Genomic DNA, 55087 nt, shown 5'->3' with positions numbered 1-55087 from the left:
TCGCGACCGGGGCGTGATCATCATCCCGGTGCGATAGGACGAGCGTGCGCAAGGTTTCTCTGCTGCTGACGGTGTTGGCGGCCCTGGTCGGTGTGATCAGCGGCTGCGGTACCGGCGACGACGCGGTGGCGCAGGGGGACACCTTCCAGTTCGTGTCACCCGGCGGCCAGACCGTCATCACCTACCCGGTCGCCGACCGCAAGAAGATCGCCGACTTGGCGGGGCCGGACCTCGTCACCGATGCGCCGCTGTCGCTGTCCGACGAACGCTTCCGCGACAAGGTCGTCGTCGTCAACGTCTGGGGTTCGTGGTGCGGGCCGTGCCGGGGCGAGGCCGACGACCTCGAACAGGTCTACGAGCAGACCAAGGATCTCGGCGTGGAGTTCGTCGGCATCAATCTGCGTGACGACCGCGACTCCGCCAAGGACTTCGTCGCCGACCGCAACGTCGGCTTCCCGTCCATCTACGACTTCGACGGCATAACCCTCTCGGCGTTGACCACTCCGACGGCCGTGGTGCCGACGACCGTCATCCTCGATCGCCGGCATCAGCCAGCGGCGGTGTACCTGAAGGCGGTCACCGCCGAGGAACTCGACGCCGCGGTCCGTCGCGTCGCCGCCGAATCTCCCGCCGCCACGAGCCCGGCCTCGGCGTCGACCCCGGCCCCGGGGCAGCCATGACCTCGACGATGACCACCGTCGCGGCGATGGTCGACCTCACCCCGCAGGCCGCCGTCGGCGAGACCTTCGCCACCACGGTGTCCAGCGGACCGCTGCTGCTGGCACTGGCCGCATGTGTGGTCGCCGGACTGGTGTCGTTCGCCTCGCCCTGTGTCGTCCCGCTGGTCCCCGGCTATCTCTCGTACCTCGCGGGCCTCGTCGGCGCGGAGGCTCCGGCGGTCAACGTCGGGGAGTCGGCCAAGCGGGGGCGTTCCCGCGTCGCCGTGGCGGCCGCGTTGTTCGTGCTCGGCTTCACCGTCGTCTTCGTCGCGGCGACCGCGACGGTCCTCGGCATCACCAGCACCTTCGTGGTGAATCGTGAACTGCTGCAACGTATCGGCGGTGTGGTCACCATCGTGATGGGCCTGGTGTTCATCGGCCTGGTGCCGATGATGCAGCACGAGTTCCGGTTCGCCCCGCGCAACGTCTCCAACATCGTCGGCGCTCCTCTGCTCGGCGCGGTGTTCGCGCTGGGCTGGACGCCGTGTCTCGGACCGACCCTCGCCGCGGTCATCGCGACCGCGAGCGGCACCGAGGGTGCCACCGCGGCCAAGGGTGTCGCGCTGATCGTGGCCTACTGTGCCGGTCTCGGCATCCCGTTCGTCATCCTGGCGTTCTCGTCGGCGTGGGCGTTGCGCAGCCTCGGCTGGCTGCGCGATCACGCCCGCGCGATCCAGGTCTTCGGCGGGATCATGCTCATCGCCGTCGGCGTGGCATTGGTGACCGGGCTGTGGGATCAGTTCATCGTCTGGGTCCGTGACGCCTTCATCACCGACACGGAGTTACCCGTATGACCGACACCGACGTCGCCCCTGAACCGATGACGGACCCGGGCCCCGGCCCGTCGCGACCCCACTGGTTCGTCCGCCGCGTCCTCTGGCCCGCCCGCAACCTGTGGCGGTCGCTGACCTCGATGCGGACGGCCCTGATCCTGCTGTTCCTGCTGGCGTTGGCCGCCATCCCCGGCGCTTTGCTCCCGCAGCGGTCGCTGAACGAGCAGAAGACGCTCACCTACATCGACGACCACGGCTGGATCGGCCAGACCATGGACCGTCTGCAACTGTTCGACGTCTTCTCCAGCACCTGGTTCACCGCGATCTATGTCCTGCTGTTCGTGTCGCTCGTCGGCTGCCTCACGCCGCGGATGATCGAACACTTCCACAGTCTGCGCGCCAAACCCGTTGCCGCGCCGCGTAATCTGGGGCGTCTGCCGCGGCATGTCACGCAGGAGGTCGACGGCACGCCGGACGAGGTCGCCGAGCGGATCTCGACGAATCTGCGCGGATGGCGTCGGACGACGACGGTTCGCCCGCCGTCGAAGGCCTACCCGGACGGGGCCGTCGAGGTGTCCGCGGAGAAGGGCTATCTGCGCGAATTCGGCAACCTGGTCTTCCACTTCGCGTTGCTGGCGCTGCTCGTGTCGATCGCCGTCGGCAAGCTCTACGGCTACGAGGGAACCCGCAGCCTGGTCGCCGACGGTGAGCAGGGTCTGTGCAACACCTCGACCGCGGTCTATGACTCCTTCCGCGCCGGCAACCTCGTCGACGGAACCGATCTGGCGCCGTTCTGTTTCCGCGTCGATCAGTTCGATGCGAGCTTCCTGCCCAACGGCCAGCCCGACATGTACACCGCGAAGACGCGGTACACCGAGGGCACGACGTCGTCGGACTCGTCGACCTGGAAGCAGGCGACGATCCGGGTGAACGAGCCGCTTCGCGTCGCGGGCGACCGCGTTTACGTGCTCGGCAACGGGTTCGCCCCGAAGTTCACCGTCACGTTCCCCAACGGCCAGCAGCGGTCGCAGACCGTGCTGTTCATCCCGGACGACATGCAGACGATGATGTCGTCGGGCGCGGCGCGGTTCGACACACCTGCGGGGCTGTACCCGAACGAGGACGAACGTCGCTCACACCAGATCGCGCTCGAGGGTCTGTTCGCGCCGACGGCGGCCTTCCACGGGACGCTGCTGCTGTCGTCGTCGCCGGAGCCGAAGGATCCGTACGTCGCCATCCGCATCTACGAGGGTGACACCGGGCTCGACACCGGCAAACCCCAGAACGCCTACTCGCTGGATCAGGGGCTGATCCAGCAGGGACGTCTGCAGCAGCGCGCCCAGGTCAACCTGGCGCAGGGGCAGACACACGCCCTGCCCGACGGCACCTCGGTGCGGTTCGACGGCTACGACCGCTGGGTGTCGGTGCAGGTGTCGCACGATCCGGCGCAGATCTGGGTGCTCGTGTCGTCGATCGTCATGCTCGGTGGACTGCTCGTGTCGTTGCTCATCCGTCGGCGTCGGATCTGGGCTCGGCTGGTACCGGTGACGACATCGGTTTCCGATGGCCCGGGCGAACGACGTACTGTAGTAGAAATTGCCGGTCTGGCGCGGACTGATCAGGCGGGCTGGGGCGAAGGCTTCGAGGAGCAGGCCCGCGGCCTGGTGCTCGACCCGAACGATCCGGATGCAGCGCGTCCGTCACGACGACGGCGACTGTAGCGACCGCAGCAGACAACTGGAGGGACGGGTGCGATGAACACCGGCTCGATACACGTCGACGAGACGCTGGCGCGATACTCCGATCTTCTCTTCGGTACCGCCATCACCATCTACGTACTGGCGATGGTGTTGTTCCTCGCCGCGCTCGCCGGCGCCCGCAGCCGGAAGCTGGCGGCGGCGCAATTGGTGACGGCCGGTGGCGCATCGGTCACCGTCGACGACCGCGCGCCCGGCCGCGTCGGGCAGACCCCGCGCCGCAGCCTCGGTGAGCGTCTGGGCAACATGGCCTACCCGGTCGTCATCGTCGGCCTGATCGCCCATGTCGCCTCGATCGTCCTGCGCGGTATGGCCACCGACCGTGCCCCCTGGGGCAACATGTACGAGTTCATCTCGCTGACCTGTGCTGCTTGCGTCGTCGCGGGTCTGGTGGTGCTGCGCAAGCCTGAGCATCGTCCGCTGCTCTCGTTCGTGCTGCTGCCGGTCGCGCTGCTGATGTTCATCGGCGGTCGCTGGCTCTACACCCAGGCCGCGCCGGTCGTGCCGGCCCTGAAGTCGTACTGGCTGGCCATCCACGTGTCGATCATCTCGATCTCGTCGGGTGTGCTGCTGGTGTCCGGTGTGGCCAGCCTGCTGTATCTGGCGAAGATGCGCTGGGGTCGTCCGGAGAGCGAGGACACCGCTGCCGTCGGAGGTGGGTTCGTCGCCGGAGTGCGCCGGGTCGTCGATCGAATCCCGTCGGCGGACACCCTCGATCGTCTCGCCTACAAGTGCGTCGTGTTCGGGTTCCCGCTGTTCGGTCTCGGCGTGATCTGTGGTGCCATCTGGGCCGAGTCGGCGTGGGGTCGCTTCTGGGGCTGGGACCCCAAGGAGACGGTGTCGTTCATCGCCTGGGTGATCTACGCCGCCTACCTGCACGCCCGCGCGACGGCCGGATGGCGCAACAACGCCGCCGCCTGGATCAACGTGGCGGGCTTCGTCGCGCTGCTGTTCAACCTGTTCATCATCAACCTGGTGGTGTCCGGGCTGCACTCCTACGCGGGACTCTGATCCCCCTCGCGCGGCGCGACGGACTTGTTGTCCAACGCCTGCGCCTTGACCACCTTCAGTAGGTCGATGAGGACGTCGATGGTGTCCGGGCAGATCGCGCGGACGTCGATTCCCGACAGGTGGGTCCCGGTCGTCGCGAGCATCTCCACGTAGTCGCGCTGCTGGCGCACCCGATCGAGATCCTCGTCCGGATTGGACAGGAAGTACGTGACGCTCACCTCGAATGCCCGCGCGATCGCCTCGACCGTCCGGAACGACGGCGTCCGGGCCTTGCCGGTGCGCAGTTGCGAGATGTAGGCGTCCGACAGCGAATAGCCCAGCCCGTTGGCCCGTTCCGCGATCTTCTTCCCGGTGTACGGGAGTCCGTTCTCGTCCCGCGAGTGTTCGAAGAGGTAGCCCAGCTTCTCGGCAAAGCTGGTGTCGTCATCCGACGCCGACAGAGGGCGTTCTTCACCCGTTGTCAACGGCGATCATCCCCGCATGATTCGCTGATCTCCCACACCTTTCGCCGGCCGTCCCCTGCAGGACGGCTCCGGGTGATGAAGAGAGATTACCCTACCTCTCGGTAGGGTCGTCGTGCTGCTGGATCCGCTCGCGCCGGGTGCGCATCAGGATCACCTCAGAGAGCCGACAAGTGGATAATCCACTTTCCGTCGCCCTCACGTGGCTTTCATGCGGGCCGGCGACGAGGAGCGCCACCCTTCGAGACACTCCGCTGGCGCTCCGTTCCTCAGGGATCGCAGGCAAACGGAGCGAGCTTGCGAGCGTCACCCGGTCCCTGAGGAGCGAGCTTGCGAGCGTCACCCGGTCCCTGAGGAGCGAGCTTGCGAGCGTCACGAAGGGCAGCCCGCGCGCGATTCCGCTCAGGCGTCCTCGCCGTCAGCGCCGTTGGGCCCGCGGGTGCGGCGATCGAGGTCGAGCAGGAAGTCCGGATCATCGTCTGGGCCAACAGGTCCCGACGGCTTGCGTGTCGGCCCGTCGTCGCGGTTCTCGGAGTCCTTGAGCTGGGGGCCGAAGGCGCGCCACAACAGGAAACCGATCGCGGCGATGCCGATTACGGCGAACAGAAACGTCATGGCAACCTCCCGTAAACCAGCGTACGTGAGGTTGCCATGCGGCGGGGTCGACCCCGGTCAGTGGGTGCGGCGGTTCAGCAGTTCGACGACGTCGGACTCGCGGAAGCGACGATGACCGCCCGGGGTGCGGATCGAACCGAGCAGCCCGGAGCTCGCCCAGCGGGCGACGGTCTTCGGGTTGACGTTGAACATGGCGGCCACCTGCCCGGGGGTCAGGGTGTGCTGGCTCGCGAGGCCGGGAGTGATGATGCCCGGGTGGACGGTATCGGCGATGGTCACGTGAGTTCCTCTCATCTCCGCTGCAACGATGAAAAATCGGGGCGCGAGTTCATGGATACACGCCGAACACCCAGGTACTCGAACGGTCAGCAATTGGTAAAGAGAGTGCAAAGGCCGCAATTCGGGCGCCCTGATCGTCTCGAATGTGCGAATTCCGGGGCCGCGACGGCTCTGCGGTCCACTTCCGGGTGCGGCAGTACCCTGATAGCCGTGAGTGAAGAGAAGGAAGCCACTGCAGGCAGCGTCGCCCTGTCGGTGGCGCTGTACACGCTGGCGCGGCTGGCTCTCGTCGTCGTCGTCGCCGCGATCATCATGGGCGTGGGTGCATTGTTCGGGGTCGAGGTACCGCTGCTCGTCGCCGCGGTGTTCGGTGTGCTGATCGCGCTGCCCCTCGGTCTGGTGCTGTTCAAGTCGCTGCGACTGCGCGTGAACCGGCAGATCGCCGCGGTCGACGACTCCCGCAAGAAGCGACACGACGACCTGCAGTCGCGGCTGCGCGGGCAGTCGGACTGAGGCGAGGATGCAACCGACCAGGATCGTCGACCACCGCGCCGACCGCTCGTGGTCGGAGAACGCCGTCCGACTGATCGAGGCGGACGGTCGACGCAGCGCCGACACCCACCTGCATCTGGTCACGCTCCCGGCGTGGTCGCGCTGGACGGTCGACGGCCGCGAGACCGGCGTCGACCTGTACCTCAAGGACGAGAGCACGCATCCGACCGGTTCACTGAAGCATCGCCTGGCCCGTTCGTTGTTTCTCTACGCCCTGTGCAACGGGTGGATCACCGAGGGCACGACCGTCATCGAGGCGTCGTCGGGGTCGACTGCGGTCAGTGAGGCCTACTTCGCGCAGTTGATCGGCGTGCCGTTCATCGCGGTGATGGCGTCGAGCACGTCGCCGTCGAAGACGGCCTTGATCGAACGGCAAGGTGGCCGTTGTCATTTCGTCGACCGCCCCGGAGACGTGTACGCGGAGGCGCTCCGGCTCGAGGCCGAGCTCGACGGCCACTTCATCGATCAGTTCACGATGGCCGAACGTGCCACCGACTGGCGCGGCAACAACAACATCGCCGAGTCGATCTTCGCCCAGATGGCCGAGGAGGAGCATCCGATCCCGACCTGGCTCGTCGTCGGCGCGGGTACCGGCGGCACGTCGGCGACCCTGGGCCGATACCTCCGATACCGGCGCCACCCGACGTGGCTGGCGGTGGTCGATCCCCAGAACTCGGTGTTCCTGCCCGCCTACGAGTCCGCCGACGGAACGCTGACCTCCGAGATCGGGTCGCGAATCGAGGGGATCGGCCGGCCGCGGGTCGAGCCCTCCTTCGTCTCCCAGGTGATCGACAAGATGATCGGGGTCCCCGACGAGGCGTCGATCGCCACCGCGCGTTACATCAGCGAACGGCTCGGACGACGGGTCGGCGGATCGACCGGCACCAATCTCTGGGGTGCACTGCAACTGGTCTCCGGGATGGCGTCCGAACGCAATCCCGGCAGCGTCGTCACGCTGCTGTGCGATCCCGGCGACCGTTACACCGGAACATATTTCGACGACGACTGGATCGCCGCGCAGGGATTCGACCTGAGCGAGCCGACCGCCGTGCTCGACGAGTTCTTCGCGACCGGACGGTGGACCGCTCCTGCCGGGTGACCCGAGCGTCCCCGTCGGTCCCTGAGGAGCGAGCTTGCGAGTGTCACGAAGGGCCCGCCACTTAGGGTGACCTCAGCGGCGTCGGCTACGATCTCGCTGTGGGCGATGTCGTGGGTGAACCGCTGGTCAAAGCCGTTGATCTGGTGCGCGAGTACCAGATGGGCGATCAACTCGTACGGGCGCTCGACGGCCTCGACCTGACCCTCGACGGCGGCCAGTTCGCCTCGGTCGTCGGCCCGTCGGGTGCGGGCAAGAGCACCCTGCTGCACGTTCTGGGTGCGCTCGACGCACCGACGTCGGGGACCATCAGTGTCGACGGCGTCGACCTCGGTTCCCTCGACGACGAGCAGGCCTCTGCCTTCCGGCGACATCGCGTCGGGTTCGTCTTCCAGTTCTTCAATCTCGTGCCGACGATGTCCGCATGGGAGAACGTCGCTCTGCCCCGGCTGCTCGACAGTCAGTCGCTGCGCAAGGCGAAACCGCGTGCCGTCGAGCTCCTCGAGCGGGTCGGACTCGGCGCCCGCGTCGACCACCGCCCGTCGGAGCTCTCCGGCGGACAGATGCAACGCGTCGCGATCGCGCGATCGCTGATCATGGACCCGACCATCCTGCTGGCCGACGAACCGACCGGGAACCTGGACTCCAAGACCGGCGACTCCGTCCTCGAGCTGCTGTCCGAGGTGGCCCATGACACGCCGAACCGACTCGTGGTGATGGTGACGCACGATCCGCACGCCGCGTCCGTCGCCGACACCACGATCACGGTGCGCGACGGGAAGATCGCGTGAGCGAACCGTCGTCGAGGTCGTTGTCGAGGCGGACCGGCCCGATCCGCTCTGTCGTCGCCGTGTTCTCGCGCGTCCGCATCCTCAACCTCCGGGAGATCCGGACACACCGGCTGCGGGTGACCACCTCGCTGCTCGTCGTCGTGGTCGCATCGGCGCTGCTGATCTCGGTACTCGGCCTCTACGGGTCGCTGACCGAGTCCGTCCGGCAGGTCAACGCCGCGATCTCCGGGACCGCGCAGGTCGAGGTGACCGCGATCGCCGATTCCGGCATCGACGCCCAGATCGCCGGCGACATCCGCGGCGATGTGCCGGACGCGAAGTCGGTGGTGCCGCTGATCCGTGACTCCGTGGTGATCGGCGACCGCAGAATCGCGTTGCTGGGCTCGGACTTCCGGGTCACCGCCCTGTCCGGCGAACTGCAGAAGGCGGTGTCCCAAGAGCAGTCCGGATCGTCAGGTATCAATCAGGCCGACCTCGAGGACGGCATCGTCGCGGGTGCCGGGACCGGGCTGCGCAAGGGACAGGAGATCACCCTCAATGGTGTTCCGGTCCGGGTGATCTCGGTGATCGACGGGGATCAGGGGGCCGCGCTCAACAACGGCAACTTCGTCTTCGCCTACCTCGGTCTCGCGCAGAAGCTCGTCGCGCGTGAAGGCAAGGTCGACTCGATTCTCATCGTGGCCAAGCCCGGCGTCGACATCCCGCAACTGAAATCCCAGGTGTCCACGGTGGTCGACGGGCGGGCCGCCGTCGTCGATCCCGAATTCCGGGCCAAGCAGGCGGAGGTTGCGGGTTCGGTGACCCGCGACGCCACGCTGCTGGTCTCGCTGATCTCGCTCGTCATCGCGGGATTCCTGGTGTTCAACACCATGAACATGGCGGTCGCGTCCCGGCGGCAGTCGCTGGCGATGATGCGCGCGCTCGGCGCCAAGCGCGGACACCTCGTCGGGGACCTGCTGGGGGAGTCGGCGCTGTTCGGGCTCGTCGGCGGACTCATCGGACTGCCGATCGGCATCCTGGCCGGACGATGGGCGATCGGGCGCATCCCGGAGGCCGGCGCCGACTCGATGGCCACCGTCGTGAGCTATCACCTCCCGGGGTACGCCCCCGTCGTCGCGGTCGGTGCGTGTGTGCTGGCCTGTGTCGCCGCGACGTCGCTGGCCGCTCGATCGGTGTTCGCGGTGTCGCCGGTGGAGGCCATGATCGCCGGCGAGGTCGACGACAGTTCGGCGAAACCCGGCCGGGCGGTGTGGATCTCCGGGATCGTCGGTGTGGCACTGCTCGTCGCGTCCTGGTTCGTGGCGACGACGGTGCCCGGCAGGCCCGCAATCCTGGCCGGCGCCGTCTACGCCGTCGGCGGTCTACTGCTGTGTTACGCGCTGACCGCCCAGCTCGTCGCGTTGGTCGTGATGCTCACTCGACGGTTCCGCGGTCCAGGGCAGCTCGCCGCGGTCAACACCGAGCGGGCTCCGCGTCGCGCCTGGGCCACTCTCATGACCGTCGCGGTTGCGGTGGCCGTCGGCATGGGCACGTCGGGTGCTCTCGACAACCTCGTCGGATCGATCTCGAATTCTCTTGACGGACTGGCCGATCCGGACTTCTACGTGGCCACCGACGTCGGCGGCGGTCTGCCGACGGGCCCGGCGTTGTCGTCGGCGATCAAGCCCGAGGTGGAGAAGATTCCCGGCGTGACGGCGGTCGTCGGCACACAATGGGCCGGGATCAATGTCGGTGATGCCAAGGTGTACGTGCAGGGTCTCGAGCCCGGATCGTTGGCCCCGTTCGTGAAGAAGGCGAGTCCGCAAGCGCTGCAACAGGTTCTGTCCGGCGACGGAATTCTTCTGTCCAACGTGCTCGCCCGCACACTCGATGTCGGGACCGGGGACACCCTGCGTCTGGCAACTCCGAGCGGAACCCGGGAGATCGTCGTCCGCGAGATCGTGAACTACATCTCGATGGGCTCGGGGACCGCGGCGATGTCGAACACCCTGCTGTCGGACTGGTTCGACCGTCCCGCCGACACCTACCTGCAGATCTCGACCGATCCGGCCGCCGATCAGGCACAGATCCGGGCGAGACTCGAGGCGATAGCCGCGGCCAATCCGTCGGCGGGTGGGCAAGAGGTCCACGTCGAGTCGGGCACCGAGGCGCTCGAGGCCGCGCAGGCGCAGGCGCAGCAGGCCGGCGCGTTCACCGTCGCGATCCAGTGGATCGTCGCCCTGGCCGCGGCGGTCGCGCTGTTGAACACCTTGCTGCTGTCGGTGATCGAGCGCCGTCGGGAGATCGGCGTGCTCCGAGCGATGGGCGCCTCGCGTCGTTTCGTGTCGCGGATGGTGGTGTCGGAGGCGGCCGGCGTCGCCCTCATCGGCTCGGCGGTCGGCCTGGTCCTGGGCAGCGCACTGCACTATCTCTCCGACAAGATCCTCTCCGCGACGACCTCGATCGAGATCGCCTACTCACCGCGCCCGACGACACTGTTGTTCGTCGGCGTGGCCTGTGCCCTCTGTATCGTCGGTGCCCTGGTGCCGGCCATGCGCGCGTCCCGGATGAATATCAGCGAGTCGATCCTCGACGAGTAGCCGCCGTCTGGTCCGGCGAGAGCGTCACCGTTGGTGTGCGTATGTCTGGATTATCCAGTTATCCATCCACCGGCGGTGATGCTGGTGTCGGGCCGGGCCGGCCCGGGGTGGGGTGTGGTTGGCGGGTCTGGCGTGAGTGTCACCGCTGGTGTGCGCTTGTCTGGATTATCCAGTCATCCATCCACCAGCGGTGATCCTGGTGTCGGTTGAACCGACGCCACGGCTTTCGGCTTCCGCTTGCGAGGCCAGAGGTGACGGCCTTCACGGACGATCGTGAGCACTTGTTCCTCGGCGGCCTCCCAACCCGTGGTCACCGCGGAGTAGGTGAATCGCAGTGTGATGTAACCCAATTCGGCTGCGCGTCGGTCGCGGCGCCGATCCTCCTCGTACTGCTCCTTCGTGCGGTGGTACTCCTCGCTGTCGACCTCGATGATGAGCCGGTCGCCGACGACGAGGTCCACATGACCGAGTCCCGAGATCTTGACCTGCACCCGCACCTTGAGACGCCGCGCTCGTAGCCGCAGGCGGGTCATGGTCTCCGTACCCGACTGGGCGCGCGCATCGCACTTGTCGAGCAGACGCTGCTTGGATTTCGGCGCGGACCTCATCTCGGACCGCATCTCATCGATGGTCATCAGCTTCTGGTTGGCGATCGAATCACACACGGCGACAAGCTCTTCGCCGTCGAGGCACCGGACAGCGTGGCGGAACGCGATGGGGACCTCGTCGACGGCGCCGTACTCGGGTTCCGGTCGCCCGTACTGCCGACAGTAGGTGATCTTGCTCGGCGCACGGTGGGCTCGGGAGTTCCCGCGCCGGTGGATCGTCGTCGACGACCCGGGCACCCACACCTTCCGGTACCTCAGCGCGGTCAGGCAGCCGACGACACCTCCCGCGCGAACGACCTCGCAGGTGGTCGTGTCCGCGCGCTTGTTCGCGTACCAGTCGTGGCGCAGCAGCACGAGCTCTCCGTCCGCGAGCTGGCGGCGGATCTCTTTGCGGGTCATCCCGCCGTCGATCAGTTCTGCGAACCTGTGCACCCCGATGTATTTCATCCGCACAGTGTCGCGACCAGGCCTCGACCATCAGGGGGTTCGACGACCACCTGTGGACAAGTCCGGAAGTATCCCCAGATCTCGTCGTCAATAATTCTTGACAACCTCTCGATGTCAACATAACCTGACACCATGCACGACGAACAGACGACCGATACGGCACATGACGACGCTTCGAGCGCCGACCTCGCGGGAAACGCCGCGAGCAGCGACCCCGCACGGGGGCTGGCCGCGGTCCGAGCGCTGCGCACACTGGCCGACCGACTCGAGGACGTCCAGGTCGCCAACGCCCGCGCCAACGGTTGGAGTTGGCAGGCGATCGCCGAGATTCTGCAGATCAGCCGCCAGGCCGTGCACCAGAAACATTCACACCGTGAGGCTCGTGCGAGCGGGCCAGAAGGAGACAAGAAAGATGTTTGAGCGAATCAACCGCGACGACAAGATGCTGCTGGCATTCGCCACGCAGGAGGCCGGCGACCTCGGTCACCGGCAGCTCGGTAACGACCACCTCATCCTGGGCATGCTGTGCAACGCCCGGAGTCCGCTGTTCAGCCTCCTCGGCGAACAGGGATTGACCCTGGCCTCGGCCCGGGACGTGGTCGAGAAGTTCCATGCCGAGCGAGACGACGATGGAGACGATTCTGCGGCAACCGACGACGAGTCGGCGCAGCAACGTTACGAAGAGGATCGAGATGCTCTGCGCAGCATCGGAATCGATCTCGACAAGGTCCGTGACGCCGTTCGGGGGCGCTTCGGCGAAGACCTGTCCGACGGCTGGGCCGAACGGCCGGAGCGTGGTCCCGGACGGCGTGGTCGGGGCGAAGGCCGCGGCCACGGTCGCGGGCGTGGACATCGACACGGGCACGGCCCGCACCGAGGCCGCGGATCTCGGCCGGAAGGCTGGGGTCCAGGGTTCGGCCCGGGTTGGGGTCCCGAGGGTCCCGGCCCCGAGGGCTTCGGTCCCGAAGGTCCCGCCCCCCAGGGCTTCGGTCCCGGCGGATTCGGCCCCGGCCCAGGCGGTTTCGGTCCTCGCGGACCCTTCGGCTGGGACGACGGCCCGTGGGAACCGGGTCGTGGTCGCCGCGGGCCTCGCGGGCGCGGATCCCGCCCGCGCTTCGGCGCCGCCACCCGTGACGCGTTCGGCCGGGCGATCGAGATCGCGCGTGAGCGCGGCGATCGCCGACTGCGCGCCGAGTATCTGTTGCTCGGGATCATCGACGCCGACGACGACGCCTCGCGTGCCCTGATCGAGTCGGCCACCACGGCCGACGACCTCAGGGCCGCCGTGTGGGCAAGCCTGCCCGACGTCGAGGCCGGTGTGTGATCGACGCGTGATCACACCCTGACGACGGTGGTCGATCGTCGACGTCGTCGGACCGGGATCCGGCGAAACGATCCACACCATCACACGACCGCGGGCGTCGGCTTCTGGCCGGCGCCCGCCGTCGTGTCGTCACCTGCATCCGCGGATCGCGCGGGTCAGGAGAGGAGGAATGTGCCGTTGACCTGGCAGTTGACATATCCGTTGCCCGGAACGTACTTCTCGTACGCGCCGCTCAGCGTGCCCAGTCCGACGCCGCGGGTCTCGACCTCGATCCCACCGGGGACGGTCTTCGCGGCGAAATCGCCGTCGAGGCTTCCGGTGCCGAACGATGCGACCTTCACGCTGTTCGCATACTTCGACGTAGTGCCCGCATCCGGGATGAACACCCCACCCGGTACCCCTACCGGCGCCGAGGCCGTCCCGTCACCTGCGCACGAGTTCGTCGCCGGCCCCAGCGCGGTCGCGGCACCCGCCGTTCCGCCACCGGTCCCGATGAGCGTGGCGGCGACCGGGATGGTGAGTACGGCGATGGTGCTCGCGGTCAGTGCCTTCTGTTTGCGATCCATGTCGGTCCTTTCGTCGATGTGGCCCCCGTGTCGTGGGCACATCGACAACGATCGACCAGACCGCGGCTCCTGACACGCGTAGCGTCGTACGCGATTGCGAGTTGTCAACCACGTGAAAGGGATTCGATCCGCTACTCGTCCCTGTCCTGGGGACAAGTGGTTCGGGGTCCCCACCACGCAGGACATCGGTGACGAATTCCTGTCCCCAGATCGGGTACGTGCCACAGAGTTTCGGTTATCGACCAGGCAATCCGTGAACGATGTCAAAAACCGTCCAGTGCAACGGAACTCGTCATCATCCCATCGCCATTGACGTCCGCCGACGACGGGCATCCGTCGCTCGACGCGCGCCGGCCGGGCGTCGATCACAGTGCAGGTAGCGCACCTCGGCTCCGTCCACGTACCCGGCTTGTCCGGATGCCCACACTCGAACTAGTGTTCGAGTGTGGGCATGCAGTGGATCGGCGGCGACAGCGGCCAGCCACGCCGACCGGTGTACTTTCCGGTCGGGCACAAGGCGGTGCTCATCGACCTCAACGCGCTCTATCCCCAGACCCCACATCACAGCGGCGAGTACTTCCCTGATGGTCTGCAGATCCGGTCGGTCCACCTCGGCGTGCTCACCGCGTGGGCGCGGTCGGAGTGGGGTGAGTGGTACGGCCGCGTCAGCTACACCATCACCGCGAAGGACCGCCAGGAGAAGGTCACGCACTGGGTGCCCGGGTGGGCGCTGCGACCGGCGGACACCCGCCCTGGGCAGCGGCCGCCGCGATGACTGTGTGGCGTCGTCGACCGTTCAGCGGATGCCCCCACAGGTCGCTCGCCCACACGTTCACGCAGTCGGACGATACCGCTGACCTGCAGATACATCGCATACTGGCGGCATGGCCGCGATGACATCTGCGCGTCGACTCGGCTTCGGCCGGTGGGATCGACGCAGGTTTGCGTCTCACCGCGATCCGTCATCGGCGATGATTGATGCCATGACCGAGGTGCCCGGCCGCGTGTGGCGCATAGGGGTGGTGGATGACCACGAACAGATCGTCCGAGGGTTGCGAGCCACGCTCGCGGAGCAGACGGACATGGAGTTGGTCGCGGGAGCCGAGACCGTCAAGGCCCTGCTCGCCACCGCGACCGATCTCGACCTGGTGCTGCTCGACCTGCGACTCGGCGACGGCACGTCACCGATCACCAACATCGAGACCCTCCAACAGGCAGGCATCCCGACCCTCGTCTACACCTCCGGCGACGAGATGTACATGGTCCGGCAGGCGGCCAGCGCGGGTGTGATGGGTGTCGTGCGCAAGAACGCCCGCGAAGAGGAGTTGCTCGGCGCCATGCGTCAGGCGCTCTCCGGTGACACCGTGCCGAGCATCGACTGGGCTGCCGCGATCGATTCCGACCCGGGTTTCGTCGACCTGTCGCCGCAGCTGCGGCGAGTGCTCGAGCTGTACGCGGCCGGGGAGTCGTCGGCGCGGGTCGCCAAGGAGCTCGACATCTCCGCGGAGACCGTCACCGACTACGTCAACCGCATCCGCGGCCGCTACAACACCGCCGGGAGGCCGGCACCGACCAAGACCGATCTCTACAAGCGGGCGATAGAGGACGGATGGCTGCCCATCCCACGGCGTTTTCGCCGTTGAACGGCGTTCACGACGAGCGCGACGAACAGGCGGGACGGCAGATCCTGCGGCTGATGTCGGTCTTCGTCGCCGTCGGCTACCTCGCCTACGCGGTGATGACCGCGCCGATGCTCGTCGACTCACTGGATGTCATGGACACGTGGTGGACGGTCTCGGCGGTCGTCCTGATCTTCGGCACCGGCGTCGCGCTCGGTCCGGTGAGTTGGGGCGCGAGTGTCCGGCGGATTCAGATCGCGGCGGCGACGGCCGCTGCGGGCTTCGTCGTCGCGCTCGCGCTGTGGCGGTTCGGCTGGAACGGACAGCAGATCGATGCCGTCAGCGGCATCTGGTTCTCCCAGTTCCCGGGTCTCGCCGCGATCGCCGCGGCATTGGCCTTCCGTGCGGTGTTCGCCTTCGCCTACCTCGGAATCGTCAGTGCCATCACCATTCTGATCAGCCACGAGATCCGGACGCCGGAGTTCAACGGACCACTCGTCGCCGACATCGCCTGGTCGATCGCCTTCTCGCTGATCTTCGTCTCCGCAGCCGTGATGGCCATCCGGACCGCCGCCATCCTCGACACGACGCGAGCGCAGGCGTACACCGCCACAGCGGCCGCCGCGGCCGCCAACGCGCGTTCCGCGGAACGCAGCCGGTTCGACGCCCTCACCCATGACAACGTGATGTCGACGCTGTTGCTGGCCTCCCGACAGGGGGCGTCGAAAGAGTTGGCGCAGAATGCGCGAACGGCTCTGGCCGCCGTCGATCAGGCCGCAGCAGGGGACGTACGACACTCGGTCGGCGCTTTCGACGCGATCGGGCAGATCCGGGCCGCGGTCGGGCTCATCGATCCGGCGCAGCATGTCACCGTCGTCGACGGGGAGCCGGAGGTGCTCTATCCCAGCGGTGCGGTGTCGGCGATCTCGACGGCCACGGCCGAGGCGCTCCGCAACAGTCTGCGCCACGCCGGGCCGGACGCCGTGGTGGAGGTGACGATCACCGCGACCGCGACGTCGTTGCGGGCCGACATCGCCGACAACGGGGTCGGATTCGATCCGTCACAGGTATCGGCGACGCGTCTCGGGATCGCGGTGAGCATCCGCGGCCGGATGGCCAAGGTGTGCGGCGGGACCGCGGTGATCGACTCGTCGCCGGGCAGCGGCACGTTGGTGTCGGTGGAGTGGTCGGCATGACGCGCGCCAAGGTCGGGGGAGTGCCGCGCGAGGACGTTCGCGATCTCCTCGGGATGCGTCAACCGGGCGCATGGCTCGTTCTCGCCACATTCCTCGCGTCGACGTGGATCATGATCGCCTACGTCGTCGACGACGTGACCCATGTCTGGCCGATGATCGTCGCTGGCCTCATCCTGTCGGCGTCGGCGGTGTCGATCGTCCTGGTACCCGGAGATCCACTACCGACGGGCACGACGGTGGTGCTGACGTTCTCCGGCCCGCTCGCCTGCATCTGCGCGCTGGCGGTCACCCCGGGCGCGGCGGCGGCCTCGGTCAGCGCCACCTGGATTCACGGCGGTGCGATCGCGGTGTACTGCTTCATGTGTGTGCGCGGTCGACAGATCGCGCCGTGGGCGGGGCTCGTCGGTGAGGCGATCGTGTTCGGGGTGTGGGGGTACCTCGTCGGTCACTCCGTCGTCGAGAGCGCGGCGATCGTCGCGATCGACGCCGCGCCGCTGACGATGGCGACACTCTTCTCGTTCACCCTGCGGCCCACGGCGCGGGCGGTGTTCGCCTTGCGGGCGAGGACGACAAGCCAGGTGGCCCAGTTGTCGGCAGAAGCCGCGGCCGCAGAAGAACGCGCACATCAGGTCCGGTTCCTCGACACTCTGGCCCGCCCGATGCTGGAGCGCATCGCGACCGGGCAGGAGTTGTCGGAGGACGAACGCACCGAGTGCGCGTTGCTGGAGGCGCATCTGCGTGACCGGTTGCGCGCGCCGCTGATGTCGACGCTCGATCTCGACGGGCCTGCCTACCGGGCGCGGACCCAGGGCGTCGAGGTGGTGTTCATCGACGACTCCGGCGCCACCCAGAGCGGGAACGGCGGCGTCCCCGCGATCGAGCCGCGCGTGGCGTCGGCGGTCAGCGGGCTGGCCTCCGACGTGCTCGACGAGGCGGACGAAGGCCAGATCTACGTGCGTGTGTCGCCGCCGGACCGGCCGATCGCGGCATCTGTGCTGCATCGACGCACGGACGGGTCGAGTGTACGTTCGGAGATCGACCGCTTCGGCGTGATCCGTTCCTACACATAGGTATTTCGCGCCGCTAACGGTGCCCCCAGAATGCGGGGCACCCGCGTTGGGACCCCGAAAAGTCGCGTCTGTCCGTTGTCGGTACCCCTCCGTATGGTTCCGGTAGGTCGTGGTGAGCTGGTCGGGTCTCACTCACGGCGCAGACGCGAGGAGAACGACATGTTGAGTGACCGCGAGGTCGAGGTGCTGACGCAGTGGCTGATCTGCGACTCCAAGAAGGAAGCAGCGGCGGCGCTGTTCATCAGTGATGCCACGGTGAACACGCATCTGGCGCGTATCCGCGCCAAATACGACGACGCCGGCCGGCCCGCGGCCACCAAGATCGCGCTCCTGATCCGCGCCATCGAAGACGGGTACATCACCCTCAACCAGATCGCGCAGAGCGTCGGCGGAAACCTCGCCGCCACCCCCGTCGCGGACGTTCCCGTCGCGCCGCCCGCACCGTCGGCGATGCCGATGGCCGTGGGTTCCGAGCGCGTCGCGCCGGTCGCCCCGGTCGGCCACCCGGGCCAGGTGGCCCAGGTCGCCCCGGTTGCGCAGACCGGGCAGCCGGCGTGCCGGTCGGTCGATTCCGTGCGCCGCGACCGCACCGTCCGCTACCTCACCCCGCGCTCCCAGCCCTCACGTCGCGCCTGACCTGATCTGCTCGGGCGGGTAGGGCGGACTCTCCCCTGCGCGCCGACATGAGCGTCACCGCTGGTGTGCCGATGTCCGGATTATCCCGTCATCGACCCGCCAGCGGTGACCCTTATGTCAGGCCTTCCTCGAGCCGGCCTCAGCCGAACGGGATCTCGACGATCTGTTTCGGGATCTCCCCGTTCAGGGTGTCCTCGACGACGCCCTTCGCGGCCGCCGTGAGGCACGCCGCGCCGAAGCCGGAGAACCCGGTCAGGACAGCTCCGCCGACGGCACCCGGCACCGCGCCGAAGCCGCCCGCGAAGAACCCTGCGACTCCCGCGGTGATCGCGCCCACCACGGCCGCGGTCAGCGCGGGCATCAACCCTGACGACACGCACCGCTGAGCGGCGTTGCCGACCTGATTCGCCGTGAACGCCGCGATGTTCGCGCCGACTCGGATGGCGTTGTCGGACAAAAACGACACCGACTTTCCGGCATTGGTGATGGTCGCCGACAACGGCTGGACCACCCCGTCGACGACGACCTTCGGGACGAACTCCGCCGCGACGTCACCCGCGGCGTCCACCAGCTGCACCGCGCCCGTGGTCTGGTCGAGCACGAAGGTGCCGGCGTTCACGGAGACGACCGCACCCTTCGCCTTGATCGCCGTTGCGGTGACCTTGCCGAATGCCGCGATGGGGCCCGACGGTGCGGCGTGCGCCGGCTGCGACAACGGACTCGAGTGGGTGAGTCCGACGACCGCGGCGATCGCGACCAGCGCGACCGACACCTGGGTGATGAATGAGCGAGAGATCCGATCCCGCAATGACACTGGCGCGCCCCGACGCACTGCGATGGTCACCGGCGATTCCTTTCGTCCGAGCTCCCGGTCGGGAGACGGTCAGAGTCTAGGGTCGCTCACCCCACTCGCCGATGTCCTCACCGTGAACGTTCGACGACACCGCAGGTCAACGACGGATTGCAGATTCCGGACCGGAGCCGGCAACTCGCGTCGTCTCGATCCTTGAGGAGCGAGTTAGCGAGCGTCACGAAGGGCCGCGCCCATCCTCACTTGTCGCACCCGATCACCGCGGCCTTGACCAGTCCGCCGTATTGATACGCGTACTGATAGACCCACTGCCGCAGCGGACGTGAGTAGTCGCGGGGAACGCTGCGCATCACGACCGCACCGTCGAAGCATTGTCCGAAGATGTAACGAGCCCGCACCATGTGGTAGCGCCAACTGATCACGATGACTGATTGCCACCCACGTTGTTCGGCCAGACGTTGCACGAACATTGCCTCGCCCTGCGTCGTCGACGGGGCGGGCACGAAGCAGATCACTTCGACGGCTCGCGTACCCGCATTGCAGACGCGATCCATCTGTTTCTTGTCCCACGGGTTGTACGGGCGGTACGGGTCCGAGATCAGGACGGTGTCCGCGTAGCCTTCGTCGGCCAGACGCAGCCCGTAGTCCTCGCGACCATCGTGTTCACCACCGAGCACGACGATCGCGTCGGCCGGGCGCAGCGCATCCTGGTGTTCGCGGTTGAAGAGTTGATAGCCGACCGCGCCGATGACGACGACGAGCGCCACGGCGACCAGGAGGACGATCACGGCGACCGAGCGGAATCGAGATCTCCGCCGCACCATCATGAATCAAATTGTGCATGCCACCCGCCGACGACGCGTTCCGGAGTACTCCAGATCACAGCCGGCGTCAGATGAACAGACCCACCGCGGTCAGCACCGCCCACGCCAGCATCGCCTGACCGGTTGCACCGAGCGACGGGATGAGGCCCGGTCCGAGCGCACCGCCACGAACGGGCTTCAGCGCAACCCACACCAGGGGAGCGGCGAGCAGGCCCAGCAGCGCCCACGGGGTCACCGGCGCCAGCGCGATGCTCACGATCAGCGGGACGACGAGAAGCGCGGCGAAGAAGATCCGAGTTCGTTTGTCGCCGAGACGAACCGCGAGGGTGATCTTGCCCGATTCGGTGTCGCTCGGGATGTCGCGCAGGTTGTTGACGACCAGCACCGCCGACGAGATGCTGCCGACGGCGACCGCGCACAACAGTCCCGTCCCGTCGACCGAACCGCCGACGACGAACTGCGTACCGAGCACGGCGACCAGCCCGAAGAAGACGAATACGGCGATCTCGCCGAGGCCGATGTAGCCGTACGGTTTGTTGCCGCCGGTGTAGAACCAGGCGCCCGCGATGCAGATGGCGCCTACGGCGACCAACCACCACGCCGTCGTGATCGCGAGGACCAGTCCGCACACCGCACCGACCGCGAAGCACGCGAACGCTGCACGTTTGACCGCGGACGGCGAGGCCGCGCCGGAGCCGACGAGACGCATCGGACCCACGCGGTCGTCGTCGGTGCCGCGGACACCGTCGGAGTAGTCGTTGGCGAAGTTGACGCCGATGATGAAGGCCACCGCCACCACCAGGGCGAGCGCGGCCTTCCACCAGACGACGTCGCCCAGTTCCCGCACGGCGCCGACGCCGACGATCACCGGCGCGATCGCGTTGGGCAGCGTGCGCGGACGCGCGCCTTGGATCCACTCCTTCGGGGTTGCCACGTGTCGATCTTTCCACGTCGCTCAGTCACGGCGACGACGGCGCCGCGACCACCGGCGCCCGCCGGCGGTCTCGGTCCGCCACAGCGCGAACACCGCGATGGCGACACCGGCGACCGACAGCAGATCCGACTCGGTGATCCCGTGCCGCTCACTCAACACGACCAGCGTCCGGCCCTCGAGCGGGCCGTTCCACACGATCCACATCCCGGACACCGCGATCAGCACGGCCGCGGACCACCGCCCCGGTCGCGCCAGACACCACGCACCACATGTGAAGAGCAACGCCATGAGCACCAGCGCATGGAAGGGGTCGACGGATCGCATCCGTCCAGTATCGCCGCCGATACCTGAGGGGGCTCACTCCGAAGGTCCCACTGCGCTGTGCCCCGGCGTGGCTCCGGCTGCCGAGCGGGCGTGATCCACCCCACTGATCCGAAACAATCTTCAGGTAGTCGAACCGGTCGGCGGCTGGTAACTTTCGAGACGTCTGACTCAGACGGCTCGATACATCGTTCGTACGCACAATCTTTCGGGGAGATTGACATGAAGAACGCTCGTACACGCATGGCCGGGATCGCCCTCGCCGGGGCCATCGGCATCACCGGGTTCGCGACAGCACCGGCTTTCGCGCAACCCGCTGCACCGCAACCCGGGGCATCGGCACAGGTGACCATTCCACAGGGCGCCGTCGATTGGGCACAGGTGTCGACCAGGGCGTCGGCAGCCGGTGACGCGCAAGGAGCCGCGTCCGCCGCATGGATTCTCGGTGACCATCCGCAGACGCCCACCGCGACGGATCTGGCGCACCTGAAGTCGGCGGTCCTCGCGGCCGTCCGCTACACACCGGCCGCCGACGAGGAGTCCACCGGCTCGGCCGGCTCGTCGAGCGGGTCCTCCAGTGGGTCTGCCACCGGGTCGTCGGACCTCATCGGCGACGCCGTCGACGATTTCTTCGACAACTTCAACTGGGAGACCGTGACGGTTCCGCTGTTGTCGGCTTTCCTTCAGGCACAGGGTATCCCGGCGGTCGTCGCGACGCCGCTGGCCCAGCTGATCTGGAATGCGATCGAGGCGACGTTCCCGTCCGAGGCCGCCTGACCCGCCATCTCGACACAGGGCAACAGTCTGCGCATGACGCGGACTGTTGCCCTGTCTCGGTGCGGCCGTCGTCGCTGATTCGCCGTCTGTCAGTCCGCGATGTAGTGAGTGGTCAAGGGCGTGTATGGCGCATGTGTCAGGCGAGTGCCGCGGCCCTCCCGTTGGCGCCTGATCACATAACGTCCGGGCGCGACGCCGGTGGCTCCGTGTTCGGGATGTATCAGGTAGGCGGTCGTCGAGGTGTCGAGGATGCCGATCGCGAGGGCGGTATCGTCGTTCACCCGTGTCGACCACGTGCACATCCCTTCGTCGGCGACGAGGCTGTGCGGATTACCGCCGGCGGCGCTGCGCAGTAGTTCTACACCCGACGCGCCGACGGCGACGGTCGTGGTCCAGGACGTCGTGCGGAGCTGGTGAGCGACCAGGGCGAACGGGACGACGAGTAGATCGCCCTGTGCTTGTAGGCCGGTGATCACTGGGATCGAGACGGACTGATCGAGGTGGTCGAGGACATCGATGCCGGAGAGTTGGGTGAGGTCGGACAGGGTTGCGATTGTGTTCATGGGATCACCGTGGGTTGTTGGGGCGGGAGGGGAGTGAGCGTCATGTGCGTCGAACCATCCGGGAGTAATCGGAACCTCGTAGCCCGTAGGTCCACGCGGCGGCGTCTGTCGCGGTCGGTATCCAGTCGGGTATCTGCAGCCCGTACCGTCGTCGATGTCCGTCCCGTTCGCAAGATCCGTTGGTGGCGAGAAGGATTTGGGCGTTGCTTCCCCATTCTGACGAGAGTTGGTAGAGCTGGAGCACACACCCGTCGTTTCCCGGGTCGTCGGATTGGTCGATCAGTGTCAGCCCCGCTTGCCCGATGTAGGTGTCCCAACCGATCCGCTCGATGGCGGTACGACGTACCTCGATGCTGCGTTCGCGCGCAATCCGTTCCGGGGTGGGATCGTGGATCACCCAGTCCGGGACAATCGTGCCGTGCACCGCGTATACCTTTTGGCCGTCGCGGAACTCGATCGCGGGCCGATCTGGATGGTGCAACCGACGCTCGTCGTGAAACCCGCCCGGCGCGGGTTCGGTGTACACCGCGGACGGACGCTCGGACATCACGCACACGTCGTCGAAAGGCCACCACCATCCCGTGGATCGCACCAGGGCTGCTTGGATCTCGAAGATCTCTGTGTCTGCCGGTGCCTGCCATGCGCGGCCGCATCGCCGAAGAGCGTCCCAGAGGGCAACTCGGTGCGCCTCATGCTGCCCGTACCAGGTGACGACGCCGGGCATGCCGGTGGTCATCTTGCGTATCACGGGGGCTATCCCGTCGAACAGACTCTGCCGCAATGAATCATGGACAGCCGAACGGATGACGATGTCGAGATCAATCCGCGATGCGAGTGCGTCATCGGGCGACATCAACCGAGTGGCTCGAGCCTGATCGGCGGCCGCGTACCGAGTGACGGAGTTGCTGTGGGCGGGCGTGGTCAGGCTTCGACGTGCGTCAGCGATCCGCCCAGCGATCTGTGACGACACCCCGGCGTGATTCCTGCTTCGGCTGCTCAGAAGGTTTGACTCGACGATGAACGTTGTCCCGGCGGGTGGCGATCCAACCCAGATGAACTCTGGCTCTCGGTAACCGGACAGTCGATACAGCTGTGCCACAGCAGTTTCCGCAGATGATCGGTCTGATCTTCGGGTGCAGAGTCCGTGGTCGAGCCATTCGGCTCTGATGGCAGACAGGCCGCCTGGCTGATGATGAGGGGCGACTCGATCATGAGTCGGATGATGGAACGGCAGGACGCTCACGCGATGGTGGCGGTGTCCGCCTTTCCGGTAGTCATAGTGTTCAAGGGTGACACTTCATGCCGTCGAGCGCAAGTGTGTTGTCCGCCTTTGGTCTTGTGGGTGCTCAGCTGTGGCGATGCTGGACTGTCGCGATGATCAGGGCGATGACGGCGAGTGGCATGGCGAGGACCAGCGACCGTAGCACCGGAGAGTGCGTGACGATTCCGACGACGGTGAGCGCCGCATACGCAACAACGACCGACCACGACACCCAGTTGCGCAGCATGATCGAGGCGAGCGCCGCCGGGCTTGCACACAGCGCGGCCATTCCGACGACAGGCCAGATGCCGAACACCTCGTGGACCGGCGACCAGCACTGCTCCCAGGTCGTGATGCCGTGACTGGGCATCACGACCTCGCAGTCGGTGACCTGGGCTGCGCTGTCGACGCCGACCCAAACGCTCAGCCCGATGCCTGCGGCGGCTACCAGGAACCAGAAGATCCTCAGGTCGATCCGTGAAGCGGCGGCGGTGCTCACGTCACCGGCCAGAGACGTTGAGGGCGCGGAAGTCGTACCCGTCCTGATCCGCGCCCTCGTACTCGAATTCGACAGCCTGGCCCGGCGTCAGGGTGCGGAAGCCCTCTCCGACGACCTCGCTGAAATGCGTCCACGCGCCACCCGGCGTGGCGTCGGAGTCGAGCACACCCCAGCCGTCTTCGCCGCGCCAGAACCGCACTGTCCCAACTGCGGTCGGTAGTGGGGGCCGATCCGGAGCAGGGACATCGAACTCGTCCAGGGTGGCCTCACGCATCGTCGTGAGGCCGTCCGAATCCGGATCGCCGACGCTGTGCCACAGTGCAGTCGAGAAGGCGCCACGCGGTCGCGGAGGCGCATCCTCACCGGCCGGCCACACGACATTCGCGATGTGACTGCACCCCTGGACGGGAGGATCGGCGGTCGACCACTCGAACTCGACGTCGGTCCCCGGGCGTAACCCCATCGGCCGCACGCTGGGATGGTCGGCGGCGGCGACGACTGCTTCCACGCGAACCGACCAATGATCGACGTACGCGCCACCCGGCGTCGCATCGGAATCGATGACGCCCCATCCGTCGTCCTGATGCCACACCTGCACCGTCCCTCGGCTTGCCATGAGCCTCAGAGTATGGGGCCAGGGGGTCCCTGCGACACCGAATATGTACGGCCGATCGACGCGGTATGTCGGATCGAAATGGCAGCATGGCAGTGATGAACGACGGGAGAGGTGAGAGTGGATCGTTTCGATCCGTCTCAGGGGTAACCCCTGGGTGCAGTTCACAGTTGGTTCCTGCGTCCGACGCCGGCGCGCACGCTGCACGTGCCACCCGGCGCCGCGACACCACCGTTCTGGTCGCCACGCCCGTCGTTCATCACCTTCCCGCCGTGCTCCGACGTTGTCGCCGACGATGACGCCCTCGTTGTCGGCCGACGAGATTGCAGAAGTCGCGGCCGCGTTCTCCCGAACCTATGCCGCCTGGACCTGGCCGGAGGTGCTGGAGGCGGTGCATGCGGTCCTGCCGTCGAGTATTGCCGACGACGTCTCGGTCCGGCTGTTCGAACTGTCACCGCAGGAGCCGCGACATCCCGCAGCCGCACTGACCGACGCGCTCACTCCGTGGACTGCACCCGCACCGACGGTTCGTCCGCAGATCAGTCTGCAGGAGCCGACGTCGACCGGAACGGTGATCGACGGCCTTCCCGATCTCTACGACGTCGAACAGCTGGCGCACTGGCTCGATTTCACAGTGCCGGAACTCGAATGGTTCGCCGATCGCGGCGGTTGGCTTCGGCAGGCTCGACCACCGTTGCGGCACTATCGGATCTGGCGCCGCGCCAAGCGCGAGGGTGTGCGGGTGATCGAAGCACCCAAACCGCGGATGCGGGAGACCCAGCGACGCCTGCTCCGCCGGCTGGTCGAACAGATACCGGCACACCCTGCCGCGCGCGGATTCGTGCGCGGGTCGTCGGCCGCAGCGTTTGCATGGCCGCACACGGATCGCCCGGTTGTTCTGCGCGTCGATCTGCGGCACTGCTTCGAGTCGATCAGCGTGCGGCGGGTGCGTGGGGTGTTCCGGGAGGCGGGCTACCCGCAACACATCGCGCGCGTCCTCGCTGAACTGTGCACCACGGCAACACCTGTCGACGAGCTGCATGATATCGAGGCAGGCCATGCCGCACTCCTGCGTGAACGCCACCTTCCCCAAGGTGCCCCGACCTCACCGCACCTGGCGAATCTGGTGATGCGCTCGCTCGACAGACGCCTCACCGGATACGCGCAGCACAACGGACTGCGCTACACCCGCTACGGCGACGACCTCGCCCTCTCGGGAGACGAGATGAACGCCGACCGCGCATTGTGGACGACCCTGCGAGTGGTCCGGGCCGAAGGGTTCACCGTTCATCCGGGCAAGGTGCGGATCATGCACCGCCACCAGCAGCAGCGCCTCGCGGGTCTGGTCGTCAACGACCGGCCACGGGTCGCCCGCGCGGACGTCGACAACCTCCGGGCTCTGCTGCACAACGCGATTCACTACGGCGCATCCTCGCAGAACGTCGACGACCATCCCGACTTCCGCGCACATGTCCACGGGCTCATCGCCTGGATCGGGGCGACAGGGGAGGCCCGTCGTCGACGACTCCTGGAGATGGCCGACCAGGTGGACTGGGACCGGTGACACCCGCGGTGGGCATTACTTCGGCGAACTCATCGCCATCAAGGAGGAACGGAAGGCGTCGATGCTCGCCGACGTCGAGTTGAAGCGCCAATCTCGTTGCGTGTCGGCCTGATACCAGAGGAACGCCTCGAGGCGGGGCTCACCGTCGATGAGTGTGAAGAAGTCGCGAATCCAGTTGGCCTTCACGCCGAGTTGAGGCGCGGTCGCGCAGGCCACCTCCGTGATCAGCATCGGGTGTTCGCCGTCGAGTTCACGTAACACGGCCAGACTCGTGCCGAAGAGATCCGCGGCCGACGTCCACCGGTGGCCGTCGGCGTCACCCCAGTTGTAGCCGTCGAGCGCGACGTAGTCGACCTCGTTGGCATCGGGATAGGCCTCGGAGAACGGTTTCGTCTCGGCGGTCAGCACGGTAGGCGCCCAGACGAATCGGATGTTCCCGCCGCTCTCGGTGCTGACGACCGTCCGCATCCGCGACCAGGCCCCGCGGTAGTCGCGGGCTGTGTTGCCATTGACTCCGAGTGACCAGGGGTAGGCCGCGGTGTTCATCTTCGGGGCGAACCGGAACAGCACCGGTTTGCCCCACGCCGTGAGATCCGCACCCCAACGGCGCAATTCGCGGTCGAAGTCGCCGGCGGCAATGCGTTGTAACGCGTAGTCGGGTTGATTCGGGCCCCGGTCGGCTATCCACGGCTCGACGGTCAGCAGGGGAGTCGACCCGGCGGCGACGATGGCGTCGAACTCGGGGATCGGGGCGGGGTCGCCGATTGCGGCATACCGGTGGAGGTATCGCGGATGGACGTCCGCCAGCGCTGCGAGTTGCTTGATCGGGGAGGCGGCCGTCCCCTCGGGTGGCAGCACTGTGGGGATGTAGGCGCCCCAGGTTCGGGGCTGCACGGCACCGCTCGTGGCGTCGGAAGAACACGCCGCCAGGGTGAGACCTGCAGCGCCGAGAGCGGTGATGCGGAGGAGGTCGCGGCGGGTCAGATGACGTGGTGGGTGTGCTGGCCTCACTTTCATGGGATCTATTGTTGCGTCTTCCTGTGCATTTTTCGAATCGACATTTCCGAATTGTGACCAAGTCTGCCTGCACCATTATGGGCCGCTTCTCGAGTATCGATTCGGAGCGCGTAAAACACACGCGCACAACATGTTAAGTAAGAGCTATCGTGCTGTGTAGCGCTACACGTATTTCTCAACAATTGTTGTGTCACAACATTTGTTGGTGCATAGAAGTGGAAGATTGTTCCGGTCACGTAACATCAGGGCAACCTCGGGCGATAACCCGTGGGCGATGTGACGATGAAGCAAGGATGACGAAGTGAGTGCGCGGTCGAACAGGAAGATCTCTCGCGGTAGTTGGACGGCGGTGGGTGTGGGTGTCGCCATCATTGCCGGCCTTGTGGCGATCGGAGCGGTCTCCGGTGGAGAGCCTCAGTCCGTCCCCACCGGAACCGCCTCGACGACCACGCCGGCAACGCCCGTCGCCTCCACGTCGGCGACTGCGACGCTCGAGCCGACGATGCAGCAGGTGTCCCGAGGTCCAGACACACTGACGGCGACGGCCGCCGACAGCGCGCTGGCCAAACTCCAGACGCTCGCCGTGAAGGGCCGCGCGCCGAAGACCGGCTACTCGCGTGATCAGTTCGGCCAGACCTGGACCGACGACGTCACCGTCGCCGGAGGGCACAACGGCTGCGACACCCGCAACGACATCCTGCGCCGCGACCTCACATCGCTCACATTGAAGCCCGGCTCCCACGGCTGCGCGGTGCTGACCGGCACCCTGCAGGACCCGTACACCGATACCACCATCGCGTTTCGGCGTGGGGCCTCGACGTCGTCGGCGGTGCAGATCGACCATGTCGTCGCACTGTCGGATGCCTGGCAGAAAGGGGCGCAGCAGCTCAGCGCGATCGAGCGCCGCGACTTCGCCAACGATCCACGCAACCTGCAGGCCACCGACGGGGGCGCCAACCAGCAGAAGGGCGACGGCGACGCGGCCACCTGGTTGCCGTCGAACAAGTCGTATCGGTGCGTGTACGTGTCCCGCCAGATCGACGTCAAGGCGGTGTACCGACTCTGGGTGACGCAGGCCGAGAAGGACGCGATGGCCCGCATCCTCAGCGGGTGCGGAGCGACGCCGGTGGCGACGTCGGAACCGACGGAAACCGCCACGAGGACAGCCACTCCCGTGCCCACGACGCCCGCACCCACCGCTACCCGCCCGCCGACGACCCAGACGCCGATGTATGTCCCGCCGCAGGACAATGGCGCCGGTGCCCACTACAAGAACTGCTCGGCGGCGAGGGCTGCCGGCGCGGCGCCGCTGTATCAGGGTCAACCGGGCTATCGCAGCGCGCTCGACCGTGACGGTGACGGTGTGGCCTGCGAATGATCTCGTCCGAGTAAGGAGTCGTCGGGAGTCGTTGACCCAGATGACACATCAGCGCGAAGTCGAGGGGACTGTCGACACGGCGTCGCGCTGTGGTGGCACCTGGGTCAGGGGTTCAGGCCGATAGCCCGCCGACGGTGGCGGAGTTCGCTGACGGCGATCGCCGGCGACCGCGAATCGCCACCACCACGATGACACCCGTCACCACACCGATGAGCGTGTCCCAACCGCGGGTGGTGAGCAGCGCGGCCGGGTCCGAGGGTTCGGCGAGTTCGGTCATCAACATGATCAGCGGGGTGAAGAAGCCGATGGCCACTGCGTAGTGCCGCGTCATGAACAACTCGGTGGGGAAGAGCAGTGCCATCATCAACGCAGCCAGTGCGGACGGGCCCGGGCCCACCGCGAGCAGCGCTGCGGTGACGACCAGACCCGCACCCGTGCCGACGACGCGGTGAATCGCGCGGACCAGCACCAGCCGCACCTCACCTTCGGACGGTCGGCCGACGTCCATCGCGCCGAGTGGCACGGCCGCGGCCGCCATCGCCCAGTTCGCGTGATCGAACCCGAACGCCATACCCAGCGCACCGGCGGTGCCGACTGCAACCGCATAGCGGATCGCATGCACGCGCGCCCGAGGTGGCAGCCGACGGACCTCGTCGGAGGGGCCCTCACGCGGCACACCGATGCGTCCGATCGCGACGGCCAGTGCGGCGGTCGCCGCACAGATGCCGATCGCAATGGCAGGTTCGACGAGCGACGGCGGCACCGTGGCCGTGGCCCCGAGTGCGAAGAGGAAGAAGAACGGCCCCACGGGTCGGAGCCGGAGGCGATCGGCCAGCAAGGAGCCGAGAGCCGCGAACGCCGATCCGACCCCGACGAGGACCCAGCCGGGAACGGCCCACGCCGACAGCAGCACGCCGACGGCGACACCGGCGGTCAGCAGGCATGCGGCCTCGAGTTGTTGTCGGAGCCGGGTCGCGCCGGTGTCGGTGCGACCGTACATGCCCGCGAACGAGCCGAATGCCGCGTAGACCATCAGCTCCGGTCGACCGGCGATGAGCAAGACCGTGCCCGGAATCGCCAGGCCTGCCGCCACGCGCAGGGCATGGCGGTGGTCATGTCCGTCGGGTCGTAGACCCGGCCGTACCGCTTGTGACCTCACGGTCGATCTCCGTCCGTCGGTGGGCGTCGCGCAGTCCGCGGCGTACCGACGCTGCTCGACCACGGTCCCCGACGCTGGGTTGTCGCGTCCAAGACAATGCGCCGCTCGACCGATAGGAGTCGCCTATCGCGGGTGGTAGAACAGGTGGATGCAGTTCCGTCAGCTCGAGTACTTCGTGGCGCTGGCTCGTGAGCAGCACTTCGCACGCGCCGCCGCCGCGTGTTACGTGTCGCAGCCGGCGCTCTCGGAGGCGATCCGCAAGCTCGAGCGCGAGCTCGGGGTGCCGCTCGTTCGGCGCGGCTCGAGTTTCGAGGGCCTGACGCCGGAAGGTGAACGGCTCGTGCTGGGCGCACGACGGATCCTGGCCGAACGTGACTCCCTCGAGCACGAGGTCGCGACCTTGCACACCGGCCTCACCGGTGAACTGCGGCTCGGAGTGATCCCGGCGGCCACCACGGTTGTCGCGGGCGTCGTCGGCCCCTTCTGCGATGCGCACCCACTCGTCCGGTTGCGGATCGAATCAGCACTGCGTTCCGACGACATCGTCGAACGGCTGCGCCGGTTCGAACTCGACGCCGGAATCCTGTACACCCATGGCGTCGACACGAGCGGACTGGTGTGGCGCCCGTTGTACGACGAGGATCACGTCCTCGTCGTCGGCGACGGTCTCGTCCCCGGCAGAGTGGAGACGATGAGCTGGTCCGAGATCACCGATCTTCCGATGTGCCTGCTACACAAGGGCATGCGTGGGCGTGATCGGATCGATGAGGCGGCGGCATCCCACGGTGTGACGATCACACCGCGACTCGAGGCCGACGCGATCTCGACGCTGCTCGCGTTCGTCGCGAGGGGAGGCTGGGCAAGCATCGTCCCGCGCGCATGGGTACGACGACGAGGCGATCAGTTGCCGTACCGAATCGTCGATCTCGACGACCCTGCCCTCAGTGGGCATGTGGCGTTCGTCCGCGTCGACGTCGATCCGGCGCCGGTTCTCGTGAAGACCCTGGAGCAGGCGATCTCCGGGTCTCGGTGATCGTGTGATCGCGGGATGTGCGAACGCGACCGGGGCGTGTAACCGATGCTGACCGAGCAATCTGTTCTCAACAGAGGTTGGAATACGTTGCGCCACCGATGTTTTCCCACCGGTCGCATAGCGCCGTACTGAAAGGTTTGTTACTGTGGCGATACGTCCGTCGGGGCGGTGTCGGTGAAATGTTCGGGGCGCTTACGCGCGAACTCCCCCCTTTCGCGTGGGCGATCACTGGCAACGTGGACGTGGAGGCGCCGCGTGCACTGGCTTGAACTTCCAAGCGCGCGGCGTCTCAACATGTGCTGAAAACCGTTCGAATGATCGACAATCGGATGCTGCGAGGAGGGTAAACTCAGCGGCAGTCGGGCCGGTCCACGGACGTGTCACGCACGCATGGTGCGCACTGTTGGCGGGCCGAGGACACCGCGCCGGTCAAACAGCTGGGGACTTCGGATGAGGCGGATCATCGAATGACCTCTGACGTTGCCGACTACGTGGTAGTTGGCGCAGGTTCCGCCGGTTCGATAGTGGCGTCGCAATTGTCCTCGGCCGGAGCGAGCGTGGTCCTCATCGAAGCCGGGGGCACCGAGCGTAGGCCCGACGTCCTACCGCCGGTGGGGATCAAGAGCCTGCATGCGACTGCCAACTGGAAGTACCAGTGTGCGCCGGATGGTTCCGCCGCCACGACCGGCGATACGTTCTCGAGTGGCCGTATCGTCGGCGGCAGTGGCTCCATAAACGCGATGGTGTACGTCCGAGGCAGGCGTTCTGACTTCGATGGATGGCGAGACGCCGGATGCGATGGATGGTCGTTCGATGACGTCCTGCCGCACTTCAAAGCGATCGAGTCCTGGACGGGCGGCGCCGACGACTACCGCGGCGCCGACGGTCCCATTGCTGTGTCGTGGTGCGGTTATCACCACGAGTTGGACGACGCCTTCATCGAAGCTGCTGTCGAGGCCGGGCACGCGCACAACCTGGATCAGAACGGGCAATCGCAACTGGGCGTCGCACGAACCCAGGTCAATCAGCGACGCGGATTGCGGAGTTCGTCGGCCCGTGGATACCTCCGCGCTCTACCGCGTCGCCAGCGACCGCGGCTGTTCACGAGAACCCGAGTTGAGCGAGTCCTTTTCGAGGGGCGCCGGGCGGTCGGCGTCCAGTGCGGTGATCGTGTATTTCGTGCTCGGGAAACGGTTGTGCTCTGTGCAGGGGCCATCGGAACGCCGGCTCTGCTGATGCGGTCCGGGGTGGGACCCGGTGGAGAAGTCGTGGACGTCCCGGGAGTCGGCGAGAATCTGCAAGATCATCTGGTGGCAGCGCAGACGTGGACATCGAGGGTGGCCACCGTGAATACCCTCGGGCCATTGGACATTCTGCGAGCAATCGAACGATTCGTCATGCATGGGACCGGACCCCTGGCCGTTGCTCCGTTCCAGTCTCAACTCTTCACCGACGAGTTCCAGATCGCCGTGTGTCCGATGCACTACTCCATCGACAGGGCCACCGGTCGCACGACGACACCGCGGGCCGACGGATTCACGATCTTCACTGTTCTCCTCCGTCCCGAGGCCCGTGGAAGGGTGCGACTGTACAACGGCTCTCCGCGAGTCGAATTCGTGAGACTGGGTCTGGACACGGATCGACATCGGCTCGTCGAAGGCGCCCGACTCGCCTGCGACCTGACGGCGCTTCCCGCCATGGCGGAATTGGTCATCGACTCCATGGCAGACGGTGCGGTGCCGAGCGAAGACGGCGAGGCATCATCAGCATGGCTGAGGCGTCACGAGTTGAGCATCGCTCACGCTGCCGGTACGTGCCGGATGGGTACGGACGATGACGCGGTTGTCGATTCCGCACTATGCGTTCGGGACACAGAGAATCTCAGAGTCGTCGACGCGTCGGTTATGCCCACTGTGCCGTCAGGAAACCCCAATGCTGCGACGATGATGATCGGACATCGGGGCGGTCAGATCATGCTGAGCGAGGCGTGACCTCCGAGATCATGTCGTCCGGAGCGATCACGGCAACGGCAGACAGAAGTTCGCGATGCAGATCGTCTTCGGGCCGCCGGGCGTCGTGGGTGCAGGTGCCGGGGTCGACGGTTCGGTGCCGGTGTCACCCGGGACGTTCACGCGCAGCGGCGCCGTTGCGGTCGCCGGCTTGTTGCCGAGCGGAGGGTTGGTGCCCCAGTACTCTTCGGCGGCCGGGTCGCCCGGAGGTAGGGAGATGGTCCCGCAGCCCCAGTAGACGTCGTAGCTGCCGTCAGGGATCGTGGTCGGGCCGGTGGGGCGAGGTGGCGTGCCCTCGGACAGCCGCATCTCGAGAGTCTTCGTACTCCCGGGCACGATCAGGGCACTGAGCTCTTCGGGAGTCTGGTAGCCGAACGTCACCTGGTCGGCGGACGGCTTCGCGTCGGCGGGGACGCCGAAGATCTCGCAGCCGATCCGCTTGGCGGCGGTGTTCTTCACGGTCAGGGTGATCACGCTGCCCGACACCGACGACGTCGCGGTCACGTCCGCCGGTGCCGCCGACGCGGTCGGTGCCATGGAGGCGGCGATGGCGGCTGCGCCGATCGCCGCGATGATCGATAGGGTGCGGATTCTGGTGGTCATCGTCCGAGCTCCTTGTGAATATCGAGAGCGCTTTTCGCGTGACGCGGAACAACACCAGAGGCGCTCTATTTGTCGCAACATTTGTTGGATTTCTCCGAGGAATCGTCAGGACATCGAATTGCAACGCCTGCAGTAGAATTCACCCGACTGTGGTCAACGACTCGGCCGCGGCATTCTGGACAGCCGATTGTTGACACGGTCATTCTTGCATCATCTGTCCGATTTCGCAGAATTGATGTCGACTCTGTGGTCACCGCCTGCTGTGGCGGCTTGTCGACCCGATCGGCTCGGCGAGGCCACCGGCTGACCGAGATCGGGGGTCGTACACTCCGAGGACCGGGCGGGGGACTGGCGCTCACGGGTGATGACTCGCCCCGTCGGGACCCGGCCCACCCATGATCGAGAAGGAGTTTCGTCTGTGACCACCCCAGTCTCGGAGACAGTCCCGGCCGAACGCTCCTCCTGGATGCCGATGATCGGCCTGTTCCTCGCCCAGGTGATGATGTCGTTCAACGTCGCTGCACTGCCGGTGTCGTTGGGTGGAATGGTCGATGACTTCGACGTCGCACCGACGGTCGCCAGTACCACCATCGTGGTCTACGGCTTGGTGGTCGCCGCGCTGGTGATGTTGGGTGCCAAACTCGGCCAACGCGTCGGATGGCTGTTGATCTTCCGGTTGGTCGTCGGCGTGTTCGCCTGCTCGGCGATCCTCATGATCGTCTCGCCCGCGGTCGGATGGGCGATCGCGGGGCAGGCGCTCGCCGGTGCTGCCGCTGCCATCATCGTGCCGTCGCTGGTCGCGTTGATCGCGGCGAACTATCACGGCGACCAGCAGGCGACGGCGATCGGCTCGCTCGGCTCGGCGCGGGCGGTGTCGGGGGCGAGCGCCTTCTTCATCGGCGGCGCGCTGGGCACCCTGGTCGGGTGGCGTCCGGTGTTCGGCATCGTGTTGGCGCTGGCGGTCCTGATCTTGGCCTTCAGCTTCTCGCTCAAACCCGTGCCCGGCGACCCCGACATCACCATCGACGGCGTCGCCGCCGTTCTGATCGGCGTCGGGATCATGTCGCTCACCCTGGGCTTCAACAATCTCAACAACTGGGGCGTCTTCTACGCGGACGACGGCGCGCCGTTCGACATTCTCGGTGTGTCCCCGGCACCGGCGTTGATCGTCATCGGCGTGGTGTTGGTGCAGGCGTTCTTCATGTGGACGCGACGGCGGATGGCAGCCGGCAAGGTCCCGCTCGTGGACCTGTCGGTCCTGCGGAGCTCACGCGAACGGTCCGCGGTGTATGCGATGTTCATCGTGGTCGCGATGGAAGCGGCCCTGAACTTCACTGTGCCGCTGTATATCCAGATCGTGCAGGGACGGACACCGTTCGACACCGCGCTGGCGATGATGCCGTTCAACCTGACCGTGTTCATCACCGCGACGTTGGTGGTCCGCGTCTATCGACGCTTCACCCCACGCACGATCGGGGTGTTCTCGTTCGTGCTCACCACCGGCGCCCTGGTCTGGCTGGCGTACGTGGTGTCGAACAACTGGGAGACGCTGCCGACGATCGTCGGGCTGATCGTCTTCGGTATCGGACAGGGCGCGCTCGTCACCCTCGTCTTCAACGTGCTGGTGACGTCCGCGCCGAAGAAGCTCGCCGGTGATGTCGGGTCCGTGCGCGGCACCACGCAGAACCTGGCGTCGGCGGTCGGTACGGCAGTCATGGGCGCGCTGCTCGTCACGCTGCTGAGCATCGGTGTCGGACAAGCGGTTGTCGACAACCCACGACTCCCGGATTCCCTGGTGTCACAGGTGAACCTCGACAACGTCAACTTCGTCAGCAACGACGAACTCCGGAAGGTTCTCGACAGCACGGATGCGACACCCAGCCAGGTCGACGAGGCGGTCCGGATCAACGAGGACGTCCGTCTACGCACGCTCAAATACGGGCTGCTGCTGCTGGCGGCGTTGAGTGCCATCGCCATCGTGCCTGCCACACGGCTGCCCGATTACCGGCCCGGAGAGATCCCGGAGGACACGTACGGGGACGGTCCGGACCGAACCTAGTCGACCGGAACACAGGCGACCGTGATGCAGACGGTCTTCGGGGCGTCGGGAATCGGGAAGATCGGGACCACCGGTACAGGCACCAGCGGGACCGGAAGCAGGGGTACGGGCAGGAGCGGGACCGGGATGTCGGGCACTTTGATGGTGGCGGCCGGGGTGGGCGCCACTGCGACAGCAGGAGCGGCCGAAGCGATCGGTGCTGCGAACAGTGCCGCAGCCGCACTGAGTGCGAAGCCGATGGAGATGGCGCGGATTCGGGTGGTCATGACTTCATTCCTCCGGGAGATGTTCGAGATGAACGTCCGACCGTCGATTCGTTTGCCACGCAAAGGAATCAACAGATCCGATGAAACATTTCGTTCTCGACACTAAATTGTTTGAGCTCCCCGACCCGAAACCGATCTGACCTGACTTTCTGATGATGGATTCTTTGTCGAGTTTCTCACATCGAGGTGTTGATATCGACAGAAATCTGCGGGCGCACACGCTTCACGCGCCTCCACCACAGGGAATGCGGAGGTCCTCGGCATGAGCGACCGGTCCCACTCCGACGGCGTTCATCTGTTCGGTCGACCGCGTGGTGGCTTCACTGGATTGCTCACACGCGATAGAAGTCGAATCCTTCTCGTGCGAGCGAGAAGCCGTAGCCCTCGGGGTTCTCGCAGACGACGCCCGCCTGTCGCGAGTAGCAGATGATCGTCAGGTCCGGTCGTGGCTGGAAGCTGACGGCCTGGCCGTAATCGAGGACCGTTCCGGCGTCACGACGCTGACCTTGGAGGAGGGTGCCGCAGGCCGGCTTGTCGTAGTCCAGCCATCCGAACAATTTGGCTCGAGAGGTCTCGTACGGCTGATACCCGGGGATGCCACACGTCTGAGCCTCGGAGATGACGACCGGCTGACGTGTTTCGCACACCAGATTCGCGGTCCCGACGAAACAGTTGATCCCGCGGGATGGCGACGCGAACGAATACGGTGCGCCAGAACTCGCGCTGAGGAAATCGCTTGCGGGTCGCAGCGTGTACGACGAGCCGTCGCCGCGGGGACCGGCCACCGCCTCGGAGGTTCGCCCAGATGCCGCGGCGACGTCAATCGACGCCCGGCGGTCTCCGTAGGAGTCCGTGAGGGATGGGCTGCTGGTCACGTTCACTCCGTCGTGACGGATCGTCACCGTCGTCTCTTCGGGCGCATAGGTCCCGTTGTGGCGTGCGTCGTAGACGGCGACGATCTCATTCGCGTTCGCCGAGGTCACGGTGATCTTGTGCATGAGCAGCGCCGGGATCGCGGGTGTGGGTCGACCATCCACGAAAACGACCAGTGACTCGAATGCGGATGCGCCGGTCCCGGCCGGGGCCTCACGGGTGCCGTTGTCGCCGGACACCACCGCATACGACAGACCCTTGCCGCACGGGTTGTAGTTCATCGCGACAGGGCTCCTGTCCACATGCGCAAACGAGTCGCTGTTGACCTCCGCGAACACTCCACCCGAGAGGATGGCCGGCGGGGTCGCGCACTCCGATGCTGCCGACGACGAGGCAGGTGCGGTGACCTTGACAGTGACTGTCGATGGCGACCCGACGGGTGTCCCGGTCTCGTTGCAGCCGGCAATCAGAAGTCCGACGACGGCGAGAAAGCCGATCGCCGCTGCCCGTACGCGTGTCATGACTCCGGTCGCCTTTCGATGAGATGATCGGTGCGGTGATTCACTCAAGCATGAGTCACCGACCGACCACACCGTCCCGGAACGCCGCCAACGACACCTGCGTGGAATTGAATCTCCAGTCGCGTTCCTTGTCGGTCTGGAACCACAGGAATCCCTCGAGCCGGGGTTCGGCGTCGACGATGGTGAGGAAGTCGCGAATCCACCCGGCCTTGTCCTCCGGACTCGGGCCGTCGGCGCTCGCGACCTCGGTGATCAGGATGGGGTGTGTGCTGTCGAGGTCGCGCAGCGTTGCAAGGCTGGCGGAGAAGAGGTCGGCCGGCGACTGCCAGTGGTGGCCGGGTGCGGCGCCCCAGTTGTATCCGTCCAACGCCACCCGATCCACCTGGTCGGCGCCGGGGTACGCGTCGACGAACGCGGTGGTGCCCTCGGTGACGACATTGGGTGCCCAGACGAACTCGACGTTGGCGGCGCCGGCCGACCGGATGCCCGCGCGCATGCGCTTCCAGGTGGCACGGTAGTCGGCGGCTGTGTTGCCGTTGACGCCGATCGACCACGGGTACCAGGTGCCGTTCATCTCCTGCGCGAAGCGGAGCAATACGGGTCGGCCCCACGCTCCGAGTTCAGCGCCCCAGCGGTGGAGGTCGGCGTCGAACGCGCCGGCCGCGATCCGGGCGAGGGAGTGTGACGGCTGGTCGATCCCGGCTCCCGCGATCCATGGTTCGAGAGTGAGCAGCGCGGTGGCACCGGCGTCGGCGATCGCGTCGAACTCGGCGATGGGTGCGGAGTCGCCGATCGCCGCGAAGCGGTGCAGGTACTCAGGAGGTGTGCCCGCCAGCCCGGTCAGCTGCCGGATCAGTGAGCGGGTCGATCCGGCGGCCGGCAGGACAGACGGGATGAAGGCGCCCCAGGCACTCTCGACGGCAGGTGCGGCAGTGGTCTGATCCGATATCGACCCACAGGCCGCGGTCGTGCACATGGCGACCGTCCCGAGCGCGGCCCGACGAAGAAGCGCGCGACGCGTGAACGGGCGCGAGCCAGACGACGGTGATACCTGCACCGTTGCAACGTAGGGCACACGGATCGCGCGCGCCCGTCGGGGATGACACATCGACAACGCTTGCGCTCACCCCACACAGTGCGATCAGATGGGCTTCGACACGGGGTGCCGGCATGGGCCGGCTGAGATCAGACCCGTCGAACCTGCTCCGGTTAGCACCGGCGAAGGGATGGTCCGAATGTCTGCTGTGCCCACGTCCGAGCACGTCGTCCTCGTCACCGGTGGTGCTCGCGGACTCGGCGCCCATATCGTGTCGGCGGTCGCCGCGCAGGGGGCGCGTGTCGTCATCAACTACCGCCGCAGTCGCGACGCCGCACTGGCCTTGGCCGAGAAGGTCGGCGATCGGGCCTTCGTCGTCGGCGCCGATATCACCGATCGAGATGCAGTGCACCACATGATCGACACCGCAGCAAAGCATTTCAACGCTCCGGTGACCGCAGTCGTCAACAACGCGCTGCCCGACTACTCGTTCAACGGCGACAAGCGCTCCCACGCCGACGACCTCACGTGGCGCGAGCTCGACACGCAGTTGCACGGCATCGTCGGCGGTGCGCTCACCACCATCCAGGCGGCGCTACCGGGCATGCGTGAGGCCGGTGGCGGTCGCGTGATCAACATCGGGACCAACCTGGTGCAGAATCCCGTTGTCCCGTATCACGATTACACCGCTGCCAAGGCGGCTCTGCTTGCCCTGACCCGCACGCTGTCGCACGACCTCGGGCCCGACGGCATCACCGTGAACATGGTCTCGGGCGGACTGCTCCGAACCACCGACGCCAGCGCGGCCACACCCGAGGCCGTCTTCGACGCGATCGCAGCATCCACGCCCTTGCGGTCGGTGACGACGCCCGCCGAGTTCGCCGACGCCGTGCTGTTCTTCCTGTCCCCGTGGTCGCGTGCGGTGACGGGACAGAATCTCGTCGTCGACGGCGGTCTCGTCAAGAACTGACGGCAGTCGCGGTCTGGAGCGACGTCATCGACGACCGGCGACGGCGCCCGGCAGACGCCGGAGCGGTCGACCCGCGACGAACCGGATGGCGCGGGTGAGAAGCGGATTGCCCTTCGCGGTCTCCGGATCCATCAGATCGTTCTCCGCCAACGGACTCTCCTCGTCCTCGACGGTCGACGCCTCGAATTCCTCGAGGGTTTTCCCTTCTCCGCGAAGTTCATCGATGGCGGCGATCAGGGATCGACGGCGGTCGAGTTCGTCGCGGAAGTCGGTCACCGACACGGCGAGGTGCTCGGAGATCAGTCGGTCGCGGACGTCCGTGATACTTCGACGGTGGTCCTCGGCCGCCGGGTCGTCGGCGGTGACCTCGATGGCGAGGTCGCATTCGCTGTCGAGTCCGAGTGAGCGGTTGTTCAGGTTCGACGATCCGACCCGCAACAGCGTGTCGTCCATCACGAGCACCTTGGCGTGGACATAGATCGGTCCGCCTGCGACGGTGACCGGATGGTAGGCGCGGAAGCGGTTGTGCTCGTCGGCATCCCAGAGTTGATGGAGGAGGCGCTTGCGAGCGCCGTCCATGGCCTTCTGTTCGAGCCACCCATCAGCGTGACGGGGGAGCACCACGACGATCTCCGGACCATCAGGCTCGCGAAGACGGTCCGCCAATGCGTCGGCGATCACACGCGCGGCGAGGTACTGACTCTCGATGTACAGGTGGTGTTGCGCAGCCCCTATCGCGTCGAGGTAGAGCTGTTCGATCTCGCGGACCTCGCTGCGCTCGTCGAGTTCCGGCAAGGTGCGGGCCACTCCGACGTCGACCGACCGCATCGTCGGCGCGAGGGAATCCGGCCACGGATCGGAATCGACGTCCACCGGACCAAGGTCCTCCCCGGTGGCAACCTGCCATCGTTGCCGCGCAATGTCGCCGACCAGACGTGCTGCGTCACCGTCGACGGCGGCGGTCGCGTCGTGCCATGGTCCGTAGGAGTCGCCGTTTGGCTCCACGCGGCGAGGGTGGTCGTCGCGATGATCGGAGCGATCCCACCGGTCGACGGTCATGTCGATACCGCCGCAGAAGGCCAGTCGGTCGTCGATCACGACGATCTTCTGATGGTGTGCGGCCCGCAGCGGGTGTCGCGTGTCGATCTCGAGGTGGACGTTGCGGTTGGTCGAGAGATTGGCGAGGAAGACGGGCGTCATCCCGCGGGTGATCGCGGTGAACGCACCGACGCTCCACTTGAGCAGGTGGATCTCGAGTCCCGGGCGGTGCTCCGGCAACCAGTTGAGGAATTCGCCCAGGTCATTGGGCCCCTCCAGAGTCTGCTCCTCGGGTTCGAGCTCGATGCGTGTGTCGAAGTCCCAGCCGATGAGCATGATCCGCTTCTGCGCCCCGAGCATCGCCTGCTTGGCCAGCCGGAAGTAGTCCGCCGCGTCGATGATGCATGCGAACCGATCGGCTCTCGCGGTCCCGTAACAGTTCCGACCGGGTACGAGCAGAGGTCGCTCGACTTCTCGGCGTGACCCGTCCAGCTGTGTCATCTGCGTCCCCTCGATCCCGTCCTCCACCGACCGCTGACGGTAGCGGTGGGCTGCAACGCTCGCGTCGCCGGGGTTTCGGAGCCGTGTGTCGTGGTATCCGCTCGCCATGGCTGACGAGAACGGCACACCAGACCTCGACGACGTGATGGTTCCCACGGAGACCGTCACGCCGGATCACCGCGAACATGCGAAAGAGCCGAAACACCTCGACGACGACGCCTTGGAGAAGCGGGCCGAACACGAGCAGCAACTGGTCGACGAGAACGCGCAGCGCCGCGACTGAGCCCAGAGGAGGAGACACCGTGGGTGACAAACCAGCAGACGATCTGTCGACAGTTCAACTCGTCGAGCGTCTGCAACAGCAGACCACCACATTGGTCAGGACCGAGATCCGCGATGCCCTCGACGAGGTGAAGACCAAGGGAACGCGTCTGGGTATCGGCATCGGTATCTCCGGCGCCGGTGCCCTGCTCCTTTTCTTCGGACTCGCCACCTTCGTGGCGGCGGCCGTCATCGGACTGGCGAACGCCGTGGATGCATGGCTCGCCGCCGTGATCGTCGGAGCTGCCTTGTTGGTCGTCGGGGGAATCGCTGCGGCGATCGGGGCACAACGTGCCAAAGCGGCGGTCCCGCCCGCGCCGGAGCACACCGTGGCCAGCGTTCAGCGTGATGTCGACACCGTGAAGGAGCACCTCCGATGACCACACCAGCGGATGAACCCGCCAAGACCGACCTCGGGGATGCCGCGCCTGCGGAACCGGAATCAGCCGCGGAATCCTTCGACCCGCCACCGGTCGAACAGCAGCGCGAGGAACTCGCGGAGACGGTGGACGCGCTCACCAAGAAGCTCGACGTGCCCGCGCGCGTGAACGCTGCGGCAGACGAGACCGTCCACGCGGTCACGACGAAGGCGAAAGACAATCAGCAAGTCGTGATCGCGGCCGCGGCCGCCGGGTTGGCCGCCGTGGCGGCAGTCATCATCATCCGTCGTCGGAAGCGCTGAGCGACAGACAGCTGGACGTGTGGCGGACCACCATGACGCGGTGGTCCGCCACACGTGTTACTGGGCGAGTGCGGTCGGCATTCTCATGGTCGATCGCCCCCGGTTGTCATTCCGTGTGCGCTGAGATCGCCTGCGGCCGATCTTTCGCCTCGACCGAGATCTTGCGGGGTTTGGCGCGCTCGGCCAGCGGGATCGTCAGCGTCAGCACACCATTGTCGTAATCAGCGGTGATACGGGATGTGTCGATACCGTCACCCAGCGACAACTGCCGACGATAGGCGCCGGCGAACCTCTCGCTGGTCAGCCACTGCACGCCCTCATCCGACGGGGCGCTGCGCTGCGCCGACAGCGTCAGGGTTCCGTTGTCGACGCTGACGTCGATCGAACCGGGATCGGCGCCGGGGAGATCGGCCACCAGCATGTAGTGGTCGTCGACCTTGTACAGGTCCATCGGCATGAACCGCGGCGTGCGCGCGGTACCGCTCACAGAGCCGGTCATCAATCCACGAGCAAGCGCGTCCACATCGCTGAACGGATCAAAACGAAGCACAGCTACTCACCTCCTGAACATCAGGCTGCTCGCCACCCGTTGACGAGCAGCACATCGCTGTACACATCCATAAATAGCACTAGCTTCGGCATCGCGCTAGCACTCTGCGGCAAAGAGTGCTAGAAAATTTCTTGTTCGTTCGCGCCAGCGCATCACCACCGGGATGGCAAGGAGGACACCATGACTGCGCGTGAATACGATTCGGCCCCATTCGCCGAATGGCCCGACCCGTCGCCCCTCGACCGATGGTGGTCGACCGTGATGGCGCCGTCTCGGCACGGGTGGCCACCCCGTGCGGGATCGTCCCCGGAGTCGACCTGTACCCGTCGTCACCGCGACGTCACGCTGAGTGTCCGCGATGACCTCGGATGAGAATCTTCCGTATGATCGCTGGCGGCGGATCACCGGAGCCGCCGACCGTCTGCATCGGGTCGCGAACCACCGCACCTCCTCGGGTGCCGACTCCGTCCTCACAGAGATCGTCGCCTGTGTCACCGACGTGTTTCCGCAGGCCGAGCACGCCGGGGTCCTGTTGTGGACCAAAGACAAACGGCACGATCGCAATCCCCGGCTGAAACCCGCCTCATCCACGGGCCCTGCTGCCGACGAGTTCGATCGCCTGCAGCTGTCGTACGCGGCGGGGCCCGCAATGGAAGCGGCGCTGCGGGGGATGACGATCCGAGTGCGCGATCTCGCCGTCGACGAGCGGTGGCCCACCTTTGTCCGCGCCGCACGCGGGAGCACACCCGTCCGATCGGCATTGGCATTCGAACTGCCCTCCCCCGCTCGATCATTGGGAGCAGTGACGCTGTGCTCGGAAGCGCCTGGGGCATTCGGTCCCGACGATGTGGAGCCGGCCGAGGCGTTCGCAGTCCATGCCTCGGCCGCGTTGTCGACTGCACGTCTCGTCGAGCAACTGCGTCATGCGGTCGAGACCCGGGACACGATCGGGCAGGCCAAAGGAATGCTCATGGAGCGTCATCACATCGACGCCGATGCAGCCTTTGATCTGCTCCGCCGGTTGTCGCAGGACACGAACACACCGGTGGTCGATCTGGCCGAGCAGGTGGTGAACGTTGAGCGGTTCACGGAGGCTGAACCCGTCCCGTGACAATCGCCCACTCCAGTTCACGGGCCGCGGAGAATCTTCCGTCATCGCTGACCGGGACGCCGACACGTGGTATCGGCCCCGGCCAGCGATGACGGGATCACCATTCACACTATGGACTTGTCAAGGGACAGATGCGGTCCCGGCGTGGCCGGGTGCGTGGGAAGTCGTCGTCGGGGTGGTGGATTTTCGGTCGGATCAGCGTGCGACCGGCGGCGGATACCCCGGCCTACACCTCACCGATACAGAGTCTCCGCGGAGGTCTGCGGTGGCGCCGTCTCCAGGCGTGGTACCGGAGAAGTGTTGCGCGAGAGTTCCTGTCACCCTCTTTAGACGCACGCCGTCGGTCATCGGTTCCGCAGTTCTCCCGGGCAATCGGTACGCGTCGTCCGGCACGGCGACGCGGACAGCGTCCACTGTGGTCGTCGAATACATGGCAGCCTCCCCATTGGCAGAAAGGACAGCAGGACGATCATCGGATTCAAGGGACGGTCCGAAAAGGGACGGTCCGACGCGCTCATCAATAGGTTCTCCTGCTGCAGACAACACTACGACGGGCCACCGACAAGAAGCCGTCGTGCTCGATAATTCGCTGGGCAACCGGATCTGACGTCGGTACTGTGACCGGGACAGCGACAACGGTGTGCGCTGTGGTGAGCGAAGAGGTGAGTTGATGTCTGTGGCCATCATCGCGGTGCGCGGTGCCCGGATCATTCTCGTCAACCCTGGCCTCCTCCTGACCCCCTGACTCACAACCGACGCCCCCCGTGTGGGCGCGCGCGTGGTGGACACCGTCGGGAGAGGCCCCTGTCTCACTAGGTATCCGACATGTCTCATCGATCAATTGATCAGCAACACAACAACACACGTGATCTGACCCTGGCCGACTACGGCTGGGACGACGACCGCGAGAACTCTTTCGAGTCCTTTCGCGCCGACGGACTCGTGCCGGCGCGAGTGGTACGGGCCGAACGTGGACACTGCGACGTCGTCACCGAGGACGGACCGGCTCAGGCTGCAGTGCCGTCGTCGAACAGTCCGGACCGGCTGCATCCGTGCACAGGTGACTGGGTCGCTCTCCAGGCCGAGAACACGACGCAGTCAGCGGCCGTCGCCGCGATTCTGGATCGACGAACCGCGATCATCCGTGGCACCGCCGCACGGACATCCCGCGGTCAGGTGCTCGCCGCCAACGTCGACACCGTGGCTGTCGTCGTCTCGCTCGCCGGGCCCGTGAGGCACGGCCGAGTCGAGCGGATGCTCGCCCTGGCCTGGGCCAGCGGAGCCACTCCGATCGTGGTGCTCACCAAAGCCGATCGGTGTGCGGATCCGGGGTCCGCCGTAGCCGAGCTCACCGCGCTCTCACCCGGGGCGCGAGTCCTTCTCACCAGTGCTGCGACCGGTGAAGGCGTCGACGCGCTCGTCGCGGAACTGTCGGGGACGGTCGTCCTGCTCGGCTCATCCGGCGCCGGCAAGTCCACGCTCGGCAACCGACTCCTGGGCGAGGACGTCCTGGCTACGGACGAGATAAGGGAAACCGACGGCAAGGGCCGCCACACCACCACCTGGCGGGAGCTTCTACCGCTGCCGCACGGCGGAGTCCTGGTGGATACACCCGGATTGCGCGGCATCGGACTCCACGACGCCGACGACGGGCTGGACCAAGCGTTTGCCGACATCGCGGAACTGGCCGACGGCTGTCGATTCCGCGATTGCGGGCACACAGCCGAGCCCGATTGTGCGGTCTTGGCAGCCGTCGAGTCGGGAGTGCTCGCGGCGCGCCGTGTGGCGAGCTACCGGAGATTGTTGCGGGAGAACGCCTATGTCGCCTCCCTCACCGACGCTCGGCTGCGTGAGGAACAGAAGAGAAGCGCCAAGCAGATCGCCCGATTGCAGCGGGAGATCTACCGATCCGGCAGGAGGCGGAAATGATCGCGCGTGGGTTGGGCCCGGCCGAGTGGTTTATGGGCGCGGAGCGCTTCAGCCAGACCCGCTGACCGAGAGGACAGACGCACATCGCCTCTCGGTCAGCGGGCATGGGGCACCCGCTTTTCACACTATGGACTTGTCAAGGTACGGATGCGGTCCCGGCGTTACCGGGTGCGTGGGAAGACAGTGACAGACAGTCGATCTCGGTGAGATGACGTGTGACTCAGGTGATGGTGCGGATTGATTCGGATGGCAGCGTCGTCGGTGATCACGATGACGTGTTGCTGGAGAGATGTTGTCGCAGAATATCTGTCATATCTCTTAGACGCACGTCGTCGCCGAACGGTTCCAGTGATTTTGTCCCGCATCGACTTCTCGTCCGCGCTGTCGCGACTCTACAAAGCGGCACCGACAAATTGGCTTGCGGATTTGCTGCGCAGGGTGCCATCCTGTGTCGATGGGCATCGTCGATTCTTCCAGGGAGCGCGTGTTGACGGCGGCCTGGACGCCGCAGCTCGGGGTCCAGGTGTCGATGTCCGACCTGCCGGAGACCTGGCCGGACGCATTGGATCGGCTGGCTCACGACCTGCGGGTGCGGCAGTACAGCGGATACATCGACCGCATCGATTGGGTGGGGGAGTACGAGGACGACAGCGGGGTGGTCGTGCTCCTCAGTGACGTCACGATCGCCTGGCGCGAGGGGGCGGGCTTCGGCGTGAGCGGTCGATGCCCGCGCGTCGACGACGACGTGGAGACAATACTGCTCTGCATCGCCGACCTCGTTCAGGACCAGGTGGCGCGGGCGCACGTGGCCTGGCCGTGGGCCGACGACGGTGGGTTCATGAGTGTCGCGCTCGTGGATGGTGTCGCCACGTGGGTCAAAGGGTACGTCCGCACACGCGTCGGGGACCTCCGCGAAGCGCCTGCGCTCGATTCCGACTTCCCGCTGACCAGCGACTATCCGTTCCGGGTCGTGGCCAGTTGGACGCGACGGTGGGGTACCGACCTGTGGTTGGGGCCGTCTGAGTTGCCGTCGAACTGGTCGGCCGCGGTGGCTGCAGTCGAGCGGGATCTCCGGTGTTGGGTGCGCAAGAAGCCGTTGCCCGACTTCACCGATCACACGTGGGAAGTACTGGTCACCGAGTTCGGTGGTGTGAAGATTCAGCTCCGGGAGCCCGGCCTGCGAGGCTGGAACGGCGATCTGCGTGAACCCCGAGAGCGTCGATCTCTCGACCGCAAGCGCCGCAGTGCATCTCGCCGACGAGGTGCAGGGCGACCTCACCGGCAATGCCTGGATCGACTGGCCGTCGGCAGGATGGGACATCCTCGTCCCCATGGTCGTCGACGGGATCGCGATGTGGGTGAGGAAAAGTGACCGCCGGCCGATCGCGCGCATCGGCCGGTTGTGCGAGGACTGCACTGAGCCGTGGTGAGGTCCGCTGTCCGAATCGCAGCCGGTGTCGCGTGAGCGGCGATAAGATCGGCCATGGACCATTACGTGCGTGAGGAACCGATCCCGGGTCCGCGACATATCCCGCCGCCCCGCGGCTTCCGAGCTCGGTTCGCAACGTGGCGTCGTCGCGTGTTCGGTCGTGAGGCGAGCACATACTCGTCGATCGCCCCCCGTAAACCCGATGGCACGCGCGGACCGATCTTTCCGTTCAATTCGAGCGGCGGTGGGGCCGGGGCTGGGTAGAACGCCGCAGGTGACTCGAAGATTCGCGGGCACTGCTTGCTGGGGTTACTGCCGGTAGATCCCGACGTGTGCCCCGGTCACGACGCCGACATTCAGCGAGGGTGCGCCCCAACTGGAGCTGCAATTCCCGGACGCCCGACCGGTCGGGACGAACCATCGACTGGATTGGGAATAGGGGCCGACTGCGTAGAGCGGGAATCTGTTGGGAATGCCGTGCAGGCCCCAACACTCGACGACCAATACGTACTCCCGGCTCGGGGGAGCACCGGTGTCGTGACATGCCACCGACGCACCCAGGGAATTCCAGCGGACGTCGCACTTGTCGGTACCCGCGTGAGCGTCGCCCGCGCCGACAACCAAGCCTGCCACGACCGCCACGACCGCCGCGACAACGCTTGCACCGATCCGCGTCCTGGAAACAACCGCATCTGACATAGCGACCCCTGCCGGTGACCTCTATCGTGCTCGTCGTCTCGACGACCGGAGACGTTACGCCTTACTCCGGTGGGGCTCAGCGTGGTGACGGCGTCCGCGTGGTCCGTCGATCGCTCGACGCGGTCGTCCACGCCCCCGCCGTAAGATTATGTAGCGGAACCATCAGGTGGTGTGAGGAAGTCGGGTGCGGCGATGGCAAAGAAGTTGATCGTCTGTTGTGACGGCACGTGGAATGTGTTCGGACAGAAGAACCCGACCAACGTGGTCAAGCTGTACGAGGCGGTCGCCGACGTCGACGACGACGGAATCGAGCAGAAGAAGTTCTACGTCGCCGGCGTGGGAACGGGCCCCTGGGAGAAGATCCGGGGTGGCGCGCTCGGACTGGGCCTGTCCAAGAACGTGAAGAAGGGATACGCCGACCTCGTCGCTTCCTACGAACCGGGTGACGAGATCTTCCTGTTCGGTTTCAGCCGAGGCGCCTACACCGCTCGTAGCCTGGGTGGATTCATTGGCAACGTCGGAATTCTGAAGCGCGAGAACGACGCCCGGATCGACGAGGCCTTCGACGTCTACCGCGACCGCGCCGACAAGAGGAAGGCGCCCGACGGCGAGCTCGCCAGAGAGTTCCGTCGGCAGTACTCCCACGAGGACGTGGCTATTCACCTCATCGGCGTGTGGGACACCGTCGGATCACTCGGTATCCCGTTCGGCAAGACCCCGGTGATCAAGTGGATCAATAAGCGATGGTCGTTCCACGACACCAAGCTCGGCCCGGCGGTCAAGGCGGCCTACCAGGCTCTGGCCATCGACGAGAAGCGAGGACCATTCGAGCCGACGCTCTGGCAGACGAATCCAGGTGCGAAAGATCAGGTCGTGGAGCAGGTGTGGTTCCCCGGTGTCCACTGCAACGTCGGTGGCGGATACGCGAACACCCCGATCAGCGACATCCCGCTCGTGTGGATGATGACGAAGGCTGCGAAACACGGCCTCTGGTTCCGCAACGGTGCGCCCGGTGGAGATTCCGCGCCGGGGTCGTCGGCTTCGCCTCTCGCTGTCCTGAATCCGTTCGAGATCCTCCTGCAGGCCACCAACGCCTATGCGGCGCTGGAGGAATCGCGCAAGGGGTTCTATCGCGTGCTCAAACCGCTGAACCGTCCGATCGGCGAGACCGACGTCCCGTCGGAGTACGTCGCCTCATCTGCTGTCCGGCGTGCCGGCAAAGACAAGGCCTACCTACCGCCCCGACTGCTCGCCTATCTCGATGACGAGGGACAGCAGATCGACGTCGACTTCCGGCCGGTCGACTAGGCGGCTCGGGTGGTCCCTGGTCTAGGCGCCACCGGGGAGTCCGCCGTCCTACGACGCCGCCGTCGCGCTCTTCCGCCGGTACAACACACCCGCTGCGCCGACGGTTGCGGCGGCCAGGGCAAGCACGCCCACGCGCTCCTGCTCGAGGCGATGGCCGATGAGTCCGTCCACCGAATACCGGCCGGGCCCGGTCAGCGCCAGGGCTGCCGACGCCACACCCAGAACCGCCGGGAACTCCAGCCCACCGTTCTGCGAGAAGAAGCCGTTGGGTCGGTGGACGTCGGCGGCGGCGAGCATGGCCGCGGCGCCCGCTGCCGACGCGACGCGGGTGCCTGCACCCAGCGCGACCAGGCCACCTGCGGCTTCGCTGACACCGGCGGTGACCGCCGACAGCTTGGCGGGACGGAAGCCCATCTTCTCCATACCGGCCGCGGTGCCGTCGATACCCGGGCCGTTGAACCAGCCGGCGAGCTTCTGCGCACCGTGCGCGAACAGCGTGGCACCGACTGCGGTGCGCAGGGTCAGCAGCCCCACGTCGAGGGCCTTCGTCCGCTTCGAGTTGTCATCAGACATCGGGTCGTCCTTCCTGATTTCGTTAGCAAGTCTAAATAGAACCCTAGTCCGCTTGGTCGTCGACGTTGTCAGGGACCCACCCGGGGCGTCGTCCGCCGTGGCCGGGTTACCGCGACGAAACGTCGAGGCCATGGCGGGGTAGCGCGCGTCGCATACCGTTTCGCCGGAATTGCGAACCGACGGAAGCGACGTGATCCATGAGTTGGACGATTCTGAAGAATCCGGCTGCCCAGATCGGCATCGCGGCGGTCGCCGGGGTGATCTTCGGTCTTGCCGTCGGCGAGTGGGCGGCCAATCTCCAATTCGTCGGCGACATGTTCATCCGGCTGATCCAGATGTCGATCGTGCCGCTGGTGATGGCATCGGTCATCGTGGCCACCGGGTCGATGACCGGATCGGGGACCGGGCGAATCGCGTTTCGCACCTTCAAGTGGATGATCGGTTTCTCTGTCGTCGCAGCACTTCTCGCGTATGGACTGAGTGTCCTGATCAAGCCCGGGATGGGCATGGTGTTCACCGGAGAACTCGATTCCGACCTCGAGTCCGACGCCGACGCGGCGCTCGGCTGGCAGGACACCCTGCTGGAGTTCGTGTCCAAGAACATCTTCGAGGCGATGGCGAGTGCGACGATGGTGCCGATCATCATCTTCTCGTTGTTGTTCGGGATCGCCCTGCGGCAGCACATCTCCCGGACCGGTAACGACAGTGTTCTCTCGTTTGTCGACCAGATCCAGCAGATCGTGCTGACGATGATCCGCCTGGTCATGTACATCGCGCCGATCGGCGTGTTCTGTCTTCTCGCGTCCTTGGCCGGCGATGTCGGCTTCGGCGTGGTCACAACCGCTGTCAAGTACTTGGGCACCACCTTGATCGGCGTTCTCCTCCTGTTCGTGTTGTTCGTCGGTGTGGTGACTGTCCGCACGCGACTGAGTCCGTGGAAACTGCCGTCGAAGCTGGCCGAGCAGACGGCGATCGCCGTCACGACGACGAGCTCTGCGGTCACCTTTCCGACGGTGCTGAAGAACACCGTGGAGAAGGTCGGCGTCAGCCAGAAGATCGCCAATTTCACTCTGTCGGTCGGGCTGACGATGGGTTCGTACGGAGCTGTCCTCAACTACATGATCGTGGTGATGTTCCTGGCGCAGGCCGGGAACGTTCAGCTGAGTGTCGGCGCGATCGTGCTGGGTATGTGTCTGGCGATCCTTCTGAACATGGGCACCATCACGGTGCCGGGCGGTTTCCCGGTGGTGGCGATGTTCCTGGCCACCTCGCTCGACCTGCCGTTCGAAGCGGTGGGTTTGCTGATCGCGGTCGACTGGTTCGCCGGGATCTTCCGCACGTTCCTCAATGTCAACGGTGACACGTTTGTCGCGATGCTCGTGGCCAACGCCGACGACGAGATCGACCGCGAGGTGTACAACGGGCACAAGACGGTCACGGCGGACACGGTCGACATCGAGGAGTATTCGGACACGTTCGCGAAGGCGGATGCGGCAGACTGAGTTCCTGGACCCGGGTCGACGTCGAGCGGGCGTCCGTCGGCGAAGGGAGCCCCGATGTCCGATATCTCGGTCAGGCGCAGAGTGTCCGTCGTCCTGTACGAGGGCTTCGAACTCCTCGACGTCTTCGGGCCCGTCGAGATCCTGGGTGTGCTGGATCAGCACTTCGATGTCACGATGGTCGCCGCCGAGGCCGGGCTGATCGCGAGTTCTCAGGGAACGCGAGTCGAGGCGCCCGAGAGTTTCGCCTCCGATCCCAGGGTGGACATCGTGATGGTCCCCGGTGGGATCGGATGGCTCAGGATGGTCGACGACGCCGACTTCCTCGAGCAATTGCGCGCCTACGTGGCCGACGCGAACCTGGTGACGTCGGTGTGTACCGGATCGGCGATCCTCGCCGAGGCGGGACTCCTCGACGGCTATCGCGCGACGTCGAACAAGAGATCGTTCGATCGTGTGACGCAACACGGTGATTCGGTGTCGTGGGAGCGTCGGGCGCGGTGGGTGCAGGATCGTGATCGGTGGACGTCGTCGGGGGTTGCGGCGGGCATCGACATGACCGCCGCGTTGATCGCCGACCTCGTCGGTGCCGACCTCGCGCAGCACGCCGCCGAAGTCATCGAGTTCGAACCGCAGACCGATCCGGACCATGACGTGTTCGCCGAGCGCTAGCGTAGGGCCGTCTACCGATGTTTCGACCGAGAATCACACAGTGGGGCGGGAGCCGCGAACGTGAGTGATCACGTCAGCCAACGTCTGCAGGCACTCGAGTCGAGGTGCAGCAACGCTGGACGCTGGGGTTCCGACGATGAGCTCGGCACTCTGAATCTCATCACCGCAGACGTACGACGACGCGCTGCCGGGCTGGTCCAGGAGGGTGTGTCGGTGTCCCTCGCCTCCGAGATGAGTCTGCCTCCGACGCAGCGGAGCGACCTTCTGGTGGAGCACACGATCGACTTGGAACCGGAGGTTCCCGATGCAGTCGTCGACCAGATCACGCTCGACATCCACGGATGGGGCACCCACCTCGACGCGTTGGGGCACTTCCATCTCCGTGGGGTGGCGTACAACGATCGCAGAGTCGACACCGTTCTCGGTCTCGAAGGTCTGAGGCGTCTGTCGGTCACAGCGATGCGGGATGGGATCTTCACGCGCGGAATCCTGCTCGACATCGCGCAGTTGCGCGGTGTCGAGTGGCTCGATCCCACTGAGTTCGTCACTGCGGACGACCTCGATCGTGCGGAGCAAGCAGTGGGACTGACCGTCGAGTCGGGAGACGCGCTGATCGTGCACGTCGGACTCGACGCACGCCTGTCAGCGCACCCGGACGCCGCACCCCGATATCGGGCAGGGCTTGATACGTCGGCAGTGCTGTGGCTGCGGGAACGAGATGTCGCGATATTCGGCGGCGATTGCATAGAACGCCTCCCGAGCGACGACCCTGACCTCGATCTGCCGCTGCACCAACTCGGTCTCGCGCGTATGGGACTGACATTCCTGGAATGGCTCGCGTTGGACAGGCTGGTGCGGGCCGTCGAGCGGTTCGGCCGCAGTGAGTTCTTACTGACGGCGGCCCCGCTGGTGATCACCTCCGGTACGGGGTCGCCGCTGAATCCACTCGCCACGTTCTGAAGGGAGCGCTCTGGGCGTTATCTTTTCGTTACTCGGGTGTCGGTGCGGCCGCGAAACCCCCGCACGTCTGGTTCGTGAGTGCCGGTTCCTCCTATCGTTCTCACGGCGATAATCGTCCGACAGAAGGAATGGCAATGGACTCGGTTCCGACGGCAGCACGCCGAGCGCCGACTACACAGGAGAATGTGGTGCTCGATCACGCTCGTGCGGGTGTCGCGGTCGCGATGCTGCTGTGCGCGAGTTCGACGCTCACGTTCCTGACACTCTTGTCGTGATCGAGCGGCCTCCGGATCTCCGAAGTGAGAGAGTTTGGGCTGTGAAGTGATCGGGTACCCGCTGATGTTCCGTACGCTGATCGCATCGGGGCATCATGAACAAACTGTGAGAAGGGTTGTCGAATGAGTGCGTCAGATGCTGTGCAATTTGTTGTGGCCGAGCGGTCCACGACGACGACCGCGGTGGGGTGGATCGGCTACATCATCATCGGAGGGATCGCCGGCTGGCTCGCCAGCAAGATCATGGGAACCGATGCTCAGATGGGCATCCTCCTCAATGTCGTGGTCGGGGTGATCGGTGCATTCCTGGGTGGTTTCCTCCTGAGCTTTGCCTTCGACACCGCCAGTGGCGGTTGGTGGTTCACGTTCTTCACCGCGCTCCTGGGCTCGGTGATCCTGTTGTTCTTGGTCAAACTGGTCACCGGACGACGCTGATCGCAGCGCGGGGCGTCGACGTGAGTGGGCTGATGACGTGGTCGTCAGCCCACTCGTCGTCTGTCGACAAGTCTCTGAATGATGATGCGAGACAAGCTTTGTCGCGATTGGGTCAAGGGTCGGTCGCGTGCGACGAAAATATCGGGAATCGGCAGAGTCGCGGCGCGTGATCGACGATAATGGTGATGTGAAAGATCGGTTGTCATGGCATAGCGAGCGCCAGGAAATGGTCGCCTTCGCGGTGCGTTGGGCGCCGTTCGGTGGAGGGAGCGCCGAAGAGATCTGGGTGCGTTTCGGGATGTCCGAGCGCGTCTACTTTCTCCGTCTGCGGGTTGTGCTGCGTGGCCCGGTGCCGCAGGGTCTCGACGAGATCATGTGGACCCGGTTGCGGCGCGTCTGTGATCAGCGATTGGCGGGTCCGGACGATCCGGGTGCCCCACCGCCGAGACAGGTGACTGCGTGACGTCGGGGCCTTTTGCCTTGCGTCTGCACTCATGTCGTCGATGATCAGGCCAATGAGATGCCGAGCTTGGCTGCCATGACGGTGATCATGTGCTGGACTCCGATTTCGTTGCGGCCGATGAGCATATGGTCGTGTTGGCCGCGGCGGACGCCCTGTCCGCATTGGGGCAGCATGGCGAAGTCCTCGTCGCGGACGGCTGCGTGGACTTGGGAGAAGATGCCGTCGTACATGGTTCGTTGTTCGTCGGTGGTGGCGGGGTAGCGGGCCATCCAGCTGTGTCGGACGGTGCATCTGGTTGCTGAGCTGGCGGGCAGGATGTCGATGACCTCGACGCCGACCGGGCTGTTGGCGAGGATGAGGTTGGGGTAGATCCAGTAGATGATGCCCATCTGCTGGACGGGATCCCAGTTGTCGGCGGGTTCGGTGTTCTCCAGGTCGGAGATCCAGGTGAACGGAAAGCCGATGCGGTGGTGATCGCCGTACTCGTCGTACACGTGTGTGTTGGCGACGGTGTTCATCCCGATCAGGCTCTGTCCGTGGACGAATGGGAAGTGGTAGCCCTCGGCGAAGGCCTCCAGGGCACCCTTCCAGCTGACGTCGGATTCGAGGAACCGCTCGTCGTGGTACTGGTAGTTCTCGTAGTTCCATTGCGCCAGTTCGGGTCCCGCTGCACCTAGGTGGTTGTCGAGGTCGATGTCGGCGTCGGCGGTCAGGACGGCCCAGATGAAGCCGTGGCGTTCTTCGCTGGGCAATTCGACGAGTCCGTATCTGTTGCGGTCCAGATCGTCGAACCCCGCTCGGCCGGGAACTCCCTTGAGAGTGCCGGTGTTGTCGTAGACCCAGGCGTGGTAGGGGCACGTGAATCGGCGGGCGTTGCCCGAACCGCACGCGGGCATGGCTCCTCGGTGTCGGCAGTAGTTCAGTAGTACGTGCGCTTGTCCGTCGCGGTCGCGGGTGATCAGCAGCGAGTCGCCGAGGACGTCGCGGACCACGTAGTCGAACGGATCGGGAATCTGGGCAGACGCCATGACCGGCAGCGGACTGCGCCGCAGAATGGTCGATTCCTCGAGGTCGGTGAGCTTGTCGTCCCGGTAATAGTTCAGTGGAACACGAAGGGTGGTCTCGGCCATGTCGGTGGTCCCGGCGAGGACGAGGTCGAGTCCACGCCGGGTGAGGTCATGGCCCAGCGGGGTAGATGACGGCGCGGTGTCGGTGGTGGATGGCATGAAGGAACCTTCCGGTGAGGCTGACGTCGGTGCGGGCGTCGGGACCGGTACAGAGCGAACCCGATGACCGGGGCTGCACACTTAGACCATACAGATTTCACTCTCACTGTCTAGTCGTTCGGCCACCTGGTGTCGCTATCGTGGGTGAACCGTCGGTGAGAGGAGAAGCTCGGCATGCGGACCCATGGGCTGTCTCTTATACAGATCTCCGAGCCCACGAGACCGA

General features: G+C 66.0%; 59 protein-coding genes and 1 riboswitch (1 of these 60 cut by a window edge). Of the genes, 36 read left to right on the top strand and 23 right to left on the bottom strand.

The features are described 5' to 3' along the window. The 5 genes in view from EEB19_RS14255 to ccsB are tightly spaced (at most 33 nt apart) and all read left to right on the top strand, a layout consistent with a single transcriptional unit that may run on beyond the window. Positions 1 to 17, top strand: the final stretch of a protein-coding gene (locus EEB19_RS14255) for a histidine phosphatase family protein (protein ID WP_187587453.1). It extends 592 nt beyond the left edge of the window; only the last 17 of its 609 coding nucleotides appear in the window; the start codon falls outside the window, past its left edge; it ends in the stop codon at positions 15 to 17. Between the two features lie 27 nt (positions 18 to 44). After that, positions 45 to 680 carry a TlpA disulfide reductase family protein gene (locus EEB19_RS14250; RefSeq protein WP_187587307.1) on the top strand — a complete coding sequence of 212 codons (636 nt, stop codon included), beginning with the start codon at positions 45 to 47 and terminating at the stop codon, positions 678 to 680. A 26-nt stretch (positions 681 to 706) separates the two neighbouring features. Next, a complete protein-coding gene (locus EEB19_RS14245; RefSeq protein WP_187587451.1) occupies positions 707 to 1513 on the top strand; it encodes a cytochrome c biogenesis CcdA family protein in 807 nt (268 codons plus the stop codon). Beyond that, positions 1510 to 3213, top strand: coding sequence for a cytochrome c biogenesis protein ResB (locus EEB19_RS14240; RefSeq protein ID WP_187587305.1), 1704 nt, complete (start codon positions 1510 to 1512; stop codon positions 3211 to 3213). Before EEB19_RS14245 ends, EEB19_RS14240 begins: the two co-directional genes overlap by 4 nt. Before the next feature lie 33 nt (positions 3214 to 3246). Continuing rightward, positions 3247 to 4260: a c-type cytochrome biogenesis protein CcsB gene (gene ccsB, locus EEB19_RS14235; protein ID WP_187587303.1), complete on the top strand. Its 1014-nt coding sequence runs from the start codon at positions 3247 to 3249 to the stop codon at positions 4258 to 4260. On the opposite strand, the gene EEB19_RS14230 is transcribed toward ccsB, so the two are convergent. The 3 genes from EEB19_RS14230 to EEB19_RS14220 form a co-directional block, all read right to left on the bottom strand. Next, positions 4245 to 4724 (bottom strand): helix-turn-helix domain-containing protein, encoded by a 480-nt coding sequence (locus EEB19_RS14230; protein WP_187587301.1) that lies wholly within the window; start codon positions 4722 to 4724, stop codon positions 4245 to 4247. The two genes, ccsB and EEB19_RS14230, sit on opposite strands and share 16 nt — an antisense overlap. 399 nt (positions 4725 to 5123) lie before the next feature. Then, on the bottom strand, positions 5124 to 5336 hold the full coding sequence (locus tag EEB19_RS14225; protein WP_187587299.1) for a hypothetical protein: 213 nt from the start codon (positions 5334 to 5336) through the stop codon (positions 5124 to 5126). Positions 5337 to 5393: 57 nt separating this feature from the next. Next, positions 5394 to 5630, bottom strand: a complete 237-nt coding sequence (locus EEB19_RS14220) for a BldC family transcriptional regulator (RefSeq protein ID WP_187587297.1) — start codon at positions 5628 to 5630, stop codon at positions 5394 to 5396. Positions 5631 to 5816: 186 nt separating this feature from the next. Between EEB19_RS14220 and EEB19_RS14215 the strand changes: the two genes are divergently transcribed. The 4 genes from EEB19_RS14215 to EEB19_RS14200 all read left to right on the top strand — a co-directional run bounded on the left by EEB19_RS14215 (position 5817) and on the right by EEB19_RS14200 (position 10633). Next, a complete protein-coding gene (locus EEB19_RS14215; protein WP_262365674.1) occupies positions 5817 to 6128 on the top strand; it encodes a DUF4229 domain-containing protein in 312 nt (103 codons plus the stop codon). 7 nt (positions 6129 to 6135) lie between these two features. Then, on the top strand, positions 6136 to 7266 hold the full coding sequence (locus EEB19_RS14210) for a PLP-dependent cysteine synthase family protein (RefSeq protein ID WP_187587293.1): 1131 nt from the start codon (positions 6136 to 6138) through the stop codon (positions 7264 to 7266). 158 nt (positions 7267 to 7424) lie between these two features. Continuing rightward, positions 7425 to 8054 carry an ABC transporter ATP-binding protein gene (locus EEB19_RS14205; RefSeq protein ID WP_262365673.1) on the top strand — a complete coding sequence of 210 codons (630 nt, stop codon included), beginning with the start codon at positions 7425 to 7427 and terminating at the stop codon, positions 8052 to 8054. After that, a complete protein-coding gene (locus EEB19_RS14200) occupies positions 8051 to 10633 on the top strand; it encodes an FtsX-like permease family protein (RefSeq protein ID WP_262365665.1) in 2583 nt (860 codons plus the stop codon). The genes EEB19_RS14205 and EEB19_RS14200 overlap by 4 nt, the downstream gene beginning before the upstream one ends. 173 nt (positions 10634 to 10806) lie before the next feature. On the opposite strand, the gene EEB19_RS14195 is transcribed toward EEB19_RS14200, so the two are convergent. Then, on the bottom strand, positions 10807 to 11688 hold the full coding sequence (locus tag EEB19_RS14195; protein WP_187587288.1) for a DUF559 domain-containing protein: 882 nt from the start codon (positions 11686 to 11688) through the stop codon (positions 10807 to 10809). Positions 11689 to 11820: 132 nt separating this feature from the next. Between EEB19_RS14195 and EEB19_RS14190 the strand changes: the two genes are divergently transcribed. Together EEB19_RS14190 and EEB19_RS14185 are read left to right on the top strand one after the other, a co-directional pair. Beyond that, complete coding sequence (locus tag EEB19_RS14190) at positions 11821 to 12108, top strand: helix-turn-helix domain-containing protein (protein ID WP_187587286.1); 288 nt, start codon at positions 11821 to 11823, stop codon at positions 12106 to 12108. Next, complete coding sequence (locus EEB19_RS14185; protein ID WP_187587284.1) at positions 12101 to 13012, top strand: Clp protease N-terminal domain-containing protein; 912 nt, start codon at positions 12101 to 12103, stop codon at positions 13010 to 13012. The genes EEB19_RS14190 and EEB19_RS14185 overlap by 8 nt, the downstream gene beginning before the upstream one ends. Positions 13013 to 13167: 155 nt before the next feature. On the opposite strand, the gene EEB19_RS14180 is transcribed toward EEB19_RS14185, so the two are convergent. Then, positions 13168 to 13578 carry a hypothetical protein gene (locus EEB19_RS14180; protein ID WP_187587282.1) on the bottom strand — a complete coding sequence of 137 codons (411 nt, stop codon included), beginning with the start codon at positions 13576 to 13578 and terminating at the stop codon, positions 13168 to 13170. A gap of 451 nt (positions 13579 to 14029) precedes the next feature. On the opposite strand from EEB19_RS14180, the gene EEB19_RS14175 reads away from it, so the two are divergent. From EEB19_RS14175 to EEB19_RS27130, 5 genes are all read left to right on the top strand, one after another. Then, positions 14030 to 14353 carry a hypothetical protein gene (locus EEB19_RS14175; RefSeq protein ID WP_187587447.1) on the top strand — a complete coding sequence of 108 codons (324 nt, stop codon included), beginning with the start codon at positions 14030 to 14032 and terminating at the stop codon, positions 14351 to 14353. A gap of 208 nt (positions 14354 to 14561) precedes the next feature. After that, positions 14562 to 15221 (top strand): response regulator, encoded by a 660-nt coding sequence (locus EEB19_RS14170; protein ID WP_187587280.1) that lies wholly within the window; start codon positions 14562 to 14564, stop codon positions 15219 to 15221. Continuing rightward, a complete protein-coding gene (locus tag EEB19_RS14165) occupies positions 15188 to 16393 on the top strand; it encodes a sensor histidine kinase (RefSeq protein WP_262365664.1) in 1206 nt (401 codons plus the stop codon). The genes EEB19_RS14170 and EEB19_RS14165 overlap by 34 nt, the downstream gene beginning before the upstream one ends. Next, a complete protein-coding gene (locus tag EEB19_RS14160; protein ID WP_187587278.1) occupies positions 16390 to 17463 on the top strand; it encodes a hypothetical protein in 1074 nt (357 codons plus the stop codon). Before EEB19_RS14165 ends, EEB19_RS14160 begins: the two co-directional genes overlap by 4 nt. 159 nt (positions 17464 to 17622) lie before the next feature. Beyond that, positions 17623 to 18099 (top strand): LuxR C-terminal-related transcriptional regulator, encoded by a 477-nt coding sequence (locus EEB19_RS27130; protein ID WP_316245472.1) that lies wholly within the window; start codon positions 17623 to 17625, stop codon positions 18097 to 18099. 139 nt (positions 18100 to 18238) lie between these two features. On the opposite strand, the gene EEB19_RS14150 is transcribed toward EEB19_RS27130, so the two are convergent. The 4 genes from EEB19_RS14150 to EEB19_RS14135 all read right to left on the bottom strand — a co-directional run bounded on the left by EEB19_RS14150 (position 18239) and on the right by EEB19_RS14135 (position 20992). Beyond that, positions 18239 to 18943, bottom strand: a complete 705-nt coding sequence (locus tag EEB19_RS14150) for a hypothetical protein (protein WP_187587274.1) — start codon at positions 18941 to 18943, stop codon at positions 18239 to 18241. 206 nt (positions 18944 to 19149) lie between these two features. Then, positions 19150 to 19737 (bottom strand): YdcF family protein, encoded by a 588-nt coding sequence (locus EEB19_RS14145; RefSeq protein WP_262365663.1) that lies wholly within the window; start codon positions 19735 to 19737, stop codon positions 19150 to 19152. Positions 19738 to 19801: 64 nt separating this feature from the next. Beyond that, positions 19802 to 20668: a 1,4-dihydroxy-2-naphthoate polyprenyltransferase gene (locus EEB19_RS14140; protein WP_187587272.1), complete on the bottom strand. Its 867-nt coding sequence runs from the start codon at positions 20666 to 20668 to the stop codon at positions 19802 to 19804. A gap of 21 nt (positions 20669 to 20689) precedes the next feature. Next, positions 20690 to 20992, bottom strand: coding sequence for a hypothetical protein (locus EEB19_RS14135; protein WP_187587270.1), 303 nt, complete (start codon positions 20990 to 20992; stop codon positions 20690 to 20692). Positions 20993 to 21211: 219 nt separating this feature from the next. Here EEB19_RS14135 and EEB19_RS14130 point away from each other — a divergent pair, with 219 nt between their 5' ends. Beyond that, positions 21212 to 21766 carry a hypothetical protein gene (locus EEB19_RS14130; protein WP_187587268.1) on the top strand — a complete coding sequence of 185 codons (555 nt, stop codon included), beginning with the start codon at positions 21212 to 21214 and terminating at the stop codon, positions 21764 to 21766. Positions 21767 to 21855: 89 nt separating this feature from the next. On the opposite strand, the gene EEB19_RS14125 is transcribed toward EEB19_RS14130, so the two are convergent. The 4 genes from EEB19_RS14125 to EEB19_RS14110 all read right to left on the bottom strand — a co-directional run bounded on the left by EEB19_RS14125 (position 21856) and on the right by EEB19_RS14110 (position 24705). Further along, positions 21856 to 22329, bottom strand: coding sequence for a hypothetical protein (locus EEB19_RS14125; RefSeq protein WP_187587266.1), 474 nt, complete (start codon positions 22327 to 22329; stop codon positions 21856 to 21858). A gap of 40 nt (positions 22330 to 22369) precedes the next feature. Beyond that, a complete protein-coding gene (locus EEB19_RS14120) occupies positions 22370 to 23182 on the bottom strand; it encodes a DUF6745 domain-containing protein (RefSeq protein ID WP_187587264.1) in 813 nt (270 codons plus the stop codon). A 493-nt stretch (positions 23183 to 23675) separates the two neighbouring features. Then, complete coding sequence (locus tag EEB19_RS14115; protein WP_187587262.1) at positions 23676 to 24089, bottom strand: hypothetical protein; 414 nt, start codon at positions 24087 to 24089, stop codon at positions 23676 to 23678. 1 nt (position 24090) lies between these two features. Beyond that, on the bottom strand, positions 24091 to 24705 hold the full coding sequence (locus tag EEB19_RS14110) for a cold-shock protein (RefSeq protein ID WP_187587260.1): 615 nt from the start codon (positions 24703 to 24705) through the stop codon (positions 24091 to 24093). 292 nt (positions 24706 to 24997) lie between these two features. On the opposite strand from EEB19_RS14110, the gene EEB19_RS14105 reads away from it, so the two are divergent. Further along, positions 24998 to 26266, top strand: coding sequence for a reverse transcriptase family protein (locus EEB19_RS14105; protein ID WP_187587258.1), 1269 nt, complete (start codon positions 24998 to 25000; stop codon positions 26264 to 26266). Positions 26267 to 26281: 15 nt separating this feature from the next. Here the strand turns inward: EEB19_RS14105 and EEB19_RS14100 are convergent, their stop codons facing one another. Continuing rightward, a complete protein-coding gene (locus tag EEB19_RS14100) occupies positions 26282 to 27283 on the bottom strand; it encodes a glycoside hydrolase family 26 protein (RefSeq protein WP_187587256.1) in 1002 nt (333 codons plus the stop codon). A gap of 301 nt (positions 27284 to 27584) precedes the next feature. Between EEB19_RS14100 and EEB19_RS14095 the strand changes: the two genes are divergently transcribed. Then, a complete protein-coding gene (locus EEB19_RS14095) occupies positions 27585 to 28661 on the top strand; it encodes a DUF1524 domain-containing protein (protein ID WP_262365662.1) in 1077 nt (358 codons plus the stop codon). 112 nt (positions 28662 to 28773) lie between these two features. On the opposite strand, the gene EEB19_RS14090 is transcribed toward EEB19_RS14095, so the two are convergent. After that, on the bottom strand, positions 28774 to 29820 hold the full coding sequence (locus EEB19_RS14090; protein ID WP_187587255.1) for an FUSC family protein: 1047 nt from the start codon (positions 29818 to 29820) through the stop codon (positions 28774 to 28776). A gap of 148 nt (positions 29821 to 29968) precedes the next feature. Here EEB19_RS14090 and EEB19_RS14085 point away from each other — a divergent pair, with 148 nt between their 5' ends. Together EEB19_RS14085 and EEB19_RS14080 are read left to right on the top strand one after the other, a co-directional pair. After that, entirely contained in the window at positions 29969 to 30853 is an 885-nt protein-coding gene (locus tag EEB19_RS14085) for a LysR family transcriptional regulator (protein ID WP_187587253.1), read from the top strand. Between the two features lie 467 nt (positions 30854 to 31320). Then, complete coding sequence (locus tag EEB19_RS14080) at positions 31321 to 32844, top strand: GMC family oxidoreductase (RefSeq protein WP_187587251.1); 1524 nt, start codon at positions 31321 to 31323, stop codon at positions 32842 to 32844. A gap of 27 nt (positions 32845 to 32871) precedes the next feature. Here EEB19_RS14080 and EEB19_RS14075 read toward each other — a convergent pair whose 3' ends face one another. After that, positions 32872 to 33465, bottom strand: coding sequence for a hypothetical protein (locus EEB19_RS14075; RefSeq protein ID WP_187587249.1), 594 nt, complete (start codon positions 33463 to 33465; stop codon positions 32872 to 32874). Positions 33466 to 33883: 418 nt separating this feature from the next. Between EEB19_RS14075 and EEB19_RS14070 the strand changes: the two genes are divergently transcribed. Next, complete coding sequence (locus tag EEB19_RS14070; RefSeq protein ID WP_262365661.1) at positions 33884 to 35524, top strand: MFS transporter; 1641 nt, start codon at positions 33884 to 33886, stop codon at positions 35522 to 35524. Here EEB19_RS14070 and EEB19_RS14065 read toward each other — a convergent pair. The 3 genes from EEB19_RS14065 to EEB19_RS14055 all read right to left on the bottom strand — a co-directional run bounded on the left by EEB19_RS14065 (position 35521) and on the right by EEB19_RS14055 (position 38160). Continuing rightward, positions 35521 to 35790, bottom strand: coding sequence for a hypothetical protein (locus tag EEB19_RS14065; RefSeq protein WP_187587247.1), 270 nt, complete (start codon positions 35788 to 35790; stop codon positions 35521 to 35523). The two genes, EEB19_RS14070 and EEB19_RS14065, sit on opposite strands and share 4 nt — an antisense overlap. Before the next feature lie 332 nt (positions 35791 to 36122). Beyond that, positions 36123 to 37184: a hypothetical protein gene (locus tag EEB19_RS14060; protein WP_187587245.1), complete on the bottom strand. Its 1062-nt coding sequence runs from the start codon at positions 37182 to 37184 to the stop codon at positions 36123 to 36125. A gap of 55 nt (positions 37185 to 37239) precedes the next feature. Next, the gene (locus EEB19_RS14055) at positions 37240 to 38160 is read right to left on the bottom strand and encodes a glycoside hydrolase family 26 protein (RefSeq protein ID WP_187587243.1); all 921 of its coding nucleotides are present in this window, start codon (positions 38158 to 38160) and stop codon (positions 37240 to 37242) included. A 172-nt stretch (positions 38161 to 38332) separates the two neighbouring features. Continuing rightward, positions 38333 to 38429, top strand: a riboswitch (TPP riboswitch). On the opposite strand from EEB19_RS14055, the gene EEB19_RS14050 reads away from it, so the two are divergent. After that, positions 38411 to 39190 (top strand): 3-oxoacyl-ACP reductase, encoded by a 780-nt coding sequence (locus EEB19_RS14050; RefSeq protein WP_187587241.1) that lies wholly within the window; start codon positions 38411 to 38413, stop codon positions 39188 to 39190. It overlaps the preceding riboswitch by 19 nt. A gap of 24 nt (positions 39191 to 39214) precedes the next feature. Here the strand turns inward: EEB19_RS14050 and EEB19_RS14045 are convergent, their stop codons facing one another. Continuing rightward, complete coding sequence (locus EEB19_RS14045) at positions 39215 to 40729, bottom strand: phospholipase D-like domain-containing protein (RefSeq protein ID WP_187587239.1); 1515 nt, start codon at positions 40727 to 40729, stop codon at positions 39215 to 39217. A 106-nt stretch (positions 40730 to 40835) separates the two neighbouring features. On the opposite strand from EEB19_RS14045, the gene EEB19_RS14040 reads away from it, so the two are divergent. From EEB19_RS14040 to EEB19_RS14030, 3 genes are read left to right on the top strand one after another with little or no spacing between them, the layout of a single operon-like run. Continuing rightward, positions 40836 to 41012 carry a hypothetical protein gene (locus EEB19_RS14040; protein WP_187587237.1) on the top strand — a complete coding sequence of 59 codons (177 nt, stop codon included), beginning with the start codon at positions 40836 to 40838 and terminating at the stop codon, positions 41010 to 41012. A gap of 19 nt (positions 41013 to 41031) precedes the next feature. Continuing rightward, on the top strand, positions 41032 to 41430 hold the full coding sequence (locus EEB19_RS14035; protein WP_187587235.1) for a phage holin family protein: 399 nt from the start codon (positions 41032 to 41034) through the stop codon (positions 41428 to 41430). Then, positions 41427 to 41732: a DUF3618 domain-containing protein gene (locus tag EEB19_RS14030; protein WP_187587233.1), complete on the top strand. Its 306-nt coding sequence runs from the start codon at positions 41427 to 41429 to the stop codon at positions 41730 to 41732. The genes EEB19_RS14035 and EEB19_RS14030 overlap by 4 nt, the downstream gene beginning before the upstream one ends. A 106-nt stretch (positions 41733 to 41838) precedes the next feature. Here EEB19_RS14030 and EEB19_RS14025 read toward each other — a convergent pair whose 3' ends face one another. Beyond that, the gene (locus tag EEB19_RS14025) at positions 41839 to 42282 is read right to left on the bottom strand and encodes an Hsp20/alpha crystallin family protein (RefSeq protein ID WP_187587231.1); all 444 of its coding nucleotides are present in this window, start codon (positions 42280 to 42282) and stop codon (positions 41839 to 41841) included. A gap of 358 nt (positions 42283 to 42640) precedes the next feature. On the opposite strand from EEB19_RS14025, the gene EEB19_RS14020 reads away from it, so the two are divergent. The 4 genes from EEB19_RS14020 (at position 42641) to EEB19_RS14000 (ending at position 48758) form a co-directional block, all read left to right on the top strand. Beyond that, positions 42641 to 43393 (top strand): GAF and ANTAR domain-containing protein, encoded by a 753-nt coding sequence (locus EEB19_RS14020; protein WP_187587229.1) that lies wholly within the window; start codon positions 42641 to 42643, stop codon positions 43391 to 43393. Between the two features lie 825 nt (positions 43394 to 44218). Beyond that, a complete protein-coding gene (gene rsgA / locus EEB19_RS14015; RefSeq protein ID WP_187587227.1) occupies positions 44219 to 45322 on the top strand; it encodes a ribosome small subunit-dependent GTPase A in 1104 nt (367 codons plus the stop codon). 454 nt (positions 45323 to 45776) lie between these two features. Beyond that, on the top strand, positions 45777 to 46694 hold the full coding sequence (locus EEB19_RS26945; RefSeq protein ID WP_262365660.1) for a hypothetical protein: 918 nt from the start codon (positions 45777 to 45779) through the stop codon (positions 46692 to 46694). Positions 46695 to 47642: 948 nt separating this feature from the next. Continuing rightward, the gene (locus EEB19_RS14000; protein WP_187587225.1) at positions 47643 to 48758 is read left to right on the top strand and encodes a DUF2235 domain-containing protein; all 1116 of its coding nucleotides are present in this window, start codon (positions 47643 to 47645) and stop codon (positions 48756 to 48758) included. A 48-nt stretch (positions 48759 to 48806) separates the two neighbouring features. On the opposite strand, the gene EEB19_RS13995 is transcribed toward EEB19_RS14000, so the two are convergent. Then, positions 48807 to 49331, bottom strand: a complete 525-nt coding sequence (locus tag EEB19_RS13995) for a DoxX family protein (RefSeq protein WP_187587223.1) — start codon at positions 49329 to 49331, stop codon at positions 48807 to 48809. A 197-nt stretch (positions 49332 to 49528) separates the two neighbouring features. Here EEB19_RS13995 and EEB19_RS13990 point away from each other — a divergent pair, with 197 nt between their 5' ends. The 6 genes from EEB19_RS13990 (at position 49529) to EEB19_RS13965 (ending at position 53635) form a co-directional block, all read left to right on the top strand. Next, complete coding sequence (locus EEB19_RS13990) at positions 49529 to 50833, top strand: dicarboxylate/amino acid:cation symporter (protein WP_187587221.1); 1305 nt, start codon at positions 49529 to 49531, stop codon at positions 50831 to 50833. Between the two features lie 54 nt (positions 50834 to 50887). Beyond that, positions 50888 to 51502 carry a DJ-1/PfpI family protein gene (locus EEB19_RS13985; RefSeq protein WP_187587219.1) on the top strand — a complete coding sequence of 205 codons (615 nt, stop codon included), beginning with the start codon at positions 50888 to 50890 and terminating at the stop codon, positions 51500 to 51502. A gap of 60 nt (positions 51503 to 51562) precedes the next feature. Beyond that, entirely contained in the window at positions 51563 to 52462 is a 900-nt protein-coding gene (locus tag EEB19_RS13980; RefSeq protein ID WP_187587217.1) for a cyclase family protein, read from the top strand. Positions 52463 to 52596: 134 nt separating this feature from the next. Continuing rightward, on the top strand, positions 52597 to 52737 hold the full coding sequence (locus tag EEB19_RS13975; protein ID WP_187587215.1) for a hypothetical protein: 141 nt from the start codon (positions 52597 to 52599) through the stop codon (positions 52735 to 52737). A 123-nt stretch (positions 52738 to 52860) separates the two neighbouring features. Next, complete coding sequence (locus tag EEB19_RS13970; RefSeq protein ID WP_187587213.1) at positions 52861 to 53172, top strand: GlsB/YeaQ/YmgE family stress response membrane protein; 312 nt, start codon at positions 52861 to 52863, stop codon at positions 53170 to 53172. A gap of 226 nt (positions 53173 to 53398) precedes the next feature. After that, the gene (locus tag EEB19_RS13965; protein WP_187587211.1) at positions 53399 to 53635 is read left to right on the top strand and encodes a hypothetical protein; all 237 of its coding nucleotides are present in this window, start codon (positions 53399 to 53401) and stop codon (positions 53633 to 53635) included. 44 nt (positions 53636 to 53679) lie between these two features. Here EEB19_RS13965 and EEB19_RS13960 read toward each other — a convergent pair whose 3' ends face one another. Continuing rightward, positions 53680 to 54861: an SRPBCC family protein gene (locus EEB19_RS13960; protein WP_187587209.1), complete on the bottom strand. Its 1182-nt coding sequence runs from the start codon at positions 54859 to 54861 to the stop codon at positions 53680 to 53682. Positions 54862 to 55087 lie beyond the last annotated feature (226 nt).

It is taken from the genome of Gordonia sp. OPL2, assembly GCF_003797825.1.
Classification (GTDB): Bacteria; Actinomycetota; Actinomycetes; order Mycobacteriales; family Mycobacteriaceae; genus Gordonia.
This window is presented reverse-complemented; position numbering and strand designations above follow the sequence as displayed.

Bases quoted from the DNA above. Each gene is read 5' to 3' on its own strand.
- EEB19_RS14220 (WP_187587297.1), bottom strand. From the start codon at position 5,630: ATGAGAGGAACTCACGTGACCATCGCCGATACCGTCCACCCGGGCATC.
- EEB19_RS14210 (WP_187587293.1), top strand. From the start codon at position 6,136: ATGCAACCGACCAGGATCGTCGACCACCGCGCCGACCGCTCGTGGTCG.
- EEB19_RS14190 (WP_187587286.1), top strand. From the start codon at position 11,821: ATGCACGACGAACAGACGACCGATACGGCACATGACGACGCTTCGAGC.
- rsgA (WP_187587227.1), top strand. From the start codon at position 44,219: ATGTCTCATCGATCAATTGATCAGCAACACAACAACACACGTGATCTG.
- EEB19_RS14120 (WP_187587264.1), bottom strand. From the start codon at position 23,182: ATGTCGCCCGATGACGCACTCGCATCGCGGATTGATCTCGACATCGTC.
- EEB19_RS14075 (WP_187587249.1), bottom strand. From the start codon at position 33,465: ATGACCACCAGAATCCGCACCCTATCGATCATCGCGGCGATCGGCGCA.
- EEB19_RS14030 (WP_187587233.1), top strand. From the start codon at position 41,427: ATGACCACACCAGCGGATGAACCCGCCAAGACCGACCTCGGGGATGCC.
- EEB19_RS14245 (WP_187587451.1), top strand. From the start codon at position 707: ATGGTCGACCTCACCCCGCAGGCCGCCGTCGGCGAGACCTTCGCCACC.
- EEB19_RS13960 (WP_187587209.1), bottom strand. From the start codon at position 54,861: ATGCCATCCACCACCGACACCGCGCCGTCATCTACCCCGCTGGGCCAT.
- EEB19_RS14125 (WP_187587266.1), bottom strand. From the start codon at position 22,329: ATGAACACAATCGCAACCCTGTCCGACCTCACCCAACTCTCCGGCATC.
- EEB19_RS14040 (WP_187587237.1), top strand. From the start codon at position 40,836: ATGGCTGACGAGAACGGCACACCAGACCTCGACGACGTGATGGTTCCC.
- EEB19_RS14165 (WP_262365664.1), top strand. From the start codon at position 15,188: ATGGCTGCCCATCCCACGGCGTTTTCGCCGTTGAACGGCGTTCACGAC.
- EEB19_RS14135 (WP_187587270.1), bottom strand. From the start codon at position 20,992: ATGCGATCCGTCGACCCCTTCCATGCGCTGGTGCTCATGGCGTTGCTC.
- EEB19_RS14185 (WP_187587284.1), top strand. From the start codon at position 12,101: ATGTTTGAGCGAATCAACCGCGACGACAAGATGCTGCTGGCATTCGCC.
- EEB19_RS14110 (WP_187587260.1), bottom strand. From the start codon at position 24,705: ATGGCAAGCCGAGGGACGGTGCAGGTGTGGCATCAGGACGACGGATGG.
- EEB19_RS27130 (WP_316245472.1), top strand. From the start codon at position 17,623: ATGTTGAGTGACCGCGAGGTCGAGGTGCTGACGCAGTGGCTGATCTGC.
- EEB19_RS26945 (WP_262365660.1), top strand. From the start codon at position 45,777: ATGGGCATCGTCGATTCTTCCAGGGAGCGCGTGTTGACGGCGGCCTGG.
- EEB19_RS13975 (WP_187587215.1), top strand. From the start codon at position 52,597: ATGGACTCGGTTCCGACGGCAGCACGCCGAGCGCCGACTACACAGGAG.
- EEB19_RS13970 (WP_187587213.1), top strand. From the start codon at position 52,861: ATGAGTGCGTCAGATGCTGTGCAATTTGTTGTGGCCGAGCGGTCCACG.
- ccsB (WP_187587303.1), top strand. From the start codon at position 3,247: ATGAACACCGGCTCGATACACGTCGACGAGACGCTGGCGCGATACTCC.
- EEB19_RS14055 (WP_187587243.1), bottom strand. From the start codon at position 38,160: ATGTGCACGACCGCGGCCTGTGGGTCGATATCGGATCAGACCACTGCC.
- EEB19_RS14000 (WP_187587225.1), top strand. From the start codon at position 47,643: ATGGCAAAGAAGTTGATCGTCTGTTGTGACGGCACGTGGAATGTGTTC.
- EEB19_RS14085 (WP_187587253.1), top strand. From the start codon at position 29,969: ATGCAGTTCCGTCAGCTCGAGTACTTCGTGGCGCTGGCTCGTGAGCAG.
- EEB19_RS14205 (WP_262365673.1), top strand. From the start codon at position 7,425: ATGGGCGATCAACTCGTACGGGCGCTCGACGGCCTCGACCTGACCCTC.
- EEB19_RS14100 (WP_187587256.1), bottom strand. From the start codon at position 27,283: ATGAAAGTGAGGCCAGCACACCCACCACGTCATCTGACCCGCCGCGAC.
- EEB19_RS14130 (WP_187587268.1), top strand. From the start codon at position 21,212: ATGAAGAACGCTCGTACACGCATGGCCGGGATCGCCCTCGCCGGGGCC.
- EEB19_RS14225 (WP_187587299.1), bottom strand. From the start codon at position 5,336: ATGACGTTTCTGTTCGCCGTAATCGGCATCGCCGCGATCGGTTTCCTG.
- EEB19_RS14240 (WP_187587305.1), top strand. From the start codon at position 1,510: ATGACCGACACCGACGTCGCCCCTGAACCGATGACGGACCCGGGCCCC.
- EEB19_RS13965 (WP_187587211.1), top strand. From the start codon at position 53,399: ATGGTCGCCTTCGCGGTGCGTTGGGCGCCGTTCGGTGGAGGGAGCGCC.
- EEB19_RS14060 (WP_187587245.1), bottom strand. From the start codon at position 37,184: ATGACACGCGTACGGGCAGCGGCGATCGGCTTTCTCGCCGTCGTCGGA.
- EEB19_RS14170 (WP_187587280.1), top strand. From the start codon at position 14,562: ATGACCGAGGTGCCCGGCCGCGTGTGGCGCATAGGGGTGGTGGATGAC.
- EEB19_RS14045 (WP_187587239.1), bottom strand. From the start codon at position 40,729: ATGACACAGCTGGACGGGTCACGCCGAGAAGTCGAGCGACCTCTGCTC.
- EEB19_RS13990 (WP_187587221.1), top strand. From the start codon at position 49,529: ATGAGTTGGACGATTCTGAAGAATCCGGCTGCCCAGATCGGCATCGCG.
- EEB19_RS14065 (WP_187587247.1), bottom strand. From the start codon at position 35,790: ATGACCACCCGAATCCGCGCCATCTCCATCGGCTTCGCACTCAGTGCG.
- EEB19_RS14195 (WP_187587288.1), bottom strand. From the start codon at position 11,688: ATGAAATACATCGGGGTGCACAGGTTCGCAGAACTGATCGACGGCGGG.
- EEB19_RS14020 (WP_187587229.1), top strand. From the start codon at position 42,641: ATGACCTCGGATGAGAATCTTCCGTATGATCGCTGGCGGCGGATCACC.
- EEB19_RS14175 (WP_187587447.1), top strand. From the start codon at position 14,030: ATGCAGTGGATCGGCGGCGACAGCGGCCAGCCACGCCGACCGGTGTAC.
- EEB19_RS13985 (WP_187587219.1), top strand. From the start codon at position 50,888: ATGTCCGATATCTCGGTCAGGCGCAGAGTGTCCGTCGTCCTGTACGAG.
- EEB19_RS14145 (WP_262365663.1), bottom strand. From the start codon at position 19,737: ATGATGGTGCGGCGGAGATCTCGATTCCGCTCGGTCGCCGTGATCGTC.
- EEB19_RS14050 (WP_187587241.1), top strand. From the start codon at position 38,411: ATGGTCCGAATGTCTGCTGTGCCCACGTCCGAGCACGTCGTCCTCGTC.
- EEB19_RS14080 (WP_187587251.1), top strand. From the start codon at position 31,321: ATGACCTCTGACGTTGCCGACTACGTGGTAGTTGGCGCAGGTTCCGCC.
- EEB19_RS13995 (WP_187587223.1), bottom strand. From the start codon at position 49,331: ATGTCTGATGACAACTCGAAGCGGACGAAGGCCCTCGACGTGGGGCTG.
- EEB19_RS14180 (WP_187587282.1), bottom strand. From the start codon at position 13,578: ATGGATCGCAAACAGAAGGCACTGACCGCGAGCACCATCGCCGTACTC.
- EEB19_RS14160 (WP_187587278.1), top strand. From the start codon at position 16,390: ATGACGCGCGCCAAGGTCGGGGGAGTGCCGCGCGAGGACGTTCGCGAT.
- EEB19_RS14105 (WP_187587258.1), top strand. From the start codon at position 24,998: ATGACGCCCTCGTTGTCGGCCGACGAGATTGCAGAAGTCGCGGCCGCG.